The 56,603-nt window shown below is 71.8% G+C and carries 56 protein-coding genes and 1 riboswitch (1 of these 57 running past the window's edge); of the genes, 17 read left to right on the top strand and 39 right to left on the bottom strand.

All coding sequences use genetic code 11. The features are described 5' to 3' along the window. The 5 genes from AB0L91_RS31025 to AB0L91_RS31005 form a co-directional block, all read right to left on the bottom strand. Window positions 1-547, bottom strand: the 5' portion of a protein-coding gene (locus AB0L91_RS31025) for a TIGR03564 family F420-dependent LLM class oxidoreductase (RefSeq protein WP_365016070.1). The gene continues 392 nt to the left of window position 1, outside the view; the window shows 547 of its 939 coding nt (coding positions 1-547); its start codon is at window positions 545-547; its stop codon lies off the left edge, out of view. Window positions 548-794: 247 nt separating this feature from the next. After that, window positions 795-1,610: an imidazole glycerol phosphate synthase subunit HisF gene (gene hisF / locus AB0L91_RS31020; protein WP_355283260.1), complete on the bottom strand. Its 816-nt coding sequence runs from the start codon at window positions 1,608-1,610 to the stop codon at window positions 795-797. A 5-nt stretch (window positions 1,611-1,615) separates the two neighbouring features. Further along, complete coding sequence (locus tag AB0L91_RS31015; RefSeq protein WP_365016068.1) at window positions 1,616-2,437, bottom strand: inositol monophosphatase family protein; 822 nt, start codon at window positions 2,435-2,437, stop codon at window positions 1,616-1,618. 8 nt (window positions 2,438-2,445) lie between these two features. Further along, on the bottom strand, window positions 2,446-3,177 hold the full coding sequence (gene priA, locus AB0L91_RS31010) for a bifunctional 1-(5-phosphoribosyl)-5-((5-phosphoribosylamino)methylideneamino)imidazole-4-carboxamide isomerase/phosphoribosylanthranilate isomerase PriA (protein ID WP_357350817.1): 732 nt from the start codon (window positions 3,175-3,177) through the stop codon (window positions 2,446-2,448). A 78-nt stretch (window positions 3,178-3,255) separates the two neighbouring features. Then, window positions 3,256-3,858 carry a maleylpyruvate isomerase family mycothiol-dependent enzyme gene (locus tag AB0L91_RS31005; protein ID WP_355283252.1) on the bottom strand — a complete coding sequence of 201 codons (603 nt, stop codon included), beginning with the start codon at window positions 3,856-3,858 and terminating at the stop codon, window positions 3,256-3,258. 238 nt (window positions 3,859-4,096) lie between these two features. Between AB0L91_RS31005 and AB0L91_RS31000 the strand changes: the two genes are divergently transcribed. The 7 genes from AB0L91_RS31000 (at window position 4,097) to kstD (ending at window position 11,658) form a co-directional block, all read left to right on the top strand. After that, window positions 4,097-5,347, top strand: a complete 1,251-nt coding sequence (locus AB0L91_RS31000; RefSeq protein ID WP_365016065.1) for a DUF2786 domain-containing protein — start codon at window positions 4,097-4,099, stop codon at window positions 5,345-5,347. Between the two features lie 77 nt (window positions 5,348-5,424). Next, entirely contained in the window at window positions 5,425-7,008 is a 1,584-nt protein-coding gene (locus AB0L91_RS30995) for an alpha/beta hydrolase (RefSeq protein ID WP_365016063.1), read from the top strand. Then, entirely contained in the window at window positions 7,005-7,853 is an 849-nt protein-coding gene (locus AB0L91_RS30990) for a helix-turn-helix domain-containing protein (protein ID WP_365016061.1), read from the top strand. Before AB0L91_RS30995 ends, AB0L91_RS30990 begins: the two co-directional genes overlap by 4 nt. A 52-nt stretch (window positions 7,854-7,905) precedes the next feature. Then, entirely contained in the window at window positions 7,906-8,865 is a 960-nt protein-coding gene (locus tag AB0L91_RS30985; RefSeq protein WP_365016059.1) for an alpha/beta hydrolase, read from the top strand. Beyond that, window positions 8,858-9,211 carry a cupin domain-containing protein gene (locus AB0L91_RS30980; protein WP_365016057.1) on the top strand — a complete coding sequence of 118 codons (354 nt, stop codon included), beginning with the start codon at window positions 8,858-8,860 and terminating at the stop codon, window positions 9,209-9,211. Before AB0L91_RS30985 ends, AB0L91_RS30980 begins: the two co-directional genes overlap by 8 nt. A 126-nt stretch (window positions 9,212-9,337) precedes the next feature. Next, complete coding sequence (locus tag AB0L91_RS30975; RefSeq protein WP_365016055.1) at window positions 9,338-9,931, top strand: helix-turn-helix domain-containing protein; 594 nt, start codon at window positions 9,338-9,340, stop codon at window positions 9,929-9,931. Window positions 9,932-9,963: 32 nt separating this feature from the next. After that, window positions 9,964-11,658, top strand: a complete 1,695-nt coding sequence (gene kstD, locus AB0L91_RS30970; RefSeq protein WP_365016053.1) for a 3-oxosteroid 1-dehydrogenase — start codon at window positions 9,964-9,966, stop codon at window positions 11,656-11,658. A gap of 26 nt (window positions 11,659-11,684) precedes the next feature. On the opposite strand, the gene AB0L91_RS30965 is transcribed toward kstD, so the two are convergent. From AB0L91_RS30965 to AB0L91_RS30905, 13 genes are all read right to left on the bottom strand, one after another. After that, complete coding sequence (locus tag AB0L91_RS30965) at window positions 11,685-12,167, bottom strand: nitroreductase family deazaflavin-dependent oxidoreductase (protein ID WP_365016051.1); 483 nt, start codon at window positions 12,165-12,167, stop codon at window positions 11,685-11,687. 64 nt (window positions 12,168-12,231) lie between these two features. Then, a complete protein-coding gene (hisH, locus tag AB0L91_RS30960; RefSeq protein ID WP_357350836.1) occupies window positions 12,232-12,864 on the bottom strand; it encodes an imidazole glycerol phosphate synthase subunit HisH in 633 nt (210 codons plus the stop codon). Further along, complete coding sequence (gene hisB / locus AB0L91_RS30955) at window positions 12,861-13,475, bottom strand: imidazoleglycerol-phosphate dehydratase HisB (protein ID WP_030203827.1); 615 nt, start codon at window positions 13,473-13,475, stop codon at window positions 12,861-12,863. Before hisB ends, hisH begins: the two co-directional genes overlap by 4 nt. 26 nt (window positions 13,476-13,501) lie before the next feature. Beyond that, window positions 13,502-14,629, bottom strand: a complete 1,128-nt coding sequence (locus AB0L91_RS30950) for a histidinol-phosphate transaminase (RefSeq protein ID WP_357350838.1) — start codon at window positions 14,627-14,629, stop codon at window positions 13,502-13,504. Further along, window positions 14,626-15,963: a histidinol dehydrogenase gene (gene hisD / locus AB0L91_RS30945; RefSeq protein ID WP_365016049.1), complete on the bottom strand. Its 1,338-nt coding sequence runs from the start codon at window positions 15,961-15,963 to the stop codon at window positions 14,626-14,628. The genes AB0L91_RS30950 and hisD overlap by 4 nt, the downstream gene beginning before the upstream one ends. A gap of 67 nt (window positions 15,964-16,030) precedes the next feature. Further along, complete coding sequence (locus tag AB0L91_RS30940; RefSeq protein WP_365016047.1) at window positions 16,031-17,287, bottom strand: amidohydrolase family protein; 1,257 nt, start codon at window positions 17,285-17,287, stop codon at window positions 16,031-16,033. Between the two features lie 224 nt (window positions 17,288-17,511). Then, window positions 17,512-19,110, bottom strand: coding sequence for a serine/threonine-protein kinase (locus AB0L91_RS30935; RefSeq protein WP_355283221.1), 1,599 nt, complete (start codon window positions 19,108-19,110; stop codon window positions 17,512-17,514). 88 nt (window positions 19,111-19,198) lie between these two features. Next, window positions 19,199-20,941, bottom strand: coding sequence for a penicillin-binding transpeptidase domain-containing protein (locus AB0L91_RS30930; protein ID WP_365016045.1), 1,743 nt, complete (start codon window positions 20,939-20,941; stop codon window positions 19,199-19,201). A gap of 45 nt (window positions 20,942-20,986) precedes the next feature. After that, a complete protein-coding gene (locus AB0L91_RS30925; RefSeq protein ID WP_365016043.1) occupies window positions 20,987-23,047 on the bottom strand; it encodes an acyltransferase family protein in 2,061 nt (686 codons plus the stop codon). A gap of 152 nt (window positions 23,048-23,199) precedes the next feature. Continuing rightward, window positions 23,200-24,093: an arylamine N-acetyltransferase gene (locus AB0L91_RS30920; RefSeq protein ID WP_365016041.1), complete on the bottom strand. Its 894-nt coding sequence runs from the start codon at window positions 24,091-24,093 to the stop codon at window positions 23,200-23,202. Between the two features lie 88 nt (window positions 24,094-24,181). After that, window positions 24,182-25,174, bottom strand: coding sequence for a prolyl oligopeptidase family serine peptidase (locus AB0L91_RS30915; protein WP_365016039.1), 993 nt, complete (start codon window positions 25,172-25,174; stop codon window positions 24,182-24,184). A gap of 73 nt (window positions 25,175-25,247) precedes the next feature. After that, window positions 25,248-26,237, bottom strand: a complete 990-nt coding sequence (locus AB0L91_RS30910) for a TAXI family TRAP transporter solute-binding subunit (protein ID WP_357350851.1) — start codon at window positions 26,235-26,237, stop codon at window positions 25,248-25,250. 32 nt (window positions 26,238-26,269) lie between these two features. Then, window positions 26,270-28,363 (bottom strand): TRAP transporter fused permease subunit, encoded by a 2,094-nt coding sequence (locus tag AB0L91_RS30905; protein ID WP_365016037.1) that lies wholly within the window; start codon window positions 28,361-28,363, stop codon window positions 26,270-26,272. Window positions 28,364-28,501: 138 nt separating this feature from the next. Between AB0L91_RS30905 and AB0L91_RS30900 the strand changes: the two genes are divergently transcribed. Further along, entirely contained in the window at window positions 28,502-29,683 is a 1,182-nt protein-coding gene (locus AB0L91_RS30900; RefSeq protein WP_365016035.1) for a winged helix DNA-binding domain-containing protein, read from the top strand. Between the two features lie 195 nt (window positions 29,684-29,878). Here AB0L91_RS30900 and AB0L91_RS30895 read toward each other — a convergent pair whose 3' ends face one another. From AB0L91_RS30895 to nadA, 4 genes are all read right to left on the bottom strand, one after another. Beyond that, entirely contained in the window at window positions 29,879-30,649 is a 771-nt protein-coding gene (locus AB0L91_RS30895; RefSeq protein WP_365016033.1) for a phosphotransferase, read from the bottom strand. 50 nt (window positions 30,650-30,699) lie between these two features. Continuing rightward, a complete protein-coding gene (gene nadC, locus AB0L91_RS30890; protein WP_365016031.1) occupies window positions 30,700-31,560 on the bottom strand; it encodes a carboxylating nicotinate-nucleotide diphosphorylase in 861 nt (286 codons plus the stop codon). 118 nt (window positions 31,561-31,678) lie between these two features. Beyond that, on the bottom strand, window positions 31,679-33,337 hold the full coding sequence (locus AB0L91_RS30885) for an L-aspartate oxidase (protein WP_365016029.1): 1,659 nt from the start codon (window positions 33,335-33,337) through the stop codon (window positions 31,679-31,681). A 37-nt stretch (window positions 33,338-33,374) separates the two neighbouring features. After that, window positions 33,375-34,412, bottom strand: coding sequence for a quinolinate synthase NadA (gene nadA, locus AB0L91_RS30880; protein ID WP_365016028.1), 1,038 nt, complete (start codon window positions 34,410-34,412; stop codon window positions 33,375-33,377). Window positions 34,413-34,490: 78 nt separating this feature from the next. Here nadA and AB0L91_RS30875 point away from each other — a divergent pair, with 78 nt between their 5' ends. Both AB0L91_RS30875 and AB0L91_RS30870 read left to right on the top strand, forming a co-directional pair. Next, entirely contained in the window at window positions 34,491-35,219 is a 729-nt protein-coding gene (locus AB0L91_RS30875) for an NUDIX domain-containing protein (protein WP_365016026.1), read from the top strand. Window positions 35,220-35,266: 47 nt separating this feature from the next. Continuing rightward, window positions 35,267-35,752 carry a nitroreductase/quinone reductase family protein gene (locus AB0L91_RS30870; RefSeq protein WP_365016024.1) on the top strand — a complete coding sequence of 162 codons (486 nt, stop codon included), beginning with the start codon at window positions 35,267-35,269 and terminating at the stop codon, window positions 35,750-35,752. A gap of 75 nt (window positions 35,753-35,827) precedes the next feature. Here AB0L91_RS30870 and AB0L91_RS30865 read toward each other — a convergent pair whose 3' ends face one another. Further along, window positions 35,828-36,508 (bottom strand): TetR/AcrR family transcriptional regulator, encoded by a 681-nt coding sequence (locus AB0L91_RS30865; protein WP_365016022.1) that lies wholly within the window; start codon window positions 36,506-36,508, stop codon window positions 35,828-35,830. 95 nt (window positions 36,509-36,603) lie between these two features. On the opposite strand from AB0L91_RS30865, the gene AB0L91_RS30860 reads away from it, so the two are divergent. Continuing rightward, entirely contained in the window at window positions 36,604-37,581 is a 978-nt protein-coding gene (locus AB0L91_RS30860) for an ATP-binding cassette domain-containing protein (RefSeq protein ID WP_365016020.1), read from the top strand. Beyond that, window positions 37,578-38,387 (top strand): ABC transporter permease, encoded by an 810-nt coding sequence (locus tag AB0L91_RS30855; RefSeq protein WP_365016018.1) that lies wholly within the window; start codon window positions 37,578-37,580, stop codon window positions 38,385-38,387. Before AB0L91_RS30860 ends, AB0L91_RS30855 begins: the two co-directional genes overlap by 4 nt. Before the next feature lie 19 nt (window positions 38,388-38,406). On the opposite strand, the gene AB0L91_RS30850 is transcribed toward AB0L91_RS30855, so the two are convergent. The 9 genes from AB0L91_RS30850 to bioB form a co-directional block, all read right to left on the bottom strand. Then, entirely contained in the window at window positions 38,407-39,234 is an 828-nt protein-coding gene (locus tag AB0L91_RS30850; protein WP_365016016.1) for a class I SAM-dependent methyltransferase, read from the bottom strand. Next, window positions 39,224-39,391, bottom strand: a complete 168-nt coding sequence (locus tag AB0L91_RS30845; protein ID WP_357350876.1) for a hypothetical protein — start codon at window positions 39,389-39,391, stop codon at window positions 39,224-39,226. Before AB0L91_RS30845 ends, AB0L91_RS30850 begins: the two co-directional genes overlap by 11 nt. A gap of 83 nt (window positions 39,392-39,474) precedes the next feature. After that, entirely contained in the window at window positions 39,475-40,779 is a 1,305-nt protein-coding gene (locus AB0L91_RS30840) for a hypothetical protein (protein WP_365016014.1), read from the bottom strand. 133 nt (window positions 40,780-40,912) lie between these two features. Further along, window positions 40,913-41,329, bottom strand: a complete 417-nt coding sequence (locus AB0L91_RS30835; protein WP_365016013.1) for a hypothetical protein — start codon at window positions 41,327-41,329, stop codon at window positions 40,913-40,915. Beyond that, the gene (locus AB0L91_RS30830) at window positions 41,326-42,441 is read right to left on the bottom strand and encodes an AI-2E family transporter (RefSeq protein WP_365016011.1); all 1,116 of its coding nucleotides are present in this window, start codon (window positions 42,439-42,441) and stop codon (window positions 41,326-41,328) included. The genes AB0L91_RS30835 and AB0L91_RS30830 overlap by 4 nt, the downstream gene beginning before the upstream one ends. 123 nt (window positions 42,442-42,564) lie before the next feature. After that, window positions 42,565-43,098: a DUF1353 domain-containing protein gene (locus AB0L91_RS30825; RefSeq protein ID WP_365016009.1), complete on the bottom strand. Its 534-nt coding sequence runs from the start codon at window positions 43,096-43,098 to the stop codon at window positions 42,565-42,567. A 72-nt stretch (window positions 43,099-43,170) separates the two neighbouring features. Continuing rightward, complete coding sequence (locus AB0L91_RS30820) at window positions 43,171-43,818, bottom strand: DUF2567 domain-containing protein (RefSeq protein ID WP_365016007.1); 648 nt, start codon at window positions 43,816-43,818, stop codon at window positions 43,171-43,173. Next, a complete protein-coding gene (locus AB0L91_RS30815; RefSeq protein WP_189033945.1) occupies window positions 43,818-44,027 on the bottom strand; it encodes a hypothetical protein in 210 nt (69 codons plus the stop codon). The genes AB0L91_RS30820 and AB0L91_RS30815 overlap by 1 nt, the downstream gene beginning before the upstream one ends. Window positions 44,028-44,053: 26 nt before the next feature. Beyond that, window positions 44,054-45,067, bottom strand: coding sequence for a biotin synthase BioB (gene bioB, locus AB0L91_RS30810; protein ID WP_019046302.1), 1,014 nt, complete (start codon window positions 45,065-45,067; stop codon window positions 44,054-44,056). 149 nt (window positions 45,068-45,216) lie between these two features. Here bioB and AB0L91_RS30805 point away from each other — a divergent pair, with 149 nt between their 5' ends. Continuing rightward, window positions 45,217-45,801 (top strand): TetR/AcrR family transcriptional regulator C-terminal domain-containing protein, encoded by a 585-nt coding sequence (locus tag AB0L91_RS30805; RefSeq protein ID WP_355283150.1) that lies wholly within the window; start codon window positions 45,217-45,219, stop codon window positions 45,799-45,801. Between the two features lie 10 nt (window positions 45,802-45,811). Here AB0L91_RS30805 and AB0L91_RS30800 read toward each other — a convergent pair whose 3' ends face one another. Continuing rightward, window positions 45,812-46,564: a helix-turn-helix domain-containing protein gene (locus AB0L91_RS30800; protein ID WP_365016004.1), complete on the bottom strand. Its 753-nt coding sequence runs from the start codon at window positions 46,562-46,564 to the stop codon at window positions 45,812-45,814. 62 nt (window positions 46,565-46,626) lie between these two features. Between AB0L91_RS30800 and AB0L91_RS30795 the strand changes: the two genes are divergently transcribed. Then, a complete protein-coding gene (locus AB0L91_RS30795) occupies window positions 46,627-47,205 on the top strand; it encodes a TIGR03086 family metal-binding protein (RefSeq protein WP_365016002.1) in 579 nt (192 codons plus the stop codon). Between the two features lie 40 nt (window positions 47,206-47,245). Here AB0L91_RS30795 and AB0L91_RS30790 read toward each other — a convergent pair whose 3' ends face one another. The 5 genes from AB0L91_RS30790 to AB0L91_RS30770 form a co-directional block, all read right to left on the bottom strand. Beyond that, on the bottom strand, window positions 47,246-48,442 hold the full coding sequence (locus AB0L91_RS30790) for an MFS transporter (RefSeq protein WP_365016000.1): 1,197 nt from the start codon (window positions 48,440-48,442) through the stop codon (window positions 47,246-47,248). Window positions 48,443-48,538: 96 nt separating this feature from the next. Continuing rightward, window positions 48,539-49,888: an LLM class flavin-dependent oxidoreductase gene (locus AB0L91_RS30785; protein WP_365015998.1), complete on the bottom strand. Its 1,350-nt coding sequence runs from the start codon at window positions 49,886-49,888 to the stop codon at window positions 48,539-48,541. After that, entirely contained in the window at window positions 49,885-50,649 is a 765-nt protein-coding gene (locus AB0L91_RS30780) for an ABC transporter ATP-binding protein (RefSeq protein WP_365015996.1), read from the bottom strand. The genes AB0L91_RS30785 and AB0L91_RS30780 overlap by 4 nt, the downstream gene beginning before the upstream one ends. Beyond that, window positions 50,625-51,485, bottom strand: a complete 861-nt coding sequence (locus AB0L91_RS30775; RefSeq protein WP_365015994.1) for an ABC transporter permease — start codon at window positions 51,483-51,485, stop codon at window positions 50,625-50,627. The genes AB0L91_RS30780 and AB0L91_RS30775 overlap by 25 nt, the downstream gene beginning before the upstream one ends. Next, window positions 51,485-52,576 carry an ABC transporter substrate-binding protein gene (locus AB0L91_RS30770; protein ID WP_365015993.1) on the bottom strand — a complete coding sequence of 364 codons (1,092 nt, stop codon included), beginning with the start codon at window positions 52,574-52,576 and terminating at the stop codon, window positions 51,485-51,487. The genes AB0L91_RS30775 and AB0L91_RS30770 overlap by 1 nt, the downstream gene beginning before the upstream one ends. Before the next feature lie 142 nt (window positions 52,577-52,718). Then, a riboswitch (cobalamin riboswitch) is annotated at window positions 52,719-52,782 on the top strand. Window positions 52,783-52,836: 54 nt separating this feature from the next. Here AB0L91_RS30770 and AB0L91_RS30765 point away from each other — a divergent pair. From AB0L91_RS30765 to AB0L91_RS30755, 3 genes are read left to right on the top strand one after another with little or no spacing between them, the layout of a single operon-like run. Next, window positions 52,837-53,868 carry an iron ABC transporter permease gene (locus AB0L91_RS30765; protein WP_365015991.1) on the top strand — a complete coding sequence of 344 codons (1,032 nt, stop codon included), beginning with the start codon at window positions 52,837-52,839 and terminating at the stop codon, window positions 53,866-53,868. Next, window positions 53,865-54,938 (top strand): ABC transporter ATP-binding protein, encoded by a 1,074-nt coding sequence (locus AB0L91_RS30760; RefSeq protein WP_365015989.1) that lies wholly within the window; start codon window positions 53,865-53,867, stop codon window positions 54,936-54,938. The genes AB0L91_RS30765 and AB0L91_RS30760 overlap by 4 nt, the downstream gene beginning before the upstream one ends. Then, window positions 54,938-55,969 (top strand): ABC transporter substrate-binding protein, encoded by a 1,032-nt coding sequence (locus tag AB0L91_RS30755; protein WP_365015987.1) that lies wholly within the window; start codon window positions 54,938-54,940, stop codon window positions 55,967-55,969. The genes AB0L91_RS30760 and AB0L91_RS30755 overlap by 1 nt, the downstream gene beginning before the upstream one ends. A gap of 26 nt (window positions 55,970-55,995) precedes the next feature. On the opposite strand, the gene AB0L91_RS30750 is transcribed toward AB0L91_RS30755, so the two are convergent. Next, window positions 55,996-56,463, bottom strand: coding sequence for an SRPBCC domain-containing protein (locus AB0L91_RS30750; RefSeq protein ID WP_365015985.1), 468 nt, complete (start codon window positions 56,461-56,463; stop codon window positions 55,996-55,998). Window positions 56,464-56,603: the final 140 nt, after the last annotated feature.

Here is a 56,603-nt window from a genome sequence, read left to right as displayed (position 1 = left end):
GCGTTCCGTCGGCCAATTCGCCGGTGGCCCGCAACGCCTGCGGTCCCATGGCCGCGACCAGCACCGGCACGGTGGGCGCCGCGCCCGCGACCGTGGCGGGCATCGGGGTGGCCGCGGTCAGGGTCTCGCCCCGGAAGTCGACCGCGCCGGTGTCGAGGACCGAGCGCAGCGCCGTGAGGAATTCGCGCAGCCGGGTCGCCGGGCGATCGAACGGGCCGCCGAAGGCGCGCTCGGACAGGTCCCGAGCACCCAGGCCGAGGCCCAGCGTGAATCGTCCACCGGTGGCCGCCTGCGCGGTCTGCGCCTGACTCGCCACCAGCAGCGGGTGCCTGCCCGGCACCGGAACCACCGAGGTGCCGACCTGTAGCCCGGGGACCTCGCGGCCGATCAGCGCCGCCACCAGCAGCGAGTCGTGGGAGAAGGTCTGGCCGAGCCACACCGAGCTCAGCCCGACCGCGGCGGCGGTCCGCCCGAGGTCGACGGCCGCGTCCACGGCATTGCCGGACTGATCGAGGGCGAACGGGGACAAGGCGATTCCGATGCTCATCCGAGGAACAACCCGCGCAGCAACGGAGTTCATCGCGATCAGCGCATGCCGATTCCAACTGCGCCCCTACGCACGGTCAGGTCGGTACCGCACGCGATTCCGACCGGGCATCCGCGCGATCACGACCTCAGCGAACCGCGATCGGCCCCGGACGACGCGGACGACGTCAGCGAACCGCGATTCCGGCCGGGCACGGCCACGCCCCAGCGAGCCGCGATCCCGACCGGGCACCCGCGCGGTCACGAGCTCAGCGGACGGTGATCCCATCGGTGCGCATGGCGTCCTTGACCTGGCCGATGGTGAGATCGCCGAAGTGGAAGACGCTCGCGGCCAGCACCGCGTCGGCGCCCGCGTGCACGGCGGGCGGGAAGTGCGCGACCGCGCCCGCGCCGCCGCTGGCGATCACCGGCACCCGCACCGCGGCCCGGACGGCGGCGATCATCGGCAGGTCGAATCCGGCCTTGGTGCCGTCGGCGTCCATCGAGTTCAGCAGGATCTCGCCGACGCCCAGTTCGGCGCCGCGGATGGCCCATTCGACCGCGTCGATGCCGGTGCCGCGCTTGCCGCCGTGGGTGGTGACCTCCCAGCCGGACGGGGTGTCGGGCTGACCGTCCGGCACGGTGCGCGCGTCGACGGAGAGCACGATGCACTGCGAGCCGAACCGCTGCGACATCTCCGAGAGCACCTCGGGGCGGGCGATGGCGGCGGTGTTCACCGACACCTTGTCCGCGCCGGCGCGCAGCAGCCGGTCGACATCCTCGACGGTGCGCACGCCGCCACCGACGGTGAGCGGGATGAAGATCTGCTCGGCCGTGCGGGTCACCACGTCGAGCATGGTGCCGCGATCGCCGGTGGAGGCGGTGACGTCGAGGAAGGTGAGTTCGTCGGCGCCCTGGGCGTCGTAGGTGGCGGCCAGTTCCACCGGGTCGCCCGCGTCGCGCAGGTTCTGGAAGTTGACGCCCTTGACCACCCGGCCCGCGTCGACGTCCAGGCACGGGATCACCCGGACGGCCAGCGTGCTCGGCGCCGCGGTGTCCGGCCGTTCGTCGGTGCGCGGTGTCATGGTGTTCAGCCTCGTTCCTCTTCGCTGACCGTGCAAATCATTTCCAGGAGTTCGGCGTGGACGCCGGGCGCGGCGGCCAGCACCGACCCCGAGGTGATCGTCCACGGCGCGCCCGCCAGGTCGGTGACCACGCCGCCCGCGGCCCGTACCAGCGCGACACCGGCCGCGTTGTCCCACGGATGATGCCCGAACACGACCGCGCCACCGAGCACGCCGGAGGCGGTGAAGGCCAGGTCGATGCCGGTGGAGCCGTGCATGCGCACCCGCGAGGACAGCCTGCTGAGCGCGCCGAGCAGGTCGAACCGGAACTGGCCGGGGATGCGGCCCGCCGAGTCGACGTTGAACGCGCCGAAGCCGATCATCGCGTCGGCCAGCTTGCCGGGGCGCAGCGGCGGCAGCGCGACGCCGTCGAGGAACACCGGGCCACCCTGGACCGCCGCGTACCGGCGGCCGAGCAGCGGCAGCCAGGTCAGGCCGAGCACGGGTTCGCCCTCGTGCACGAGCGCCAGCAGGGTGCCCGACATGGGGTGGCCGGAGGAGTAGTTGAAGGTGCCGTCGATCGGGTCGAGCACCCAGGCCGTGCCGGAGGTGAGCGCCGGGCCGCCGAACTCCTCGCCGTGCACGGCGATCCCGGTGCGCTGCTGGAGTTCGGCGGAGATGGTGCGTTCCAGCTCCAGATCGAGTTCGGTGGCGAAGTCGTTGCGGCCCTTGGCGACCGCGCTCGGCGCACCGATGCCCTCGACGAAGCGCGGGACGACCCCGTCCAGGACCTGGGTGGCGACGGCCAGCAGGTCGGTCAGTTCGGCGGTGCTCGGTGCGGCGGTCATCGTCGGTGTCAGCGCACCGCGGCCAGGGCCTCGGGCAGCGTGAACCGGCCCGCGTACAGCGCCTTGCCGATGATCGCGCCCTCCACGCCCTCCTCGGCCAGCCCGGCGATGGCCACCAGGTCGTCGAGCACCGAGATGCCGCCGGAGGCGACGACCGGCGCGTCGGCGGCGTTGGCGACCTCGCTCAGTAGTTCCAGGTTGGGGCCGGTCAGCGTGCCGTCCTTGGAGACGTCGGTCACCACGTAGCGCGCGCAGCCGTCGCGTTCGAGCCGCTCGAGCGCCTCCCACAGGTCACCGCCGTCGGTGACCCAGCCGCGGCCGCGCAGCCGCCACTCCCCGTCGATCTGCTTGACGTCGAGCCCGACCGCGATCCGGTCGCCGTACTCGCCGAGCACGCGGGCGCACCACTGCGGGTTCTCGATCGCGGCGGTGCCGATGTTGACCCGCGCGCACCCGGTGGCCAGCGCCGCTTCCAGGGAGGCGTCGTCGCGGATGCCGCCGGACAGTTCGACCTTGACGTCGAGTTCCCCGACGACCTGTGCGATCAGCTCCCGGTTGCTGCCCTTGCCGAAGGCCGCGTCCAGGTCGACCAGATGGACCCACTCGGCGCCGGCCTGCTGCCACGCCAGCGCCGCGTCGCGGGGCGACCCGTAGCTGGTTTCGCTACCGGCCTCTCCCTGCACGAGGCGCACGGCCTCCCCATTGGCGACATCGACGGCGGGCAACAGCACAAGACTCACGGGATCAGACTAGTAGGTCCGGACTGTCGATCTCCGCACCGGTCCACGCCCCTGAGGCCCGTGTCACGCCGACCGGGTTCAGCGACAGCGGCGACGCAGTTCCGGGACGCCACCGCCGGTGAGCTCGTCGAGGACGACACTGCGGCCGACCACGGCCAGCGCGATGGCCTCGCCGGGCCCGCGGACCTCGGGTCCGTCGCCCCAGGCCCAGTCCACATCGGTGGCGATGAACCGCAGCCCCTTGGTCCGTTTGCCCGGGAAGGCGAAGGGATCCGGGTAGGACAGCACCGCGATCAGGCGATCGGGGGCGATGGTGCGCGGGCGGCGCAGCGGCCGCCGGATGTCCTGCTGGTGCACCAGCAGGTCGGAGAGCATCAGCCGCGGCGAGAACCGCGACAGCCTGCCCGACTCGTGCTCGAACATGTGCACCAGCTGCGCGGTCGGCAGGCCCGCGAACGACGCCGCGAGCGCGTTGTTGATCCGGTCGACCGAACCGCGATGGCGGGCCGCGGCGGCCGCGTAGTCGAGTGGGCCGAGCGTGTCGGTCAGCAGATGACCGACCACGTCGCGCACCCGCCACCCCGCGCACAGCGACGGTGTCTCCCACTCCTGCTCGGTCAGTCCACGTAGGAGTTCGATCAGCTCGGCACGTTCCGCGGCCAGCATCCCCCGATAGCTCATGTCGATCACTGTAGGGCCCGATCCGACGCCGGGTTCCCGGATTCCGGTGCACGGGAGCGAAATACATTCCGACGGGTCTGTCCGCTCGTGGCCCCGCAATCGATCGGCACACCGGGGCGTAGCCCGTGCCGTCCGGCCCGTCGGGACGCCGGGACAATGGGACTATGGCCGCCGACCGGCCGCACCGTCACCGCGCGCCGCCCGAGCGACGCCACGAAGGAGAGGACGCCCGGACACCGTGGGCAAACAGAATCGGCGACGCCGCACCGGACGCCGGGCCGTGCCCGCCACCGGGCCGGTGCTCGACGCCGACACCCTGACCGATCCCGAGCGGCTCGCGGAGGCGATCGCGACGGCCGCCGTGGCCGCGGCCCAGGGCGACACGGCCGGGGTCCGGCACTTCGCCGAGCAGCTGGCTGGCCCGGACCGGGTGCGCCCGGAGGTGGCGGCGGGCGTCGAGCGGGCGAGCCGGCGAATCATCGCCCGCGCCTTCGACTTCGGCTGGCTGCCGAGCGATGTCCACCAGGCCGCGCGGCGCCGCCTCGACGAGTTCGCGGTCGGCTATCTGACCGATCTGATGGCCGACCATCGCGCCCCGTTCGCCGAGGACACCGTCGACGAGATCTGGCAGGCCCAGCTCGACGACCTCGGCGCCACCGTCTGGTGGACGCCGCCGCACCTGATCCCCTGGGCCGACCGCGCGCTGCTCACCGGCGCCGACGCCGTGACCACCGTCCTCGACGCCCTCGCACTCCTGCTGCGGCTGCCGAAACTGGAGCCGATCCGGCCACTGCCCGGCACCGCGCACCGGCATCGGGGCGCGCGGCCCGCCGTCGACGAGAAGGCCCTCGGCCGGGTCCGCGGCCTGCTCGCCAAGGCCGAGTCCACCGCCTTCCCCGCGGAGGCCGAGACCCTCTCGGCCAAGGCCCAGGAACTGATGACCAAGTACGCGATCGACCGCGTCCTGCTGGCGGTGCCCACCGTCGACGCCGACCTGCCCGGCGCCCGCCGCCTCTGGCTCGACACCCCCTACACCGAGGCCAAAGCCCTGCTCATCGACCTGGTCGCGCGGGCCAACCGCTGTCGCGCCATCTTCGTCGCCGACTGGGACTTCGTCACCGTCGTCGGCGAGGACCCCGACCTCGACGCCGTCGAACTCCTGTCGACCTCGCTGCTCGTCCAAGCCACCCGCGCGATGATCGACACCCCGTCGACGGCCGGTGACTCCCGCTCCCGCGCCTATCGCAAGGCCTTCCTCACCGCCTACGCCACCCGGATCGGCGACCGCCTCACCACCGCCGCGGCCGCCACCGTCGCCGAAGCCGCCGACCCCACCCTGCTCCCACTGCTGGCCACCCACGATCACCGCGTCGAGAAGGCGTTCTCCACCTACTTCCCCACCACCCGCGCGCGCGGCATCACCATTCGCAGCGCCGAAGGCTGGGAGGCGGGCACCGAGGCCGCCGATCGCGCCCGGCTCGACGGCTGAACCCCGACCGGTTTCAGGGTTCGCCTCCATCGAACGGGTGACGACACCATGCCCGGGAGGCCGTGAAGATGATCGGTATGGTCACTTCGAAATCGCTGGTCTGCGGTGTCCTGGTCGCGCTGGCTCCCGTCGCGGGCGGCTGTGTCGCCGCCGAGCGGCCGCCCGAGCCGGTCGCCGCGGTCGCCGAGTTGGTGGCACAGGCCGATGCCGTGCCGACACCCCGGATCGCGTGGGCGCCGTGCCCGGAGGAGTCGCTGCGGGGCAAGGACTGCGCCCGGGTGGCGGTGCCGCTCGACTACGCGAACCCCACGGGACGGCACCTGGAACTCGCGGTGGTCCGCCAGCCCGCGGGCGACCCCGCCCACCGCATCGGCACCTTGTTCACCGCGGCGGGCGGACCCGGCGGGTCCGGCATCGAGTGGGCGGCGAAGGGCGAGATGTTCTCCGGTGAGCTGAGCAGGCGCTTCGATGTGGTCACCTTCGATCAGCGCGGGGTCGGGCGCAGTTCCACGGTCCGCTGTTTCCCGGATTCCACTGCCCAGCAGGACTTCTGGCACACCCTGGCGCTGCCGCCCGTCGGCACCGCACAGCAGGCGGCCACCACCGACGCGAGCGGGCGACTCGCGGAAGGATGCCTGCGCCACGACGGCGAGCTGATCGCCCACCTCACCACCGTGGACGCCGCCCGCGATCTCGATCTCCTCCGGCGCGCCGTCGGCGACCCGGCCCTGACCTACCAGGGTGGCTCCTACGCCAGCTACCTCGGCACCGTCTACGGCGCGCTGTTCGCCGATCGCGTTCGCGCGCTGCAGCTCTCCTCGATCCTCGACCCCGCGCCGTACACCACCGACACCCGCGCCGTCATCGACGCCACCGCGACCGGCACCGAGGAGGTGCTCGGTGAATTCCTGCGCCTGTGCGCGGCGGCCGGTCCGCAGCGCTGCGCCTTCGCCACGGACGCGGCCTCGGTCGCGGACCTGCGGGCCCGCGACACCGCCCTGCTCGATCGGGCGAAGGCGGCGCCGATCCGGGTCGGCGAGGGGTCGGCGACCGTGCCGGTGACCTACAGCGAACTCGTCCAGGCACACGCCATGCTGCTCTACGACGCGAGCCTGGGATGGCCCGCCCTCGCGGCCCTGCTGACCGAGCTCGAGCGGGGTCCCGCCGGGAATCCCGCCGTGGTGCGGCAGGTGCTGACCGCGATCGCCTCGACCGGTGACTTCCTCGACTCGTTCGTCGCCATCTCCTGCGCGGACAACGCCCTCCCCCGGCAACCCCTGCGCTGGCCGGAATTCGCCGCCGAATCCGCCGAAACCGCGCCCGTCTACGGCCCGTTCTGGCTCTATCTCCGCCAGCCGTGCGCCACCTGGCCCGCCCCCACCGACGGCTACCCCCAGCGCTACACCGGCCCGTGGACCCAGCACTCCACCGTCCCCCCACTGCTGGTGAACAACCGTTTCGACCCGGCCACGCCGCTCCCCGGCGCCCAGCGTGCCGCCGCGGCGATGGGCGACGCGCGGTTGGTCGTGGTCACCGACGGCTACGGGCACGAACCGGACGGCGACTGCGTCACCGACCTGACCCGGCGCTACCTCGTCGACCTCCAGCTCCCGGCAGCCGGGACGACCTGCGCGAACGGCCGGACACCGTTCACCGGATGACGCGGGCGCCCGCCGGCCGGGCACCGTTGCGGGAAGCCGAAGCGCGCTCCTACGCTCGACGGGTGCGACCGATCATGTCCGACCACGAGCTGGACGGCGGCTGGGAGCTGGCGCGGGCCGCCTCGCCGGTGTGGAGAGGGCTGTCGCTGTCCGGTTTTCGTGACGGTGGCGGCGGCGGACCGGACCTGCGGATCGTCGCGCTCCCCGCGGTCACGGTGGTCGTCCAGATCGGCGAGAGCGGATTCACCACCGCGGACGCGCGCGGCGTGGACGGCCTCGTCGCCGGGATCGCGCCGGGCACCCACCAGGTCCGGTCGGACCGGGTCGACTGTGTCGAGCTCCGCATGCCGCCGACCCTCGCCTACTCCCTGCTCGGCATCGCGCCACCCGACATCACCGGCACGGTGCTCGGCATCGAGGACCTCTGGGGGTCGGCGGTCGACCGGCTGCGCGCGCAGCTCGCCGAAACATCCACCTGGCCGGCCCGATTCGAGCTGACGACCCGCTTCCTCGCCGACCACGCGACGGCCAGGCACCCGGATGCCGAGGTCGCCGCGACCTGGCAGCGGATCGTCGCCCACGGCGGCCGGGTCCGGGTCAGGGAGCTGGTCGACCTGACCGGCTGGAGCCAGAAGCGACTCTGGACGCGGTTCACCGCCCAGATCGGCGTGACCCCCAAGCGCGCGGCGATGGTGGTGCGTTTCCGCCGCGCGTTCGACCAGCTCGTCGCGGGCGAATCCGCGGCCGCCGCGGCCGTCGCGTGCGGCTACGCCGACCAATCCCACCTCCACCGCGACATCGCGATGTTCGCCGGAACCACCCCGGGCGCCCTGGCCCCGCGCTGAGCGGGAAATTTCGTCCAAGACACCGCACCCCGGCGCCTGTGACAGTGGCGTCATGACCACGCCCACCGCGCTCGCCGCCCGCATCCGCGCGACCGAGCACCGCGTCGCAGGCACCTACGGACTACGGATCACCGAACGGACTTTCGCGCTGCGCGACCGCGGCCCGACCGTGCGCACGGTCGAGATCCCCGGCTCCGGCCCACCGATCCTGTGGGTCAACGGCCTCGCGGCCCCGGCGCTGGCCTTCGCACCCCTGCTCGCCCGGTTCCCCGACCGGCACCACCTCCTGATCGATCTGCCCGGCCACCATCTGGCGCCCGCGTACGCCTGGAGTGACCGACCGGTCCGTGAGGTGGCGGTGGCGGTACTGACCGGTGTACTGGACGAGTTCGGGCTCGCGGGCGCCCAGCTCGTCGGCTGCTCGCTGGGTGGCCTGTTCGCGCTGTGGACCGCGCTGGACGCGCCGGGCCGGTGCACGCGCCTGGTGCTGCTCGGCGCACCGGCGACCGCGCTGCCCGGCACCAGGGCCACCCCGGCCATGGCGTCGACTGCCGCCGCCGGGCGCGGCCGGGTGGACGAATGGTCGATGCGGCTACCGTCGCCGCGGTTCGTCGCCCGGGCCGCCCTGGTCACGGCGCTGGGACCGGAGACCGCGCGCGCCATGTCCGACGACCTGCTCGATCTGCATCGCCTCCCGCTCCGGCTCCCGGGCAAGGCCGCGTCCTACCGAACGCTGCTGCGCCGGCTGATCCAGGGCCGCGTGCCCCGGCCGGAGGCCGTGCTCACCGATGCCGAGCTCACCCGGATCGACGTGCCCGCCCTGTTCGTCTGGGGTGAGCGCGACGTCTTCTGCCCACCGGATCGCGCCCGTCGATCCGTCGCGATGATCCCCGGCGCGCACCTGGCCGTCGTGCCCGGCGGCCACAACCCCTGGCTCGACGACCCACCCGGATGCGCCGAGCTGATCACCGAATCCGATATCCCCTCCACCGACAGGAAGCACCATGCGTAATCACGACCCGCTCGCCCTCGCGACAGCTCTGCCCCCGTTCGACTTCCGCCCGATCACCGCGTTCAACGACGGCGAATTCTGCGTGTTCCACGGCGACGGGCTCGCATCCTCCGACTGGGAACTCCACCCCGACACCGACGAACTGCTGATGGTCCTGCGCGGCAGCGTGACCGTCGAGATCCTCACCGACACCGACCGGCACCGAATCCCGCTCACCGCAGGACAATTCGCCATCGTCCCGAAGGGCCACTGGCACCGCCATCTCGACGTCGACCACCTCGTCGAGATGTTCTACACCCCGGGCGCCACCATCGAATCCACCGCCGAGGATCCCCGCGTCGAGTGATCGACACTGTCCTGCCCCTTCCCGCGCGTCACCCTCGAATCGACAGCTACAACCTAGTTGACAGTCTCTGTCAACTAGGTTGATACTGTCGATGTACGGATGGTCCGGCGAATACGGAGGTGTGGGGTGTCTCTGCGGGAGCGACAGCGACGGCAGGTACGGGCCGAGATTCAGCGCGCGGCGTTCGCGTTGTTCGCGAAGTCCGGATTCGACGAGGTGACCACCGAGCAGATCGCGGCGGCCGCGGGGATCTCACCGAGCACGTACTTCCGGCACGTGCGCAGCAAGGAGGACCTGCTGCTGGACCCGGTGCGGGAGGGCGGCGCCGGGATCGCCGCGCTGCTCGAGGGCCGCCCCGACGAGGAGCCCGCCGATATCGCACTGGCCCAGGCGATCCTGACTCGCTCGACAGCCCTGGGAATCGAGGAGCTGGAGCAGTGGCGCGCCGCCTTCGCCACGGCACCCCATCTGCTCGACCGGGTCGCGCTGATTCCGCCGGACCATCGGGCACGCCTGGTCGAGCTGGCCGCGCACCGGATGGACACCGACCCCGGCACCGACAGCGGCCCCGGGCTGCTGGTGCATCTGATGCTCGCGGCCGCGGAGTTCGGATACCTGCAGTGGCTGCGGAGCGCGCAGAACCCCTCCGCCTCACTGCCGGTCTGCGTCGAAGCGGCGGTGGCCGCCGTTCTCGACGATCGCTGGCGAGCGCCGCGCTGACCCCTCGACGTATCGAACAGAAGAAGGCAAACATGCAGCAGGACACTGTGTTCCCGGAGACGGTGGACATCGTGGTCGTCGGATCCGGCGCGGCGGGCATGTCCGCCGCGATCACCGCGGCCCGCCACGGCCTGTCGGTCGTCATGGTCGAGAAGGCGAGCCGCTGGGGCGGTTCGACAGCCCGATCCGGTGGCGGCGTCTGGATTCCAGGCAACTCGGCGCTGGGCCGGCTGGCCGGGCCCGAGGATATCGACGCCGCCCGCGCCTACCTCGCCGACATCGTCGGGGACGCCGTCGCACCGGAGATGCTCGACACCTACCTCGATCACGGGCCGACGGCCTTCGACTTCCTGGCCCGCCACACGCCACTGGCGATGCGCTGGGTGCCCGGTTACAGCGACTACTACCCCGAAGCGCCCGGCGGCCGAGCCCGTGGCCGGTCGGTCGAGCCGAAGCCCTTCGACGCGCGGGGTCTCGGCGCCGACCTGGCCACCATGGAGCCCGACTATCTTCGAGCTCCCCGCAACGTCGTCCTGACCCAAGCCGATTTCCGGCAGATCCATCTGGGCCTGCGCAATCCGCGAAGTCCGTTGCGCGCGGCCCGGATCGGGGCCAGATGGCTCGGTGGTCTGCTGCGCGGTCGGCATCTGCTCGCCCGTGGTCAGGCGTTGAGCGCGATGCTCCGTCAGGGGATGCGCGATGCCGGAGTACCCTTGTTCCTGAACACCGCACTGGTCGAGCTGGCCGTCGCCGATGACCAGGTCGTCGGCGCCGTCGTCCACCGCCACGGCACCGAACAGGTGATCGGTGCGCGCTGTGGCGTGATTCTCGCCTGTGGCGGTTTCGAGCACAGCGACACCATGCGCAAGCAGTACCAGCGCGAGCCCATCGGCACGGACTGGACCGTGGGCGCGGCCGCCAACACCGGCGACGGCATCCGCGCCGGCCAAGCCATCGGAGCGGCCACCGCGTTCCTCGACGATGCCTGGTGGGGGCCTTCGATACCGCTGCCACGCACGCCGTTCTTCTGCGTGTCCGAACGCAATCTGCCGGGCAGCCTCATCGTCAACGACCGCGCGGAGCGGTTCATGAACGAGTCCCTGCCTTACGTCGAAGCGACCCATCGCATGTACGGCGGGCCCCACGGCCGAGGCGACGGCCCGGCCGAGAATCTGCCCGCCTGGCTGATCTTCGACCAGCGCTACCGCAATCGCTATCTCTTCGCGGGCCTCCCCCCGCGCGCACCGCTGCCCCGGCGCTGGTTCGACACCGGCATCCTCACCCGCGCCGACACCGTCGGCGAACTCGCGGACAAGATCGGGGTACCGGCCGACCGCCTCGCCGCCACGGTCACCCGGTTCAACGACTTCGCCCGCACCGGGATCGACGAGGACTACGGCCGCGGCACCAGCGCCTACGACCGCTACTACGGCGACCCCCGTCAGCGCCCGAATCCCAACCTCGGCGCCCTCGACACCGGCCCCTTCTACGCCGCCCAGCTCGTCCCCGGCGACCTCGGCACCAAGGGCGGCCTGCGCATCGACACTCACGGCCGGGTCCTCCGCGACGACGGCGCGGCCATCGACGGCCTCTACGCGGCGGGGAACACCAGCGCACCGGTCATGGGTCACACCTACGCGGGCCCCGGCGCGACCATCGGTCCCGCGATCGTGTTCGGCTACCTCGCCGCCGTCCACGCCGCCACCGCCCGCGCCGGACGCGAGTAGCCGGGACGGTTCCGATCGCCCCGCGATCAGCGGGGTTCGAGGATGACGACCGGGATCTCGCGGTCGGCCCAGGCCTGGTAGTGCTCGAAGTCGGCGTAGGCGTCGACGAGCAGGGGCCACAGGCGGGCGCGCTCGTCGGGGGCGGCGGTGCGCGCGCGGACCGGGTGGCGGTCGCGGCCGATCTGGATGTGGGTGTCGGGAGCGGCGCGCAGGTTGTGGTACCACTGCGGGTGTTTGGGCAGGCCGCCCTGGGAGGCGACGACGACGGTGTCGGGGCCGTCGACGAGGTAGAGCAGCGGGGTGGTGTAGTCGACGCCGGACTTGCGGCCGCGGTGGTCGAGCAGCAGGGTGGGGACCGGCTTGCGGAAGCCCGCGCCGACCCGCCACTTCGCGCCGATCCGGCCGCCGGTGCGCCGGTAGACCCACACCTGCGTCTTGCCCATGTACTTGAAGATCGTGGGCAGGCTCGGGGAGTCGAGGTGTTTCGGGCGCGGCGGTACAGCGGTCATCCCCCGACCATACACATCCGCCTCGGCGTGTATGGTCAGGATCCGGTCGCCCGACGACCTCCGGCTACAGCGATCCGAGCCAGTTGCGCAGCAGCTGGGCGCCCGCGTCGCCGGACTTCTCCGGGTGGAACTGGGTGGCCGAGAGGGCACCGTTCTCGACCGCGGCGAGGAACGGGACACCGTGATCGGCCCAGGTGAGCTTCGGGGGCGCGATGTGCTCGTTCTCCGGCAGTTCCCACTGCTGCGCGGCGTAGGAGTGCACGAAGTAGAAGCGGGTGTCGGCGTCGAGACCGGCGAACAGGGTGCTGTCGGCGGGCGCCTTCACCGTGTTCCAGCCCATGTGCGGCAGGACCGGCGCGTCGAGGCGGGCGACCGTGCCGGGCCACTCGCCACAGCCCTCGGTCTCCACACCGAACTCGACCCCGCGATCGAACAGGATCTGCATGCCGACGCAGATGCCGAGCACCGGACGCCCACCGGCCAGCCGCTGGCCGATGATGCGTTCACCGCGCACCGCGCGCAGTCCGGCCATGCACGCCGCGTACGCGCCGACACCGGGAACGACGAGCCCGTCGGCGGCCAGCGCGGCCTGCGGGTCGGCGGTCACCTCCACCTGCGCACCGGCGCGCACCAGCGCGCGCTCGGCCGAGTGCAGGTTGCCGGAGCCGTAATCGAGCAGGACGACCTTCGAACTCACAGCACGCCTTTCGTGGACGGGACGCCGCTCACCCGCGGGTCGATCTCGACCGCGGCCCGCAGCGCCCTGGCGACCGCCTTGAACTCGGCCTCGGTGATGTGGTGCTGGTCGCGGCCGTAGAGCACGCGCACGTGCAGCGCGATCCGCGCGTTCTGCGCGATCGACTCGAAGACGTGCTTGTTGAGCACCGTCGAGTACGACGCGCCGGGTCCCGCGCTGGGAATGATGGTGTGCACCAGGTGTTCCGGCTCGCCGGTGAACACGCAGTAGGGCCGCCCGGACACGTCGACGGCGGCGTGCGCGAGGGTCTCGTCCATCGGGATGAAGGCGTCGCCGAAGCGGCGGATGCCCTTCTTGTCGCCCAGCGCCTTGCCCAGCGCCTGGCCGAACACGATCGCGGTGTCCTCGACCGTGTGGTGCGCCTCGATCTCGATATCGCCCTCGGCCCGCACGACCAGGTCGAACCCGCCGTGCTGGCCCAGCGCGGTCAGCATGTGGTCGTAGAACGGGACGCCGGTGGAGATCTCGGTCTGCCCGGTGCCGTCGAGGTTCAGTTCCACCAGGATCGACGATTCCTTGGTGACCCGTTCCACCCGTGCGGTTCTGCTCATGATGTGTTCCTCCACAGGGGGATTCGTCAGTGGGTCAGGTCGGTGGCCGCGATGCCGGCGCTCACCCGCAGGAACTCGTCGTTCTCCGCGGCGAGGCCGACGGTGGCGCGCAGGTAGCCGGGGATGCCGACATCGCGGATGAGTACCCCGGCGTCGAGGTAGTGCTGCCAGGCGCGCGCGGCGTCGGTGAACCGGCCGAACAGGATGAAGTTGGCGTCGCTGGGGATCACCTCGAAGCCCTGCGCGGTCAGCGCGGCGGCGACCCGGTCGCGCTGGGCGGCCAGTTCCGCGACGCTGCCGAGGGTTTCGTCGGCGTGCCGCAGCGCCGCCCGCGCGGCCGCCTGGGTGACCACCGACAGGTGGTACGGCAGCCGCACCAGCAGGATCGCGTCGATCACGGCGGGCGAGGCGGCCAGGTAACCGAGGCGACCGCCCGCGAAGGCGAAGGCCTTGCTCATGGTGCGGGTGACCACGAGCTTGGTCGGGAACCGGTCGATCAGCGTGATCGCGCTCGGCGCGGCCGAGAACTCGCCGTACGCCTCGTCCACGACGACGATGCCGGGCGCCGCGTCGAGGATCCGCTCGAGCTCGTCGATCGGGATGCTGTGCCCGGTCGGGTTGTTCGGGCTGGTCACGAACACCACGTCGGGGCGGCGCTCGGTGATCTGCGCGACGGCGTAGTCGATGTCGAGGGAGAAGTCGCCGCTGCGCTTGGCCTCGATCCACTCGGTGTCGATGCCCTCGGAGATGATCGGGTGCATCGAGTAGGAGGGCACGAAACCCAGCGCGCTGCGGCCGGGTCCGCCGAAGGCCTGCAGCAGCTGCTGCAGGATCTCGTTGGAACCGTTGGCCGCCCACACGTTCGCGGCGTCGACGGGGACGCCGGTCTGCCGGGTCAGGTACGCGGCGAGGTCGGCGCGCAGGGCGACGGCGTCGCGGTCCGGGTACCGGTGCAGGTCGGCGGCGGCCGCGCGCACCGATTCGGCGACGTCGTCGATCAGCGCCGTGCTCGGCGGGTGCGGGTTCTCGTTGGTGTTGAGCTGCACCGGGACGGTCAATTGCGGTGCGCCGTACGGGGATTTGCCGCGCAGGTTGTCGCGCAGCGGCAGCTGGTCCAGGGTCGCCGAGGCGCCGGGCACGGTGGGAGTACTCACGAGAGCGCCTCGAAACGCGCCTGCACGGCCTGCCCGTGCGCGGGCAGATCTTCCGCGTTCGCCAGTGCGACGACGTGTCCCGCGACGTCCTTCAGCGCGGCCTCGGTGTACTCCACGATGTGGATGCCGCGCAGGAAGGTCTGCACGCTCAGGCCCGAGGAGTGCCGCGCGCAGCCCGCGGTGGGCAGCACGTGGTTGGACCCGGCGCAGTAGTCGCCCAGGCTGACCGGCGCCCACGGGCCGACGAAGATCGCGCCCGCGCTGCGCACCCGCGCGGCGACGGCGGCGGCGTCGACGGTCTGGATCTCGAGGTGCTCGGCCGCGTAGGCGTCGACGACGCGCAGGCCCTGGGCGATGTCGTCGACGAGGACGGTCCCGGACTGCTTGCCGCTCAGCGCTTCCCGCACCCGGGCGTCGTGCTTGACGACGGCGAGCTGGGCGTTGAGCGCGACGTCGACCGCGTCGGCGAGGGCCACCGAGTCGGTGACCAGCACACTGGCGGCGAGCACGTCGTGCTCGGCCTGGCTGATCAGGTCGGCGGCCACGTGCACCGGGTCGGCGGTGGCGTCGGCCAGGACCGCGATCTCGGTGGGGCCCGCCTCGGCGTCGATGCCGACCAGGCCACGGCACAGCCGCTTGGCCGCGGTGACGTAGATGTTGCCGGGACCGGTGATCAGGTCGACCGGCGCCAGCGCGGCGCCGTCGGTGTCGGTGCCGCCGTAGGACAGCAGCGCCACGGCCTGCGCGCCGCCGACCGCCCACACCTCGTCGACCCCGAGCAGCGCGGCGGCGGCCAGGATCGTCGGGTGCGGCAGACCGCCGAACTGGGCCTGCGGCGGCGAGGCCACCACCAGCGACTCCACGCCCGCGGCCTGGGCCGGGACGACGTTCATCACGACCGAGGACGGGTAGACGGCATTGCCGCCGGGCACGTAGAGGCCCACCCGCTCGACCGGCACCCACTTCTCGGTGACGGTGCCGCCTGGCACCACCTCGGTGACGGTGTCGGTGCGGCGCTGATCGGCGTGCACCTTCCTGGTCCGCTCGATCGCGACCTCGAGCGCCGCGCGCACGGCCGGGTCCAGCTCCGCGAGCGCCTTGGCCAGCTCCGCGACGGGCACGCGCACCACGCTCGGGCGCACACCGTCGAACTTCTCGCTGTAGTCCAGCGCGGCCTCGGCACCCCGGTCGCGGATGTCCTCGACGACCGGCCGCACATGATGCAGCACCGAGTCCACGTCGACTCCTCCGCGCGGCAGCGCGGTGCGCAGCTCGGCAGCGGAAGGAGTACGACCGCGCAGATCGACGCGGGCGAGCTCGATGCGGGGAGTCATATCGGGGTGCAGTCCTGTCTGTGCTGGGCTCAGGTCAGCTACCAGCCTATCGGTCACCCGCCACCGGTTATCCGGCAGATCCCGCCGGGGACGGCGGACGCTGGTGGATCACGCCCTCCTTCATCACGAAATCGACCTGCCCGGTGACGGCGATGTCGGTGAACGGGTCACCGGGCATCGCGATCAGGTCGGCGATCTTGCCGGGCGCGATCGTCCCCAGGTCGTCGAGCCCGAGGAGTTCGGCGGCGACACTGGTCGCGGACGTGAGGGCGCGGTGGGCGCTGATGCCGTTGGCGACCAGCATCGGGAACTCCCGCCAGTTGTCGCGGTGCGGGAACATGCCCGCGTCGGTGCCGAACGCCAGTTTGATCGCGCTGTCGGCGACCAGTTCGGCCGAGTCGAGCAAATCCTTCGCGTACCGCTGATACTTGCGGCGCTTGTACATCGGCTGGCCCTTCCAGTACGCGTCGTCGTCGACGCGGCGGGCGTCGTCGAGCATCGTGTACTGCGTCGGGACCAGGAACACGCCGTGGTCCTGCATCATCGTCAATGCCTCGGCGGAGGCCAGGTTGCCGTGCTCGATGCTGCGCACACCGGCGCGCACCGCCCGCTTGACGCCCTCGTCACAGACACAGTGCGGGGTGACCGGCACGCCCAGGTCCTTCGCGGTGGCCACCAGGGTGTTCATCTCCTCCTGGCTGTAGGTCGGCAGGGCCGGATCGTCGGACGGGGTGCTGAACCCGCCCGACGCGGCGAACTTGATCCAGTCCGCGCCGTAGCGGATCTGCTGGCGCACCCGGGTGCGGATCTCGTCGGGCCCGTCCGCGGCGGCGAGCTCGAGCGCCCGGTGATCACACTGGAACTCCCCGGCCATCGCACCGCTGAAATCACCGTGTCCGCCGCGCGCGGAGATCAGATGCGGCGCGACCAGCATCCGCGGTCCCTCGATCATTCCCGCGGCGACCGCGTCACGCAGATACAGCGTCGTCGGATCGACATCGGTCCCGCAGAGATCACGAATCGTGGTGAAACCGTTGCCCAGCAACTCTTTCAGAACAGGCAGCGCGCCGAGCGCCTTCTGCGCGCTGCCCCGCATCAACGCCGACGGACCGATGTCCGGGTTGATCGTGACGTGCGTGTGGCAGTCCATGAATCCGGGTGTCACCGTGTGACCGGACAGGTCGACGACCTCCGCCCCATCCGGCAGGTCGACCGCGGGACCGCAGGAGACGATCCGGTCACCACTCACCACGATCGTGCCCGCCACGGCGGACTCGGACAGACCGTCCCATACCGTCGCCCCGGTGATCACTGTCGTCGCCATGACCCACACCTCCGTCGAGGAAGTCGGTGCACGAGGCCACTACGAATTCAGGGCCCGGCCCGAATCGGAAGAGCAATCCATCAGCTACCGAGACGGTACCGGATCGACCCGTCCGCGAGCGTGCACCCGGCCGAGCCGGACCACGCCGGTCGCTCAGGAGGGCGCCGCGGTGCGGGCGACCGGCAGCCGTGCCCGACGTGGGCCCGACCGCCGGACGACCGTCCTCAGCGGGTGTCGCCGTCGATGCGTAGGCTGCCGCCGGCGTTGACCACGCGCATGACCATGGCCTTGGTCTGGCCGTTGATGGTGATGCTGGCCAGGCGCATGTCGGTCGAGCCGTCGGCGTTGTTGCCCTTGACCGCGGTGATGCTGGCGAAGGTGTCGACGGTGCGGTCGTTCCAGTACTGCCGGAACGCGGCCTCGCTGCCGTAGACCTTCTGCGCGGCCGGGGTCAGCAGCGACCAGGAACCGGCCGGGTTGCTGAAGAAGTCCTCGACCAGCAGGCCGGCCGAGCCGATGTCGACGGTGCCCACATTGGCGGTCTGCCCGAGCGCGACCGAGGGCGCGCTGCTCGACGCCGGACCGGCCGAGGACTGCACCGAGGTCGACGGATTCGCCTGCACCTGCGGGGAATCCGAGTCCGAGCTGCTCATGGCGCTGACCGCGACGGCGATCGCGGCGACGACGGCGCCGACACCGGAACCGATCAGCACCGCCCGGCCCTTGCCCGCCTGCTTGCGCGGCAGCGGCGCGGGCTGGGCCGCGGTCGGCGGATGCGCTGCCGTGTCGTGGCGCACCGGCGGACGCGGGTTGGACCGGATCTGACGGGTGGTCGCCGTCGACGCGCCCGCGTGCGAGGTCCGGTTGCCGGACTGCCGGATGACCTGGGTCGCGGCCGCGGAGTTGCGGCGGCCGTAGGCCTCGCTGGCGGGCACGAAGCCGGCGGGCACCGCGTCGGCGTCGGCGAACGCGGCCAGCGCGTCGCGGGCCTCGGTCATCGTCGGCCGGTCCAGCGGGTCCGGGCTGAGCAGGTCGAGCAGGAAGTCGGTCGCCGGGCCCGCGTTGCGCGGCTCGCGCACCTGGCCGTTGGCGGCGGCGTAGAGCACCGCCAGCGGGTTGGCGTTGGCGCCGTAGGGCGGCTCGCCCTCGAGCGCGTGGAACAGGGTGGCGCCGAGCGCGAACACGTCGGCGGCCGGGGTGGGATCGGAGCCGCGCGCGACCTCGGGCGCCAGATAGGCGGCGGTACCGCAGATCAGGCCGGTCTCGGTGAGGGTGACGTCACCGGCGGCGCGGGAGATGCCGAAGTCGGTGATCTTCACCTCACCGTGCTCGCCGAGCAGGATGTTGCCCGGTTTCACGTCGCGGTGCACCAGGCCGGCCTGGTGGGCGGCGATCAGCGAGGACGCGACCTGTTCGCCGATGCGGGCGACCTCGGTCAGCGGCAGCGGACCCTTCTGCCCCAGTTCGGCGGCCAGGCTGACCGACTTGAGGTACTCCATCACCAGGCACGGGTCACCGTTGTGCTCGGTGATGTCGAAGACCACGATGGCGTTGGGATGCTGGAAGCGTGCCGCGTTGCGGGCTTCCCGAATCGCGCGCTGGCGCAGGACATCCCGCTCGCCCTCGGGCAGGCTGGGCTTGATGTGGATCTGCTTCACAGCCACGGAGCGTTGGAGGCGTTCGTCGACAGCGCGCCATACAACGCCTGTGCCGCCGCTACCAATACGCTCGACCAGGCGGTAATGCTCCGCGATCTTCTGACCGGTATCGATGGCGCCTACTCCGAACCTTCTCGAAATTGTGACATCCCGCGTATTGACCATGGATATGGCCCGCCGACGAGTGTAGCTGGCCCGGTGCGGACCGCGTGCGGCAGCGTGGGTATTGCTCGCCCACAGAGCGTGACATAGATCATCGTTTGGCTCGTAACATCCGTCCGGCGGCCTCGACCGCGGGGCCCGAACTGCCGGCGTCGGCGACGAAGACGGCGAACGCGAGGTCGCCGTCGATGCCGACGAACCAGCCGTGCGCGTGCTTGTCGTCGAGGTATTCGGCGGTGCCGGTCTTGCCGAGCAGCCCCGGGATATCGCGCAGCGCGGTCGCGGTTCCGGCGGTCACCGTCTCGCCCATCATGGTCTCTATCTGCGACGTCACCGCCGCGGGCACCGGCGCGGTGGCCCGGTCGGCCGTGCCGGGACGCCCGCGCACGATGGCGGGCGCGGGCGCGGAACCGTGTGCCAGCGAGGCGGCGACGAGCGCCATCCCGAACGGCGAGGCGGTGACACTGCCCTGCCCGATGCTCGACTCGACCTGCTGGGCGGGATTCCGCGCGGGCGGAACCTTCCCCGTGACAGTCGTCAACCCGGGTGTCACATAATCCACCCCGAGACCCAGTTGCGCGGCCGCCGCGGTGAGCCCGTCGGCGGGCAAGCGCACCCCCAGTTCAGCCATCGTGGTGTTGCAGGACCGCGCGAAGGCGGTGTGCAGCGGCACCTGCCCGAGATCGAAGCCGTTGTCGTTGGGAATCGTGCGGCCCTCGGTGGTCGCGCGGCCCGGGCAGGGCAGCACCGTGTCGACGGAGACCCCGCCCGCCTGCAGCGCGGCCGAGACGGTGACGGTCTTGAAGGTCGAGCCCGGCGGGTAGAGGCCGGTGAGCGCGATCGGGCCCTGCGCGTCGGCGGGGGCGTTCTGCGCGACGGCGAGCACCTCCCCCGTCGACGGGCGCAGCGCGACGATCGCGGCGGGCTGCGCGAGCGGGGTCAGCGCGGCCTCGGCGGCGTTCTGCAGGTCGATGTCGACGGTGGTCGCGATGTCGGCGGTCGGGGTCGCGTCGGGTCCGGCGATGCGCTGGGTGCCCTCGGCGGTCTGCGCGCGGATCGCCCAGCCCGCCGCGCTGTCGGCCTGCTGCTGCCACAGTTCGGCCAGACCGGCGGTGGTGGGTCCGGCCAGGCTCTTGTCGACGGTGAGCAGGCGGGTCTGCGGCGCGAGCGTCACCCCGCGCACGCCCGTCAGCGCCTGCTGCACCGGGGCGATGTCGGCGTCCCGCAGCGCGACCGCGACCACCGGTTTGCCTTGCGCCGCGGCCAGATCCGCCTGCAGCGTGGCCTCGGTGACGCCCTGCGGCGCGAGCAGCGCGGCGACGGCGGGCAGATCGGCGTCGGGGGCGACGTTCACCAGCGTCACCACCTGCTGGGTCATCAGGTCACCGCCGGAGGCGTCGAGCACCCGCGCGGGTTTCGGGTAGACCGAGCTGTAGCCGAGCGGGCCGAGTTCGAGGCCGGGCGCGACCGTGGCGGGGTTCCAGGTGATCTTCCAGCCGTCGGCGTCGGCCGCGGCGCCCTTGCTGGTGTAGGTCCACTCGTTGCGGCCCTCGGGGCCGAATTTCCAGGTGGATTCGAGCGTGAAGGTGGTGTCGTCGGTGGCCGTGACGCGGACGGTGTCGTTCTTGCCGAGGTTGTCGAACAGGGTGGTCAGCGTCGCGCGGGCCTGGTCGGGCGCGTCGGTGAGCGCCGCGGCGGCGGCCGCGTCACCGCTGCTCAGCGCCGCGGCGAAGGACTCGGCGACGGTCTGCGGCTGATCCGGTCCGGACGAGCACGCGACGGGCAGCAGGGCGAGCGCGAGGAGCAGGACCGGTGTCTTGCGGGAGAGGCGCACGCGACCGAGGGTAGCCGGACTCGCGGCGGCCGTAGGTCGCTCGCGCTACCACCAGCCGGTGATCGCGCCGATCTGCCGGCCGAGTTCGGGGGCGAGCGAACGCGCGTAGCTGGCGGTGAGGTGGTGTTCGTCGCGGTAGATCAGCACATTGCCCTCCACCACCCGGCAGCGCTGCGGCCGGCAGACGGCATCGGAGAGGTCGAGCAGGTAGACGTTCGGATAACCGGCCGCCGGTTCCTCGGCCGGGTCGCGGGCGGCGAGGGCGGCAGCGCGATCGAGGCCGCAGCTGTCCGGATCGCCGCGGTGGGCCAGGCAGTCGGTGGCGCGGTAGAGCACCCCGTCGCGGCGCAGGCGCGGAGTGTCGCGCAGCGCAAGCACATTCAGCCCGCGCTCCTGCAGCGCCGACCACACCTCGAGGTATTCGCCGGGTACCTCGTCGCCGAGTCCGTCCTTGCGGTAGCGGGTCGAGAGCGTGAGCACCCAGTCCGGCGGCTCGGCGGCGAGCCGGTCGAGCACCTCCTGCGACCACTCGTGACACTCGGGGAACGGCCATTCGGCATAGGAGGGCTGGTCGGCGAGGGTGACCGGACAGCCCTCCTTGAGGTAGGAGATCACCCGGATGCCGTGTTCGGCGCCGAGCAGTTCCAGCGCGGGAATCCAGTGCTCGGAATGCGATCCGCCGACGACCGCGATCGAGCGGGCCGCGTCGGGATCGCCGTAGACGCAGGTGCGGACCTCCCGGTTGGGGGTGATGCAGCCGTCGGTCGTCGGCGGCGGCGTGTCGGCCTGGCCTTCGAAGACGGTGGGGCGCATCGGTTCCGGCGAGTACTCCGCGCCGGAGAGCAGGGCCGCCGCCCCCGGGTACCGCACGATGTCCAGCGCCTGCGGCGGCACCGCCGGATTGGCCCGCAGCACCACCTGCCAGCCGGCCGCCGAGACCAGCACCGCGACGGCGAGCGCGGTGACCAGCGGGCCGGTCACCCGGTGCCCGCCCGCCGCGATCGCCTGCCCGCTCGGGGGCAGCCGCAGCGGTGTCTCGATCAGCCGGGTCGTCAGGTAGGCCAGCACCAGCGAGACGCCGATCACCACCAGCCCGTCGACGAGTCCGGCGTGCGCGCGGCCGGTCTCGGCCAGGTAGAAGATCAGGATCGGCCAGTGCCACAGGTACAGCGGATAGGCCAGCGCCCCGAGTTCGGTGCAGACCCGCCCGGCCAGCAGGCGGTTCGGCCAGGCCGTCACCGTCGCGGCACCGAAGCCGGAGGCGATCACCAGGCAGGCCGCGGCCACCGGCCACAGCGCCGCGACACCGGGAAACTGGTTGGCCCCGTCGAACATCGGGCCGCACGACAGCACCATCAGCAGACCCGCCGCGGCCGCGAGTCCGCGCAGCGCGCGCGGCACCCGCAGGTACGGCGCGGCGACGGCGAGCGCGGCACCCGCCAGCAGTTCCCAGCCGCGCGCGACGCTGTCGTAGTAGGTCCACGCCTGATGCTGCGCGGTGCCGAACGCCGCGTACCAGAACGAGAGCAGGCCGAGTCCGGTCAGCGCGATCAGCAGGGTCGGGCGGCCCGCCCCGCCCCGGCGGCGCAGCCACGCCCACCCGGCCAGGACCGCCAGGATCACCACATAGAACTGGCCCTGCACCGACATCGACCACAGATGCTGTAGCGGGCTGACCGAGGGGTCGGGCGCGAGGTAGTCGAGTTCGGCGGTGGCCAGATACCAGTTCTGCGCGTAGAACATCGAGGCCAGCGTCTGTGCCGCGGTCTCGCCCAGCTGGGTGTAGGGCCGCAGGGCCACGGTGGCGACGGCGATCGCCGCCAGGACGACGACCAGCGAGGGCATCAGCCTGCGGGCGGTCCGGCGCGCGGTCGCGCCCGCGGCCACCCCGCCGCGCCGTTCGACGCCGCGGACCACCGCTCCGGTGAAGAAGAATCCCGACAGCACCAGGAACACGTCGACGCCGCCGGACACCCGGCCCGCCCACACGTGAAACGCCACGACCAGCGCGATCGCGACCCCGCGCAGTCCGTCCAGATCCTGACGCCGGACCGCCGGACCGCCGAGCGGTCCGGGTTGAGCTGTCGCCTCCGGCTGAACCGGCAACGCGGATTGCACCTTCGGCACCAACGACCCCACAGATTCGTCCCCACACCACAGCGCAGGGGTGTGTTTCCCGGCAAGTAACCATCAATTTGCCGTAGCGACACCGTGGAAGCAAACCGCCGAGCCGTGCGCGGGGTCGTCGATGTGAGGGGTCAGTCGATGCGCCAGGGCGCGGTCGCCAGGACCGCGGCGTCGGTGTCGTCGAGGTCGATGTCGAACACCTCGGTCAGGACTTTCGGCAGGTCGCTGGGGTCGAGCTCGCGCGCGGACGAGGTGCCGTCGGGGTATTCGGTGGTCAGCGTCAGGTCGTCGAGGACGTGATGGGTGTCGGGAAGGAAACGCTGCACGAACGGCCGGGTGGTGAACGGCGAGCGTGGCGAGGTCGACACGAAATGATTGCCGACGGCGTAATCGATCCGGTACTGCGGTTCCAGGGTGAAGGCGTAGCGATCCTGCCAGCCGTCGCGGCCGAACTGGTGCAGCACCCACAGGTCCGCGCCCAGCGCGCCGCTGCGGCGCTCGAGCCGGAAGCGCCACGCACCCAGCGCGAATTCACCGTGCGCGTCGGTCAGCTCGAACGGGGCGAGCGGCCCGCGGCCGAAACCGACGTCGCAGATCCACACCCGCTCGTCGTCGGCGGTGGTGACCCGGACCAGGGCGTGGGTGGCCGGCCGGATGGCACCCGAGTCGAGCGAGCCCATCGTCACCCGGCCGCTGAGGCCGGTGACGCCGAAGCCGAGCCGTTCCAGGGCGGCGGCGAAGAGGGTGACGTTCTCGTAGCAGTAGCCGCCGCGGCGCCGGGCCACCATCTTGTCCTGAAGGGTCGCCAGGTCGAGCGGGATGCCGCGCCCGAGGATGATCTCGAGGTTCTCGAACGGCATGGCCGTGGTGTGCGCGGCGACCAGCGCGTGCAGGGTGTCGACGGTCGGTGTGCGTGGCCCGTCGTAGCCGATCCGGGTCAGGTAGGCGTCCAGATCCAGGTCTTCGCCCTGCCAGCGGTCGGCCCGCTGCGTCGGTTCGGTCACCATGTCCTTCTTTCCAACCATGTCCTTCTTTCCGGTCGACATCCGTTCGGCACCTCCCCGGACAACGCGCCGGCCGGGGCGGGTGTTCCACCGCCGACCGCGGCGCGGGTCAGGCCGCGCATTTCGCGCCCGCGGGCGTCGCGGGCGCGGTGACCACCCCCGCCGCCACGTCGACGACGTAGTCGCCGACCGCGGGTGTCAGCGGTTCGGTGCCTGCGAGCAGACGCAGCACCACGCACCCGCCCTCGAAGAACGCGGGCCCGATGTCGTGGTTGCCGGGCACGACGGCGCCGGACAGGTCACGCCCGCTGACGACGGTGTAGAACGAGAACGGCTTGCCCGCCACGGTGAGCGCGTCGCGCAGTTCCACGCTGCTGGTGAAGGGGATGACGGTGTCGGCGGTGCCGTGGATCAGGAACGCCCGGCGCATGCTCATGCGGTCGGCGAGCAGAGCGGGTGAGCGCTCGGCATAGGCGAGCGGGCAGCGGATCGGGGTGCAGCCGCCCGCGTCGCGCTCGATCTGGCGTGGCAGCGCGGGATCCACCGCCGCGCCCTGGGCCCACATCGTGAAATCGTCGGCGGGACCGTAGTTGTCGACCCAGTAGTCGAACAGTCCGGCGGGCCCGTGCGCGACGGCCAGGCCGCTGGTGATGCCACCCTGGCTCCAGCCCCACAGCACCGTGGTCGCCACGGCGGGGTGGGTGTCGCGGTACCACCGGGTCGCGGCGACCACGTCGTGCCAGCCCGCCCACAGATTCCACTCCCCGGCGCGCCACGGTCCGTCGGCGCTGCGCAGGTCCATCAGCAGGATCGGCGAGCCGCCGACCAGCGCCAGCGAGGTCATGTACGGCGCGAAGTCGGCCGCGGAGCCGCCGTGTCCGTGTACCGCCACCACCAGCTGATCATCCGAGATGTCGCCCGGCGCACAGCGATACGGCTCGTACACCCGCCCGGTGGCGCGCTCGCCGTCGACAGTGATGGCCACCGGCACGACGCTCACCCCCGGCGCGCACACCGGCTGCGCGAGCGCGTCCGGCCCACTCACGAGCGCCCCACCGACCAGCACCACCACTGCCGCGAGCACCCGGCACCACTGCCTCATGCCGTGATTGTCCGCTGTCGCGGTGCGCCGGACCCGCCGACCGTGCCGCGACACGCGACGGGCGGCCGCCTGCTCAGCGCAGCGCCTCCTCCGATCCGCGATGCAGCTGCACCGGCGCGGTCTTGCTCGCGGTCGCGGCGTCGATGCCCTTGGCGGCCGGATTAGCCTGGACCAGTTGCGGTTTGCGCTCGAGCAGGGTCTCGGTCAGCACGCAGGCCAGGTTCGCGTCGAGGTCGTCGCGGACGACGAGCAGGTTGGGCACCACGATGGTCGGCACATCGGCGGTCAGACCGTAGGTGGCGGCGGGGATCGGCGCGGTCTCGTAGACCGGGTTGATCTCCTTCAGTTTCGGCAGCACCCCGGTGATGTCGAGGAAGCGGACCTTGTCCTTGGCGGTGGTGAACAGGTCGGTGATGCCGGGGGTCGGCAGGCCGCCGGACCAGAACATCGCGTCGATCGAACCGTCCTTCAGCCCGTCGACGGTCTTGGTGAGATCCAGACGCTGGGCGGCGACATCCTTGTCCGGATCGAGCCCCGCCGCCTGGAGGACCCGCTGCGCGATGACCTCGGTGCCCGACTTCGGCGAACCGGTGGAGACCCGCTTGCCGCGCAGGTCCGCCAGGGAATTGATCCCGGCGTCGGACCGCACGATGACCTGGGTGTAGTTGTCGTAGAGGCGGGCCAGCGCGCGGATCGGCTGAGCGCTGGTGAAACTGCCCTTGCCCGCCACCGCGTCGGCCGCGGAGTCGGCCAGCGAGAAGCCGACCTGGTAGGTGCCGCCGACCACCTGCTGGATGTTCTGCACCGAGGCGCCGGTCTCGGCGGCGGTGGCCTTGACCTTGCCGTCGGTGGCGGCGGAGATCTGCTCCGCGTAGGCATTGCCGAGCGCGAAGTAGACGCCGGTGGCATTGCCGGTCGCGATGCCGATCCTGGTGTCCTGCGTCACCTCACAGGTGACGGCGCCGCCCGCGTCGGTGGTCGGGGCGTCCTGCCTGCCACCACATCCGGTGAGCAGCGCGGCCGCGGCGGACACCGCGACCACGGCGACAACTGTTCTGACCATGAGGTCCCCTCTCGTCTGCGTGGATCCACGACTCACGGTGTGGCCGTGGCTGGTCGGCGTCGCCGCCGGTCGACGACGCCCGCGAGCACGGCGACGAGCAGCACCGCGAGGCCGAGGACGGTCGCGGTCGGGTTCGGGTAGAGCAACGTCAGGCCCGCCGCGGCGGCCAGGCCGCGCGGCACCGGCCCGACCGCGCCGATCCCGAACAACCAGCCCCCGGTGGCCGCCGCGAGCGCCGCGACACCGACACAGGCGGCCGCGCTCACCCACAGCACGTCGGTCAGCGCGCCGCGCCCGAGCAGGTGCTGACCGGCGTCGGTGAGCACGAACATCAGCGGCACCAGGAACGCGGGCAGCGCGTAGCGCAGGGCCGCCCACATGGTCGGCATCGCCTTCGCGCCGGTGACGGCGGCCGCGCCGACGGCGGCCAGCGCGGTCGGCGGCGTCACCTCCGAGAGCACCGAGAAGTAGAAGACGAACATCGCGGCCGCGGGCGCGGCGACGTCCAGATCGAGCAGCGCGGGTCCGATGATCACCCAGCCGATCACGAACGACGCCGTCACCGGCACCGCCAGCCCCAGCAGCGACAGCGCGATCGCCGCCAGCACCGCGGTGGTCGCCAGCACGACGGCGGGGTCGTCGGAGAGCACGGAACCGGCCCGCACCAGCAGCGACGCCAGCTGCGCGCCGAGGCCGGTCTTGGTGGTCATCGCGGTGATCACGCCCGCCGCCGCGCACACCGCGACCACGGGCAGCGCCGCGCACATGCCCAGCGACAGCGTGCGCAGGGCCGCGAGCCCGAACTGCCCCGCCTCCCGCGCCGACCACGTTCGCGCCGGCGACTGCTCCGCCGCGGCCTCGGCTCGCGCGCGCAGGATCCGGTCGGGCACGGCCAGGATCAGCGCGAGCACCATGGCGTAGACCACCGCGCGCGTCGCGCTCATCCCGGCCAGCAGCAGCACCACGATGACGATCAGCGAGGAGAAGTGATAGCCGAAGCGTCCCAGCAGTTTCCACCACGGGGTCGGCAGTGGGCCGTCGGCGAGGTCGGCCGGTGCGCGACCCTCGGCGTGGATGCGGCGGGCGTCGATCTCGACCGAGAGCAGGATGCCGAGGTAGTAGAGCAGCGTCGGGATCAGTGCCCAGCCGAGCACCGTCACATACGACACATCGAGGTATTCGGCGACGATGAACGCCGCGACGCCCAGCGTCGGCGGCGACAGGATCGCGCCGACGCCCGCCGCGGCGAGCATGCCGCCCGCCTGTTCGGGCCGGTAGCCCGCCCGGCGCAGGATCGGCCAGGTGACCGCGCCGGTGCTCACCGCGGTCGCGGTGCCCGACCCGGAGACGGTGCCGAGCAGGAAGCCCGACACCACCGCGGTACGGCCCGCCGCGCTGTGCGAGCGCCGGAACAGCGAGACCGACAGATCCACGAAGAACCGTGCGGCACCGGAGAATTCGAGCACGGCGCCGTAGAGGGTGAACAGCACGATGTAGCTGGCCGCCACGTCCAGCGGGGTGCCGTAGAAGCCGCTGCCGGAGTTGTACAGCGCGTCGACGATCTGGTCGACGTCCAGGCCCGCGTGCGCGATGGCCCAGCTCTGCGGCAGCAGACCGCCGTAGTACCCGTAGGCCAGGAACACCAGGCAGACCAGCGGCAGGATCCACCCGGTGGTGCGGCGGCAGGATTCCAGGATCAGGACGAGCAGGACCGCGCCGAACACGACGTCGACCGGGGCCAGCATGCCCTGCCGATCGAGGAACGCGTCGTATCCGCCACCGCCGTCGCCGATCGTGAACGGCAGCACCGGGTACAGGCACACGAACAGGGTCACCGCGGCCAGCACCCAGTCCAGCGGGGCGGGCGCGTCGGCCCGGTCGAGCCTGCCCCAGCCGGAGCGGTAGCTCAGGAACACCAGCGGCAGGGCGATGGCGAGGAACACCACCAGGTAGTACTGACTGCCCTGCGGCAGCGGCCGGAACACCTGCCACAGCGCCAGCGCCGCCAGCGCGAGCGCGACGACGCCGACCAGCCGGGCGGGGAACCCGGTGAGGGTGCGGGCCGGGCGTTCCTGGTCGTCGACGCCGAGTTCGGCCGAGGTCACGACCGGTGGCGCTGCGCTCATGAGCGCGACGATAACAACACCCGCCCGCGCCCGGCGGCGAAAACGGCGACCCGGAATTCTGGACAAAAGTGACAGAACTCCCGCCGTTCGGGCGACGCCGCACGCGGGAATGTCGGTGGGCCCGCCTACGATCCGCGCATGCCTTCGATCGATACCGCGCAGCGCCGGGCCCGTCTGGCGACCAGGCATCGGCTCGCGCCGTCCACCCGGTCGGCCGAGCCGACCGAGATCGCGCGCTCGATGGTGGTGCTGCACGCCACCGATCCCGCCACCGTCTATCTGTCGGTCGGCGCGCGCGGGGTCGGCCTCACCCCGGCCCACGTGGAGCGCGCGCTCTACGACGACCGTGCCCTGGTGCGTCTGCTCGCCATGCGCCGCACCATGTTCGTGGCGCCGACCGAGCTGGTCCCGGTGTTGCAGTCCTCGTGCTGCGACGCGCTGGCGATCAAGCAACGCAAGGCCTACGGCCGCTACATCGAGCAGGCCGGTGTCGTCGAGGGCGATGTCCAGGCGTGGCTGTCCGATGTCGAGGCCGAGACCCACGCCGCGCTGCTCACCCGGGGCGCGGCCACCGGCGCCCAGCTGAGCAAGGACGTCCCCCGCCTGCGCACCCAGATCGATCCGTCGCCGGGCAAGTCGTATTCGAAGCCGACCAGCATCACCACCTGGGTGCTGGTGGTGCTCGGCGCCGAGGGCCGGATCGTGCGCGGCCGCCCCAACGGCAGCTGGACCAGCAGCCAGTACACCTGGTCCCCCGCCGAAACCTGGCTTCCCCCTGACCTTTCCCCGATCCCCGCGGCCGAGGCCAGGGTCGAGCTGGTGCGGCAGTGGCTCCGCGCGTTCGGCCCCGCCCCGGTGACCGACCTGAAGTGGTGGACCGGCTGGACCCTGGGCGAGGTCCGCAAGACCCTGACCGAGCTCGACGTCGTCGAGGTCGACCTCGACGACGGCACCACCGGCATCGTCCTCGCCGACGACCTGGCCCCCGACCCCACCCCCGAGCCCTGGGCCGCCCTCCTTCCCGCCCTGGACCCCACCCCGATGGGCTGGCAGACCCGCGACTGGTTCCTCGGCCCGCACGCCCCGGCCCTGTTCGACCGCAACGGCAATATCGGCCCCACCATCTGGGCCGACGGCCGCATCGTCGGCGGCTGGGCCCAGCGCCCCGACGGCGAGGTCGTCACCCATCTGCTCGAGGATGTCGGCGCCGACGCGAAGAAGCTCATCGACGCCGAAACCGACCGCACCACCGCGTGGTTCGGCGATATCCGCGCCATCCCCCGCTTCCGCACGCCGCTCCAACGCGAACTCACGGCCTAGCCACCGGCGCGGCGCGCAGCTGCCCGATCCGGGCCGACACCACGATGAGTAACGCGAAGGCATCCGCCCCTGGACGGCACACTGGTTCGTGACTTCCGCAGGGCGAGAACGACATCCGCTGCTACGTCCTCGGCGACGCGCCGACCACATGATGCCGAGACGACTGGCAGCCCGCGCTGAGTGCGCTGCGCTGAGTCAGTCAGCGGTGAGGTCGAGTCGGTCGAGTACTCCGGCAAGTCCACTGCGCACGGTCTCGGGATCATCGATGTCGGCGCCGTAGGTCACTTCGTGCCACGGTCCGAGCTGGTGCCAGATCAGGGCGCGGCGGCGCAGGGCGTCGGTGACGCCGTAGGCCGTGGCGACGGCGGCGGCGAAGTCGGCCGGTGCGCCGTACAGGGGCCAGGCCAGGTCGATCGCGGCGTCGCCGAGATGGGTGTCGCCGAAGTCGATCACGCCGGTGACGTGGTCGCCGGTGACCAGGATGTGTTCGGGTCCCAGGTCACCGTGCACGACCGTGTCGGCGGGGAGATCCTGTGCGGCGTCGAGAATCGCCAGGGCCCGAGCACGGCGATCGGCCGGAAGCATCGGCACGACCTCGGCCCGGAACCGCCGGACGGTCGCCGCCCGGTCGTCCCTGGTCTCGGCCGCCGTGGGCAACCCGTGCCGCATCGCGTCGTCGGCGGGGCTGCCGTGCAGTGCGCGAAGGAACGCGCCGATCGCGAGACCGTGCTCGGCGGTGGGTGATTCGATCGCCACGCCCGGCACCAGCGCGTGCCGCACGACCAGCGGCGATTCACCCACCACGGCAGGCACCGGGACCGCCAGCGGCAGTCGTGGTGCCAGCCACGGCAGCAACCTGGTCTCGCGCCGGAGCTGATCGGCGACGTCGGGCCGCCGCGGCCTGCGCTCGACCCAGCGATCGTCGATCAGGACGGCGAGGCTGTCCCACCCTTGCGAGAACTCCACTGCCTCACGGTAGAGCACCGATAGTCGGCGCTCTCGGACCCGGGACGGCCTCACATGTCCAGGCCGAGGTCCAGTACCCGCACCGAGTGCGTGAGCGCGCCGATGGCGAGGTAGTCGACCCCGGTGCGCGCGTAGTCGGCGGCCTGCTCGATCGACAGACCGCCCGACGACTCGAGCTTCGTCGCGGGCGCCGCGGCGTCGCGACGCTGCACGGCGGCCTGGGTCTGCCACAGCGGGAAGTTGTCGAGCAGCACCAGTTCGACGTTCTCGGCCAGCACCGCGTCGAGCTGTTCGAGGCTGTCGACCTCCACCTCACAGGCGATCTCGGGGGCCAGCTCGCGCACGGCACGCAGCGCGTTCACGACCGAACCCGCGGCGACGACGTGGTTGTCCTTGATCAGCGCCGCGTCGCCGAGGCCCATCCGGTGATTGACACCGCCGCCGACCCGCACCGCGTACTTCTGCAACGCGCGCAGCCCGGGCAGCGTCTTACGGCTGTCGCGGATCGCGCAGCCGGTGCCCTCGACCTCGTCGACCCAGGCCGCGGTGGCGGTCGCGATACCGGACAGGTGGCACACCAGGTTCAGCATGGTCCGCTCCGCGGTCAGCAGACCGCGGGTCGGCGCCTCGATGCTCAGCACCGCGGTGCCCGGCTCCACCCGGGTGCCGTCGGCGACCCGGTCGGTGACGGTGTAGTCCCCCGCGCCGATCACCTCGTCGAGCACCAGCAGGCCGATATCGAGACCCGCGACGGTGCCGTGCTGACGCGAGACCACCGACGCCTTGCTCACCGCGTCGGCGGGCACGGTCGCGACCGTGGTGACGTCGGGTCCGTAGCGCAGGTCCTCGTCGAGCGCGGAACGGATCAGCGTCAGCAGTTCCTCGCGGTCGAGGGCGGCATCCAGAGCCATCACTGCACTCCTGTTCTCGGGCGCGTCGCGCGCCCGCTCGATCCAGCGGCGATCCTCACCGGTACGCCGGAATTGCTTGTGCGGCAGCCGGTGCCGCGGCCTGCCGCAGGGTGGTTGGTCACCGCGCGCCGATCGACATCGCGGCATCGACCGCGACGGCGGACAGCGCGAGCGCTCCGTCCGCGCCGAGGCGAACCGCCGTGCTGTGTCGCAGGCCCTCGACCGGACCCGGGTACTCCGAGCGGGTGTGGCAGCCACGGCTCTCGGCGCGGCCCGCGGCCGCGACCAGCAGCGCGCGGGCGGTCAGCGTCAGCGCGGCGTCCTCGATCCGGCGCAGCGTGCGCGCCGCGTCGAAAACGCCCTCTCCGGGACCGGTTCCGTCGAGCGGCTGGACCGCCTGCGGTGCGGCGACATCGAGGGGCGACACCACCGACCGCGCCGCGTCGATCCGGGCGAGGGCGGTACCGAGGCCGGCACCGTCGCGCACGACCGAGGCGTGTTCGGTCATCGCCTGCTGGACCACCGCACGGTCCGCGAATTCCACTGTCCACGCGGCGATCTCGTCGCCGCCGGTCGGTGAGCCGAGCCGCTCGGCGGCGGCCGAACCGGCTCGCTCCCCCACGACCAGCCCTTCGAGCAGACTGTTGGACGCCAGCCGGTTCGCTCCGTGCAACCCCGTCCTGGCCACTTCACCGGCGGCGTAGAGCCCCGGCACCTCGGTCCGCCCGTCGGTGTCGGTCAGCACCCCGCCGCACTGGTAGTGCGCGCCGGGCGCGACCGGAATCAGTTGCGCCGACGGGTCGATCCCCGCCGCCAGACACGATGCGGTGATCGTCGGGAACCGGCGCGCGAAGCCGTCGATGTGGCGCGCGTCGAGGAACACGTGATCGGTCCCCGTCGCCCGCATCCGCTCCGCGATGGCCCGCGACACCACGTCCCGGGGCGCCAGGTCACCGCGTGGATGCACGCCCGCCGTCACCGAAGCACCCTCGGCGTCGACGAGGATCGCGCCTTCCCCGCGCACGGCCTCGCTGATCAACGGCCGCCTGCCCACGCCGCCGGGGGTGTAGAGCACGGTCGGATGGAACTGCACGAATTCGAGATCGGCCACCGCGGCACCGGCCCACAGCGCCAGCGCCACGCCGTCGCCGGTCGCGCCGGGCGGGTTGGTGCTCGAGGCGTAGAGCTGGCCGAGCCCACCGGTCGCCAGCAGCACCGCGGGGGTGCGCACGACGCCGAAACCGTTGTCCGACACCGCGACGACGCCGCGCACACCGGCGGGACCGGTCAGCACACGCAACGCGGCGGCACCGAACAGCACCGGCAGCCCGGCCGCGTTGAGCGCGCGCTGCACCTCGGCGCCGGTGGCGTCACCACCGGCGTGGATGATCCGGCGGGTGCTGTGCCCGCCCTCGCGGGTGCGCGAGATCTGGCCGTCACGGCCCAGATCGAACACCGCGCCCAGGTCGGTCAGCGCGGCCACCGCCGCCTGCCCGCCTTCGACGATCGAGCGCACCGCCTCGACCTCGCACAGCCCGGCACCGGCCTCGACCGTGTCGCGCACGTGCGAGTCGACCGAATCGCCCCGCGGCGCGACGACCGCGATGCCGCCCTGCGCGTACTGCGTCGAGGTGTCGGTGGGCCCGCCCTTGCTGAGGATGAGCACCCGCAGCCCGCGCAGCGACGCCGTGCGGGCCGCCGTGAGCCCCGCGACGCCACCGCCGATGACCACCAGGTCGACCTCGGCCTCCCAGGAGACCGGAACCGTCGCCGTCATGGTCGTTACCGGACCGGCCGCGCGACGAGCGGCGCGGTCACTCCCCACCGCCGGGGTTGCCGATCGCGATCATCCGCTGCACCGAGGCGCGGCCCGCCTCGGCCATCGCCAGGTCGACGTGCACCTCGTCGGCGCCCTCGACCAGGCAGCGCAGCAGCGCGGCCGGGGTGATCATCTTCATGTACTTGCAGGAGGCGCGATCGTTGACGGCCTGGAAGTCGATGCCGGGTGCCGCCTTGCGCAGCTGGTGCAGCATGCCGACCTCGGTCGCCACCAGCACCTGGTTCGACGTGGAGGCCTTGGCCGCGTCGATCATGCCGCCGGTGGACAGGATGTGCACCCGCTCGGCCGGGAACGCCCCCTCGCCCGCCAGGTACAGCGCCGAGGTGGCGCAGCCGCACTCCGGGTGCACGAACAGCTCGGCGTCGGGGTGCGTCCGGGCCTGCTCGGTGAGGTCGTCACCGTTGATGCCCGCGTGCACGTGGCACTCGCCCGCCCAGATGTGCATGTTGTCGCGGCCGGTCTCGCGCTTGACGTGCGCGCCGAGGAACTGGTCCGGCAGGAACAGCACCTCGACGTCGGGGTCGATCGAGGCGACCACGTCGACGGCGTTGGACGACGTGCAGCAGATGTCGGTGAGCGCCTTCACCTCGGCAGTGGTGTTGACGTAGGACACCACCTTCGCGTCCGGGTGCTCGGCCTTCCAGGCACGCAGTTCCTCGGCGGAGATGGAGTCGGCCAGCGAGCAGCCGGCGCGCTGGTCCGGGATGAGGACCGTCTTGGCGGGGCTCAGGATCTTGGCGGTCTCGGCCATGAAGTGCACGCCGCAGAACACGATGGTGTCCTCTTCGGCCTCGGCCGCGATCCGCGACAGGGCCAGCGAGTCACCGACGTGGTCGGCCACGTCCTGGATCTCGGGCAGCTGGTAGTTGTGCGCGAGGATCGTGGCGTTGCGCTCACGCGCCAGCCGCCGCACCTCCTGCGCCCACTCCGGCGTCGCTTCGACACCCGTGTACCCCGTGGGTCCGTCGAAGACCGAACCCATCAGCGTCGGCTGCGCGGTCGTCGTCGCCATGGTGGCTCCCTTCCTCGTGCGAACGGCTTCCTCGCCTCGATTCGCACCAAACCAGGTTTTCGACTTACAATCGAAAACGTGCCCCATAGTAACACCATCCACGAATCGCTCACCGCGGTGTTCCAGGTTCGCCGCTTCCCCGCCGACATTTCCGCAGGCAGAGGCATCGATGGCCGCTCGAGGCACCCGGAATTGGCGGTTCTGCTGTGGGAGCGGGCGCTCGATCCACAGAAGGGCACCTGGTCGCTGCCCGGCGGCCGATTGCGCGACGACGAGGACCTCGACGCCTCGGCCCGGCGCCAGCTGGCCGAGAAGGTCGACGTACGCGAGCTGGCCCACCTGGAGCAGCTCTCGGTGTTCAGCGCGCCCGATCGCGTCCCGGCGCCGCGCCGCATCGCCTCGGCCTATCTCGGCCTGGTCCCGCTGACCACCGAGCCCGAACTCCCGGCCGACACCACCTGGCACCCGGTCTCGGCCCTCCCGGACATGTCGTTCGACCATCGCACCGTCGTCGACCACGCCCGCACCCGCCTGGCCGCCAAGCTCTCCTACACCAACATCGCCTACGCGCTGGCCCCCGACACCTTCACCATGTCGACCCTGCGCGAAATCTATTGCGCGGCTCTGGGATACGACGTCGACACGACCAACCTCCAGCGAGTCCTCTCGCGCCGCAGGGTGATCACCCCCACCGGCGCCACCGCCCCCTCCGGCCGCGCGGGCGGGCGCCCCGCCGCGCTCTACCGGTTCAGCGACTCCGGCCTGCGGGTCACCGACGAATTCGCGGCCCTGCGCCCGCCGAGCTGAGCGCGCACCCGCCGAATCTGTCGGTGGCCGCTGTCAGACTGGCGGGCATGGGCGACGACACCGCGAAGACACCGATCACCTCCTACGACGACCCGGAAGCGCCGTGGAACAAAGAGTTCAGCCCGGACGAGATGACCGGCTGGAACGACGGCGTCATCACCGAGTTCCGGGCGAACGACGGGCAGGTAGGCGGCGACTACAAGGGCGCCACCCTGCTGCTGCTCACCACGACCGGCGCGAGGAGCGGCAAGCCCCACGTCGTTCCCCTCGGGGCGCTGTACCGCGGCGACGTGCTGTACGTGAGCTCGTTCATCGAGGACCGCTATCCGGCCTGGTATCACAACGCGAAAGCCGATGCGCGGGTGACGATCGAGCTCGGCGGCGAGCGCTTCGCGGCGACGGCGGAGGTGCTCACCGGCGAGCGTTATGACGAGTTCGCGGCCTGGGCGCTGGCGGAGAATCCGCTGCTGGCCGAGTACCAGGCCAAGGTCGACAAGCCGCTGCCGCTGGTGATCCTGCGCCGGGCGCAGTAACTCCGGCCGATCGAACCCCGAGCCGGGCGGCCCCGTCGCCCGGCCTCGGCTCGACTTTGCCTGTCGCGCAACGGCTCACGCGCGCGGCAGGATGCCGAACAGCAGCGCGTCGATACCGGCGGCGAACACCGCGTCGTTGTCGACCGGCGCGCCCGCGCCGGCGGGTGCCGTGCCGAACAGCGTGGTCAGATTCGGATACTCGCGCGCCGGATCGCCGGTCGAGGCCGCCAGCGCGCCGCCGAGATCCCCGGTCGACAAGCCCGCGCGCTCCCGCGACGCGAAGTTCGCGCCCCACCCCGAGAGCATCGCGACGCCCATCATGACCGCGCCCGCGTCCAGCCCGGCCTGCGCCAGTGTGCCCGCCATCCGGTCCAGGTAGCGCACCGAGTTCGGGCCCATGCTCGACGGCACGGCCTGCACCAGCCACGGATGCCGACCGTGCAGGGCGCGCGATTGCTCCGCCAGCGCGAGCACGTCGGCGCGCACGTCGCCGGTCAGCTCCGGGTACCGATACTCCCCCGCCACCCGGTCGACCATCAGCGCGATCAGGTCGTCCTTGCCGTCGACGTACCGGTACAGCGAGGCGGCCGCCGTGCCGAGTTCGTCGGCCACCCCGCGCATCGAGACCGCGCGCAGCCCACCCGCGTCGGCGCGCCGCACGCAGGCGTCGGCGAGCTGGTCGAGGGTGTACGCCGGGCGCGGCCCCGGCCGGGGCGCCGCGCCGCGGGACCACAGCGAGGTTCCGGTGTGCGTCATACCTGCCAGCATGCCGCAGATCCCTAGTTGCGAACAGTGTTAGCAGATGCGTATCCTGTAATTGCGAACACTGTTCCCAATGGAGGGAGATTGCCGTGCATGCCATCGACGCCGCTGCACTGACCAGGACCTATGGCGACAACACCGTGGTGGACGGGGTGGACCTGCGGGTACCCGCCGGCCAGGTGCACGCCCTGCTCGGGCCGAACGGCTCGGGCAAGACCACCACCGTGCGCATGCTGGCGACACTGCTGCGCCCCACCTCGGGGCGGGCCGCGATCCGCGGGTTCGACACCGTCACCCACGCCGAGGACGCGAAGCGGCAACTGGGTCTGGTCGGCCAGTTCCACGCCGTCGACCCGCGCCTGACCGGGCGGCAGAATCTGGTGATGCTGGCCCGGCTCAACGGCTTCCGCGCGACGGCGGCCCGGCGGCACGCGGGCGAGCTGCTCGACCGCTTCGAGCTGGCCGAGGCGGCCGACCGGGTGGTCCGCACCTACTCGGGCGGGATGCGGCGCAGGCTCGACATCGTCGCGGGCATGATCGTGCGCCCCGCCGTGCTGTTCCTGGACGAGCCGACCACCGCGCTCGATCCGCACAGCCGCAACGAGATCTACCGGTACGTGCGCGATTTCGTCGCCGAGGGCACCACGGTGCTGCTCACCACCCAGTATCTCGACGAGGCGCAGCGCCTGGCCGACGCGATCACCATCCTGGAGGCGGGCCGGGTCGTCGCGGCGGGCACGCCCGCGCAGATCCTCGCGGCCGTGCCCGCCGGGCTCGACCTGATCGTCGACGACGCCGACCGCTACGCCGAGATCGCCGCGGTGCTGGCGACCTTCGGTGGCGTGCCATCGGATTCCCTACCGGCGCCGCACCTTTCACCGATGGAGCTGTCGTTCACCTTCACCGGCGACGCCCCCGGCCTGCTACCGGTGCTACGCGCGCTCGACGCCGCCGACATCACGGTGCGCGATATCGGCACCCGCGCGACGACCCTCGACGACGCGTTCCTCGCACTCACCGGCCGCGACCGGGTCGCGGCGGGTGCGCGGAAGGAGGTGCGGGCATGAGCGCCACCGAGACTCGGTCGGTCTCCATGTGCACCGGCGCGGCGGTGCTGTTCGAGCGCGTCCTGACGAACTACCGCAATTCGCCGGGCCTGTTCGCGATCACGCTGGCCGCGCCGCTGGGCATGATGCTGCTGTTCGGCTTCGTCTTCGGCGGCGCGCTCTCCGGGGGCAGCGACGCCACCGCCTACCGCGCCTACCTGGTCCCCGGCGTACTGGTCCTGGTCGCGGCGATGGGCCTGACCTCCACCGCGTCCACCGCGAACGCCGACCTGCACAGCGGATTCACCGACCGGCTGCGCGCGCTCCCGCTGTCGCCCGCGGCCGCGCCGACCGGCTTCGCGCTGGCCGAAACGGTGGTCGGGGTGCTGGCGCTGACGCTGATGTCCGGCATCGGCGCGCTGCTCGGCTGGCGGGTGGACGCCTCGGTGGGCGAGGTCGCGGTGGCGATCGCGCTGCTGCTGGCCTTCCGCTGCGCGCTGGCGTGGCTGGGGATCGCGCTCGGCGCCGCGATCCGCGACGAGCAGATGCTCCAGCAGACGGCACCGCTGATCTTCGGCACGATCATGTTCTCGAACGTGTTCGTCCCGACCTCGACCATGCCGTCGGTGATCGCCACGATCGCGGAGTGGAATCCGGTGAGCGCCATCGTCGCCGCGCTGCGTGCGCTGCTCGGCGCCGACCTGTCCGCGACCCGGGGCAGCGCCTGGCCGATGCAGCATCCGGTCGCCGCGGCGGCCGCCTGGATCGCCGTTCTGTTCGCCCTCGCGATCCCGATCGCCGTCCGTCGCTACTCGGCGGATACCTGATCCACCCCGCGTGGCGGGGTCAGGCCCGCGCTGCCCGCAGCGAGTACAGCAGCGGCACTCGTGGCATGCCCGCCGGTGCCCGGTAGCCGCGCTCGTCCTGTTCGAGGAAGGCGAAGCGGGGGGAGACGGTGAAATCGTGCTCGCGCAGAGACTCCACCCGCAGCCCGGCGGCGGCCACGGCCGAGACGACCTCGCCGAGGCCGTGCCGCCAGCCGACGGTCACATCGGCGGTGGTCACCGCGTCGGGGGCGGCGTAGCTGCCCGGGACCAGTTCGACGACCGGCGCCGGGTCGAAGTAGTCGTCGATCACGGTGCGGCCGTCGTCGGGGCTGAGCAGGTCACCGACCGGATGGAATTCGCTGAGGTAGAGGAATCCGCCGGGCGCCACCAGGGCCGCGACCGTCTCGGCCCAGCGGCGCAGGTCGGGCAGCCAGCACAGCGCGCCGAGGCCGGTGTAGACGATGTCGTAGGTGCGGTGGGCCAGCGCGTCGACCGCGTCGTACACCTCCGCCTCCACGAATTCGGCGTCGTCGGCGCCGATCCGCGCGGCCAGCGCACGCGCGGCCGCGATCGCGGGCGCCGAGAAATCCAGACCGGTCACGACGGCGCCGCGCCGGGCCCAGCCCAGGGTGTCGGTGCCGATATGACATTGCAGGTGCAGCAGCCGCTTGCCGCGCACCGCACCGATCTCGCGGATCTCGAAGTCGCGCAGGTGTTCCCGGCCCGCGACGAAGCCATCGAGGTCGTAGAGGTCCGAGCGGACGTGGATCGGGGCGCGTTCGTCCCAGTGCGCGCGGTTGAGCCGGACCCAGTCGTCGGCGGCGCCCGGCGGCGGTTCAGCTGTCATAGCGGCGATCTCGGTGTTTCGCCGAGCGCCGGTAGGTGCGGCCGCTGGGCACGGCGGTGGCGGCGGACGAGCTGCGCAGCGCGTGCCGACGTCGCCAGGCGGCGAGATCGGGCCGCTCGGCGGGTTGTTCGGTGCTGGTGTTCTCGGTGGCGCGCACGGCCAGGTCCTCCCCCGGTGCAATTGCTGACCGGTCGACGGTAGGTGGACCGGCACCGTGCGCGCCACCGGTTTTCCGTGGGATCACCGCGCGCCGGTCCGGACCGCGACCAGGAGGTGGGCCAGGGTGAGCAGCAGGTCGCTGTCGGCGAGGACGGCGGGAGCGCCGTCGATCGACCGGCCGCGCAACGTCTGCCGCAGGATCGCGCTCGCGGTGGTGCCGAGCGAGCCGTCCGGCTCGGGGAACACCGCGGTGGGCAGATGGTCGGTCGAGGCGATCAGGGTCACCCGTTCCGCACCGCCCGCGCCCCGCCAGTCCCAGCTCAGCCACGTCCAGCGCAGGGCACCGCGGTCGTCGACGACGGTGCGCATCCGCCCGACGACGCCCGCGCCGAGCTCGAAGTACGAGGGCGGACCGAGGCGCGGTTCGGCCAGCCGGTAGCGCGCGAACTCCGGATACCGGTCGAGGCCGTCGCCGTTCCCGGCACCGAGCACATCCACCGCCACCCGGCGCTTGCGCCCGGCGGCGTCCCGGTCCGGATCGATCTCCTCGGCCTCCAGCAAGCTCCGGGTACCGAACCGCGCGTCTTCGAAATAGCTTGCTGTCCAGGGATATCGGTGACTTTCGAGCACATGCCAACCGGGCACGACGACCCCCTCGCCCGCGACGACACCGGTCACCGTGGTGGCCTCCGGGATCCCGTCCCGCGGCACCGGGATCCACGCCGAGACCGCGGCGGCGACCAGAACCACACCGGCGCCGGGTATCCCGAGTCGAGCCACGCGCCGACGGGGTCCACCGCCGGTGTGCGCGTCCGGCCGTTCACCACGGCCCAGCACATCCACCGCCAGGCCGTCGACCGGCCGATCAATGCTCGCCCCGCACACGCCGCCGACCGGCGAGACCGAGCGACCGACGACCACCGCCACCGCGCACCCGGCGAGCAGCACCAGAACCCCGCCCTTGCCCAGGAGCACCAGCCCGGCCCCGTACACCGGCGGCAACAGCGCGAGCAGCATCGCCCAGACCGGCCAGAACCGGACGACCGACCGCACCCCGGACACCACCACGGTCGCGCTGATCGCGAAGACCCAGGCCGCCAACAGGTCCAGGCGCAACGGCAGGTACTCCGCCCCCAGCCGCACCGTCAGCACACCGAGCAGGCCGACGGCGGCGATCAGGCCCGTCAGCCCGATGGCCATGTCGGTGACCGGATCCCGGGACAGCGCGGGCCCGCGCCGCATCGCGATGCCGAGCGTGGCCGCGGCAACCAGTACGCACAGCGCGGCACCGAACCCCGCGTACCCGCTGTCGACGGGCATACCGACCTCGCGCCAGGTCCGCTGGAACGCCAACCCGGTCGCCACGGCGACGAACAACCAGGCCACCGGCCGAGGGACGAGAACAGCCGAGCCTGTCCGGCGCCGAGCACCCGAGCCCCCGAGCGCCGGACCGGCGATCGACGTGGCTGGCGCGGACATGGTGGCTCCGGTCTGTCGAGACAGCGAGATCCCGGTCGGCTCAGTACCGGACGGGCTCCCAGGTGGACACCGCCCAGAGGACGGCCAGATCGAGCAGGATCACCACCACCGACCACCACGGGTAGTACGGCAGCGACGCGAAATTCGCGATGATCGACACCCCGGCCAGCCCGGCCGCGACCAGCAGTGCCCAGCGCGCGGCCAGGATCATGCCGAGCGCGACCGCGACCCCGAACACCCCGATCAGCAGATGCAGCCACCCCCACGTGGTGATGTCCAGCTCGAACGTGTACGGCCGTGTGCCGTCGAAGATCTCGGCACCGGCCACGCACGCGATGCCGCGCAGGATCTCCAGAATGCTCGCGACCAGCAGCAGGGCGACACCGAGCATGGTGATTCCGGCCGCGACGCCCTGGGTCACCGGACGCGGGGGCGGCGCCACCATCGTCGTCGTCACGGCGCCTTCGCTTCCGGCTCCGCCTCCGCTTCCGCTTCTTCCGGCACCGGTTTCGGCAGCGGCGCGCCGATCAGCACGTCGGCCCACCGGGTCGACGGGTCGATATCGAGCAACAGCGCCTTGACCAGCAGGGTCAGCGGGATGGCGAGCAGGGCCCCGAGCGCGCCGATCACCCACGCCCAGAACACCAGCGACAGGAAGGTGATGGTCACGCTCAAACCGACCGCGTCACCGACGAATTTGGGCTGGATGATCGACTGGATCACGAAGTTGATCACCGAATAGACCACGATCACCCAGATCATCAGCACCGGGCCGCTGTCGAGCAGCGCCAGCAGCGCGGGCGGGATGACCCCGATGACGAAGCCGATGTTCGGGATGTAGTTGGTGATGAACGACAGCAGCGCCCACAGGATCGGCAGCGGCACGCCCATCAACCACAGTGCGCCACCGTCGATCACCGCCACGATCGCGCCGAACACGGTGGACACGACGAGGTATTTGCGGGTGCCCTCGGTGAACGACAGCAGCGCGCTCGCGATGGCGGGCCGCTGCTTCTGCACCACGGCCATCCGCTTGTCCATCGTCATCCCGTCGACGGCCATGAACAGCAGCAGGGCGAGGACGAAGAACAGATTCGAGAAGACCCCGAGCACGCCGCCGAGCAGTTCCTCGACGACCCCGGCGATCTTGCCGACGTCGATCCCGTCGAGCACCTTGTGGACCTGCTCGGAGCTGATGCCCAGGTCCGCCAGCAGCCCGCGGACGTTGTCGAGCAGCGAGTTCAGCTTGTCGCCGTATTCCGGGAGCAGCGAGGCCAGCTGCCACGCCGACACCACCAGCGCCAGGCCGATCCCGAGCAGGATCCCCACCACCGCGAGCAGGGCGATGATCATCCCCACCCACGTCGGCCACCCGCGCCGCTGCGCCCACCCCTGCAACGGCTGCACCGCGATGGTGAGCATGAGGGCGAGGAAGACCGGTCCGACGATGCCCGAGAAGACTTTCAGACCCGCGATCGCGACGACGCCGGCGGCCAGCGACAGCAGCACGATCAGTCCGCGGGGAATCGACCAGGACGGCGCCACGGCACCCGTGCTCGGCTCGGACATCGACACTCCCTCGGTCTGGTGAACACCGCCGGAGAAGACTTCGCGCAGTGTCGCACAGTCCTCCGGGACCGACGCTAGGGAGCGAACGGGCCGCGCACATCGCCCGTTCTGGGTGAAGTGTGGCTAGGCCGTCTTCATCTGCGGGCCCGGCGGCGGCGCGGTCGTGCGCCTGCCGAGCCTGCCGATCGCCCAGAAAGCCAGCTCCACCACCCAGAACAGCCACAGCGCCACGGTCACCACGACCACCGGCACCGCCAGGAACAGCAGCGACGGCACCGCGATGACGATCCAGCGCGCGATGTCACCGGGTGTCGCGCCGCGCAGGTGACTGCCCAGACGCACTGCGGCCCACATCATCCAGCGGCGCGGCGTCGAGACCGCGAACTCGTGCAGGCAGCGGCGGAAGATGCCGTCGGCGTCGGCACGGCTGACCGTGCCGGTGCGGCACAGGTAGTCGTGCAGGATCGCGGCCCTGGTGTAGGCGCCGTAGCGCGGGATCAGCCAGACCAGTGCCCGTGGCACCGAGGCGAAATCGGTGCGGAAGCCGGCCGGGACCGTGAAGGTCTGTACCGCACCCTGATACGTGAGCGGCTCGATCAGCCGCCAGAATGTCGCGTCCAGCTCTTCGACGACCGGACCGCCTCCGATGAACCCCACGACCCACTCCTCCCGAGCCGTCCACCTGCCGATATCGGCGATGGTAGCGCCGACCGGGGGCGCGGGACGCGCTCAGACGCGCGGTTGCGGACTCGAATCGAAATCGCCGCTGGGACGATATTCCTCGGCCTGCCCGGCCACCGGATAGTCGTCGAATTCGGCCGGTCGCAGGTCGCCGAGCAGGCCCGCCGAGCCCGAACCGAGATCGGTGCGCGGATGCAGCGCGGCCAGGAACAGCAGCACGAGCGCGGCGAGGAAGGGCTGCACCAGCAGCGCGAGGTCGGTGCCGACTTCCGCGGGGAGCGCGATGATCTGGCCGATCGCGGGATCGTGCGGACGCGGATGCCGCTGTTCGGCGACCGCCTCGCCGAGCCACATCATCACCGCCGCACCGAGTCCCGAGGCCAGCAGGATCCCCACCACCAGCGCGGGACCGCGCACGCTGCGCACCCGCCACGCGGCGATCGTGGTCAGCACCGCGACCACCGCGCCCAGGCACAGGAACATCCCGACCGCGTCGAACAGGTGCAGGCTCTCGCCGGTGAGGACGGCGGCGCGCCCGGGCTGGGTCACCCGCAGTCGTTCGGTCGGCGCGAGCAGACCCCACGCCACCCCGGCCGCCGCGCTCGCCACGAGCACGACGACCGCGACGACGCCGACGCCGATCACCTCACGGCGCAGGACCTCAGGGCGCGGCGCGGCGCCGACCTCGGCGACCACTACCGGCGTTCCAGCTGCGCCGATTCGATGACCCCGTGCCGGGAGCACTTGGCCCACCAGCCGTCCGGGCTCACCTGCACGATCATCCGGCGGCCGCACTGCTCGCAGAACCGCGGCGGCTCGAGCCCGAGCGCGGCGGCCGCGGGCATCGCGTCGTCGAGCCCCGGCACGATCCGCTTGCCGGTGAACGGGTTGTAGCGCTCGTCCATATCAGTCACCCTACTGCGCCCGCGTCTCAGAGGGTTTCGTTGAGCGCCTTGATCGGCATCTTCAGCTCACCCAGCAGATCGAGATCCGATTCGGCGGGACGGCCGAGGGTGGTCAGGTAGTTGCCGACGATGACGGCGTTGATGCCACCGAGCATGCCCTGCTTGGCGCCCAGGTCACCGAGGGTGATCTCGCGGCCGCCGGCGAAACGCAGGATGGTGCGCGGCAGCGCAAGGCGGAACGCGGCGATGGCGCGCAGCGCGTCGGCCGCGGGCAGCACCTCGAGGTCGCCGAAGGGGGTGCCGGGGCGCGGGTTGAGGAAGTTCAGCGGCACCTCGTCGGGCTCGAGCGAGGCCAGCTGCGCGGCGAACTCGGCGCGCTGCTCGATGGTCTCGCCCATGCCGAGGATGCCACCGCAGCAGACCTCCATGCCCGCTTCGCGGACCATGCGCAGGGTGTCCCAGCGCTCCTCGTAGGTGTGCGTGGTGACCACCTTCGGGAAGTGCGACTTGGCGGTCTCGAGGTTGTGGTTGTAGCGGTGCACGCCCATCGCGGCGAGCTGGTCGACCTGCTCCTGGTTCAGCATGCCCAGCGAGCAGGCGACCTGGATGTCGACCTCGTTGCGGATCGCCTCGACGCCCGCGGCGACCTGCGCCATCAGCCGCTCGTCCGGGCCACGGACCGCGGCGACGATGCAGAACTCGGTGGCACCGGTCTTGGCGGTCTGCTTGGCCGCCTCGACCAGGCTGGGGATGTCGAGCCAGGCCGCGCGCACGGGCGACTGGAACAGGCCCGACTGCGAGCAGAAGTGGCAGTCCTCGGGGCAGCCGCCGGTCTTGAGGCTGATGATGCCCTCGACCTCGACCTCCGGGCCGCACCACTTCATCCGCACCTCGTGGGCGAGTTCGAGCAGCGCTTCCAGGCGGTCGTCGCCCAGGCGCAGGACCTCGACGGTCTGCGCCTCGGTGAGGCCTTCACCGCGCTCGAGCACCTGCTCACGGGCGATGGCCAGAATGTCGGTCTGGACGGGTGCCTGTGTCACGACGTGATGTCCCTTCGACGGGGTTCGCGCACGAGCACGGGTGTGATCCACCCGGCGTGGCCGTGCAACTTGAACGGTGTTCAGGCTAGGGTAGCGGGTGCGAGTGAGACACGACACTCGGGTCGGTGAATCTCTGGGGAAGGACACGCGTGCAACTGCGGAAGACGGATGTGGTCGATGCCGCCGTCGCGATTCTGGACCAGTACGGTCTCGGCGACCTGACGATGCGACGGCTGGCCGGATCGCTGCAGGTCCAGCCCGGTGCGCTGTACTGGCACGTGAAGGACAAGCAGTCGCTGCTCGGCGCCGTCGCCGACCGGATCCTGGCGCCGATGGACGAGCCGATCACCGCCGTCGACTGGCCCGAGCAGCTCACCGAACTCGCCCACCGGCTGCGCGACTGCCTGCTGGCCTACCGCGACGGCGCCGAACTGGTCTCGGCCACCTACGCCTCGCGGCTGACCACCAGCAAGGCCCGCGAACGCCTCGCCGGCATCGTCATCCGCGCCGGAATGACCAGGGAGGAAGCCGAACTCACGGCCTACACCCTGCTCTACTACGTGCTCGGCCAGACCGTGGACGAGCAGTCCCGCATGCAGATGGATTCGGTGGGCGCGCTCACCGACGACGCCTCCCCCCTGCACGACACCCCCGACCCGACCGCGCGTTTCGACTTCGGCCTGCAGTTGTTCATCGCGGGCGTGCGCACCATCCTGGGCACCCGCGTCCGCTGAGGCGGCGGGGTCAGCGCGCGTCGTAGCGCTGCGCGTAGCGGGTCGGCGGTTCGCCGAAGATCCGGCGGAAATCCCGGCTGAGGTGGGCCTGATCGGCGTATCCCAGCTCGGCGGCGGTCCCGGCCCAGTCGATCTCGGTCCCGCCCGCGAGCCGCTCGGTGATCTCGTGCAGGCGATAGCGGCGCACCACCCATTTCGGGCCGAGTCCGACGTACTCGGCGAACAGCCGCTGGAGCCCGCGCACGCTCAGCCCGAATCGGTCCGCGATCGTCTCCACCCTGGTCACCTCGATGTCCTGGGCGATCGCGGCGACGACCCGGGCGGCGAGGTCGGCCCGCGGGTCCGGGCCGGGCAGGTGCGCGCGGAGGAAGCGCTCGACCGTGTCGACGTCGGCGATTGTGGGCAGCGCCGCGCCGAATACCGCTGTTGCATCAATCGTCCGGTCCCGCAGCCGCGCTACCGGGCCGCCGAGGAACGGACGGAACATGCCGGGCCGGAACGCGACGCCGAACACCGAACCGGTCCCCGACAACTCGCGGTACACGTGCGCGGACGACGGCCCGTGCACCTCGGCCCGCCCGTCCCGGAAGCTCAGGTGGACATTCGGCAGCGGCACCACCAACTGCCGATACGGCCGCTCGTATTCCCAGGTCACCGACCAATACCGCGCGACATAGCGCGCCGGCTCCCCCGACGGTTCGGCGAACGTGTGCCGTTGCGCCGCGCGCCAGGCACCGCCGAGTTCCCGCGGGTCGCGCTCCACGCGGCGAGTGTATGTCGCGTTTGTTCAAGACAGCGCGAGGGCGAGGGTGGTTACCTCGCTGTATGTCCGAAACCGAACGCGTCGCCCGCGCCGCCGAACCACTCTCGAAGCTCCTGCGCACCCTCACGCCGGACCAGCTCACCGCCCCGACGCCCTGCGCCGAGTTCGATGTCCGCGCCCTGCTGAACCATCTGCTGTTCTGGGGTCCGTCGCTGATCGGCGCGGCACGCAAGGAGTCGGTCGGCCCGGCCGCGGCCGCCGAATCCGACGTCGACCTCACCGCGGGCGACTGGCCCGCCGCCCTCGACACCCAGCTCGCCGATCTCGCCACCGCCTGGCGCGACCCCGAGGCGTGGCAGGGCAGCACCCACATGGGCGGGCCGACGGAACTGCCCGCGGCGCTGGTCGGCGGCATGGTCGTCGGCGAACTGATCGTCCACGGCTGGGACCTGGCCCACGCCCTCGGCACCACGGCCGACTGGGACGACGACCTGCTCCGCTACGCCTTCGAGGAGACCACCGCCACCGCCGACCAAGGCCGCGCGATGGGCATCTACGGCCCCGAGATCCCCATCGCCGCCGACGCTCCCCTCCTCGACCGCATCCTCGGCCTCACCGGCCGCGATCCCGCCGGGAGATAGACCCCCGTCGCTGCGGCCCGAACAGCTATGGGCCGCAGCATCACTCGTCGCTCACCATCCGCGGCCGCACCCGGCCCGGGAACCAGCGGTAGATCGCCACGGTGCCCAGGCCGACGCCGACCGCGAGCAGCGCACCGGCGGCGGCCAGGCCCGCGGCCGCACCGACCAGCCCGACCGAGACCGGGCCCGCGAACATCCCCACATCGTGGGTCAGCCGCCACGCGCCGAGGAATTCCGCGCGGCGGTCCTCCGGCGCGGCGAAGGCGCCGACGGTCATGATCAAGCCGTTGCTCAGGCCGTTGGCCAGCCCGAGCAGCATGGTCGCGGCGCCCATGGTGAGCGCCGAATGAGTGAACGGCAGCGCCGCGTACCCCGCCGCGAAGCAGATGCCGCAGGCGATGCCCGTGACCCGGCTGCCCGCCCGGTCCAGCCAGACCCCGGCCGGGTACGACATGAGCACGTCGATCGCACCGGCCAGCCCGAACAGCAGACTGGTGGTCGCGGCATCGATGCCCAGGTGCGCCGCCCACAGCGGCAGCAGCGCGGTGCGCGAGGCCCGCGCCGCGCCGACCGCGACCGAGGCGAGCCCGAGAGTGCCCAGGGCCCTGCGATTCTCGGAGAGCACCGTGTGCAGCGGCCGCAGCGCCGCCACGTCGTCGACATCGGCGGCGCGGATGGTCACCATCGCCGCGCTGGCCAGCAGCGTGGTGACCAGTTGCAGCCACAGCGCGCCGACCGGCCCGAACCCGTGCACCAGCGCGGCGCCGAGGAACGGCCCGCAGAAGAACCCGAGCCGGTGCGCGCCCGCCAGCGTCGACATGGCCCGCCCCCGCTGATCGGGCGCCACCACCGAGACCAGATAGGTCTGCCGCGCCAGCCCCCACACCGCGCCCGCCGCGCCGTTGAACAGCAGACCCACCGCCAGCACAGCGAGATTCGGCGCGAGGATCGCCGCCAGCACCCCGACCATGCCGAGCACACTGCCGACCCCGATCGCCGCCCGCTCCCCGATCCGCGCGACGATCCGCCCCGCGGGCAGATCCGTCAGCACCATCCCGAGCCCACTCAACGCGACGATCAGCCCCGCCGCGCCCGCCGACGCCCCGAGGTCCAGCGCCCGCAGCGCGTACATCGGCGCGGCCGCCCCCGCGCCGACGCCGTACAGCGCCATCGGCGCGAACACCGGCCACACCAGCGACCGCAACCGCACCGAATCGTCGACTACTCCGGCGCTCACCGAGACCCGGCCGTCCGCCGGAGTGAGCCACGACGCGCGCTCACGGCATCACGGCTTCCGGCCCAGCGGTACAACAGTTCTCGTCGTCGATCCGGTTCATCCGACGCTGACGGGTTCCGGCGCGAACCGCCCGCGCGGCCGGGCCAGCCCGAAGTGATCGCGCAGCGTGGTGCCCGTGTACTCGGTGCGGAACAGCCCCCGCTCCTGCAGGATCGGCACCACCGTCTCGGCGAACACCTCCAGCCCACCGGGGTAGTACGGCGGCATCACATTGAAGCCGTCGGCCGCGCCCTGGGTGAACCATTCCTCGATGGTGTCGGCGACCTGCTCCGGCGTCCCGGCGAACACCCGGTGCCCGCGCGCGCCCGCGAGCCGGTGCAGCAGCCCGCGCAGGGTCGGCCGCTCCCGCTCGACGATGCCCGCCACCACCTGCAACCGGCTGCGCGCGTTGTCGGTGACATCGCCTGCCCCGGCGAACGTCTCGACCGGCACCGGCTCGTCCAGCGCGAGGGCGCGCAACGAGGTCCCGGTGAGGGATTCCAGCTGCTTGATCCCGTATTCGGGCACGGTGAGCTCGTTGAACTCGCGCTCCAACCGCAGTGCGGCGGCCTCGGTGTCGGCGATGAACGGGCTGATCCCCGGCAGGATCTTCACCTCGCTCGCGTCACGCCCGAACTCGGCCGCCTTGGCCTTGATGTCGGCGTAGAAGGCCTGCGCGTCCGACAGCCGCTGGTGCGCGGTGAAGATGGCCTCGGCGTACTTGCCCGCGAAGGCCCGGCCCTCGTTCGACGCGCCCGCCTGCACCAGCACCGGATGCCCCTGCGGCGTGCGCGCGGCGTTGAACGGCCCACGCACGCTGAGGTGTTCACCGATGAAGTCGATCGGATGGATCTTGTCCGGGTCGGCGTAGACGCCCGCGGCCCGGTCGAGCAGGATCGCGTCGTCCTCCCAGCTGTCCCACAGCGCAACCACCGCGTCGACGAATTCCCTTGCGCGGGCGTAGCGTTCGGCGTGGTCGGGATGCCGGTCCAGGCCGAAATTGGCCGCGGCCAGATCGGTGCCGGTGGTGACGATGTTCCAGCCCGCCCGGCCGCCGGAGATGTGGTCGAGCGAGGAGAACAGCCGCGCCAGGTTGTAGGGCTCGTAGTAGGTGGTCGACGCGGTGGCGATCAGGCCCAGATGCGTTGTCGCCGCGGCGATCGCGGTGAGCAGCGTGATCGGCTCCAGCCCCGGCGCGGCGTTGTGCCGCACATCGGTGCGCAGCGCGGGCCCGTCGGCGAAGAACACCGCGTCCAGCTTGGCCGCCTCGGCGGTGCGCCCGATCTCCTGGTAGTAGGTGACGTCGTAGATCCGGTCGGGCCTGCTGTCGGGATGCCGCCAGGCCGCCTCGTGATGCCCCGACGGGTAGATGAACGCGTTGAGACTCAGTTGCCGTGGTGCGCTCATGACGCTTGTTTCACTTCCTCGATATCGGTGGTGTCGACGCCGAGCCCGGCCAGCAGGACCTCGCGCAGCCGGATGAACTCCGGATGCGCGTGCCTGCGCGGGCGCGGCGTGTCGATGCGCTGGTCGATCGCGATCCGGCCCTCGTCCAGGACCAGCACGCGGTCGGCGAGCAGTACGGCCTCGTCCACGTCGTGGGTCACCAGCAGCACGGCGGGCCGATGCCGCTCGCACAGGGCCTGCAACAGCGCGTGCATCCGAATCCGGGTGAGCGCGTCGAGCGCGCCGAACGGTTCGTCGGCCAGCAGCAGCTCGGGCTCGCGCACCAGCGACCTGGCCAGCGCCACCCGCTGCTGCTCCCCACCGGAAAGCTCACGCGGCCAAGCATTCTCGCGTCCGGCCAGGCCGACCTCGGCGAGCGCCGCGCGCCCGCGCCCGGCCGCGTCGCGCCCGGTGAGGCCGAGCACCACGTTGTCGAGCACCCGGGCCCACGGCAGCAGCCGCGAATCCTGGAACACCACGGCGCGCTGAGTCGGCACCGTGAGTTCGCCGGAGCCGGGGACGTCGGCGTCGAGTTCGGCCAGCGCCCGCAGCAGCGTGCTCTTGCCCGAACCACTGCGGCCGAGCAGCGCGACGAACTCGCCGCGCCGGATCTCGATGTCGATGCCGTTCAGCACGATCCGCTCGCCGAAGCCGCGGGTGAGCGCGCGGGTGCGCACCACGCTGCGGTCCTCGTCGGTCAGTCGCCCAGTGTCTGTCGCCATGCCAGCGCCTTCCCTTCCGCCGCCCGCACGGCGAGGTCGCCGAAGAGCCCGAGGAGTCCGTAGATCACCAGACCGACGACGATGACGTCGATCTGTCCGTAGGTGCGCGCCTGCGTCATCAGGTAGCCGATGCCGCTGGTCGCGTTGACCTGCTCGACCACGACCAGCGCCAGCCAGGAGATGGTCACCGCCAGTCGCAGTCCGAGGAAGAAGCCCGGCAGCGAGCCCGGCAGCGCGATCCGCCGCAGGAACCCCCACCGCGACAGCCCGACGGTCTCGGCGAGCTCCACGTAGCGGGCGTCGACGCTGCGCAGGTAGGCGTGGGTGTTGATGTAGACCGGGATCAGCACGCTGGTCGTGATGACGATCAGCTTCATCTCCTCGCCGATGCCGAACCACACGATGAACAGCGGGATCAGCGCCAGCGTCGGGATGGCCCGCTTGATCTGCACCGGCCCGTCGACGATCGCCTCACCGATCCGGCTCAGGCCCGCCACCAGCGCCAGCACGACACCGATCAGCACACCGAGCCCGAGCCCGAGCGCGGCGCGCTGCAGCGAGGTCAGCAGGTTCGACTGCAGCCGGCCGTCGGCGATCAGGTCACCGGCGGTCTGCGCGACGGTCCACGGCGCGGGCAGGGTGTCCGGGTCGATCGCGCCGGTGGCCGAGCCGAGCACCCAGGCGCCGACGAGCAGCGCGGGACCGAGCGCGAAACCGAACGGGATGGGCTTGCCTGGTCCGAGCCTGCGGGTGCCCCGCCCGCGCGGCGCGAGTGCCGTGACCGGCGCCGGCGTGCTGCGAATCCGCCGCAGCACGCCGGCGTCGAGGGTGGCCATCAGCTCGCCGCCGGCGCGAACGCCGCCCCGCTGGCCGTGACCGCTTCGGTGACCGCCGCGTCGAACCGCAGATCGAAACCGTCGGCGGCATTGATCTTCTTCGGCAGCTCGCCGACGGCGTCGATCGCGTCGATGGTGGTCTGCTGCCGGGCGACCAGCTGCTGGTCCAGGTGCGGGAACGTGTAGGTGCCCAGCGATTCGACGATCCGCTTCGCGTCGTCGACGCTCACCTTCTGGCTGTCCACGTAGTACTTGGTCGCCCATTCCTCGCGGTGGGTGTTGGTCCACTGCCAGGCCCGCACGAACGCGCCGACGAGGGCGCGGGTGGCGGCGGCCTTGGCCGGGTCCTGGACCACCGCGCGACGGGCGTACAGGTAGGCCAGGCCGCTGTAGATCCCGGTCGTCTCCGAATCGGGGATCACCGAGGCGCCCTGGGTGCGCAGCAGCCGGGTCACGTTGGGCTCGATCAGCGGCGCGACGTCGACCTGACCGGTGCGCACGGCATCGAGGAACTCCGCGAGCTGCAGCCGGACCAGCTGCACGTCGGTGGGCTTCAGCCCCGCCTTGGTCAGCGCCTTGAGCACGGCCGCCTGCTGCGCGGTGCCCTCGGCGTAGGCGATCTTCTTGCCCTTCAGGTCGGTCAGCTTGCTGATCGACCGTCCCGGCGCGACAGCGAGTTTCAGCGCCTGCGGGTTGGTCTGATACGAGCCGATGATCGGCACGTCCTGCCCGGCGGCCAGCGCGTGGATCGGCGGCACGTCGCCCACCTGACCCACATCGGCCGCGCCGGCCCGGAAGGCCTCGAGAATGGCCGGGCCACCGACGAAGTTGGCGAATTCGATCTTGAACGGCAGCTTGTCCAGCTCACCGGACAGCCGCAGCGCGGACTGCAACCGCTCCTGCTGGTCGGCCACGACGAGCGTGGTGCCCGCGGGAACCTCGGTGGGCAGAGGCGCGTCCGGGGTGCCGACCGGTGCGTCGCTGCCGTTCGAGCATCCGCTCAGGCCGAGCGTCGCAACGGTGGCCACCGCGAGGAGCGCGGCGGTGGCGCGGCCTCGCAGGCCGGGCAGGAAGGTGTTCGGTCGGTGCATAGTGGGATTGAATCAATCCGCGGTTTTCCCGAACACCTTTAGCCTTACCGTGATCGGAACACCGGTGACACCGGCCGGTCCCCCGGCCGACCGCGGGCACCGAGTGCCAGGTTACAGTTCGATCGTCCTCCCCGGCGGGTGCGGGAATCCGGTGCAACTCCGGAACGGTCGCGCCACTGTGATCGCCTCGCGGCGAAAGTCAGACCTCCCTCGCCGGGCACCCTCTGAAAGGGCCGCGCCTTGCCTCTGGAGAACCCGCGATGATCCGTGCCCGGACATCGCTCGCCTTCCCGCTGCTCGGGGCGCTGTTGCTGGCCGCCATGATCGGCGCCACCGGCTTCGGCGCCGAGATCGTCCCCGTGTCCGCGGTGCTCGACACCCTCGGCGCCCGCCTGACCGGGGCCACCCCCACCGATCTCGGCATCGACACCATCGTCTGGCAGCTCCGGGTGCCCCGCACGGTCCTGGCCGCCGTGGTCGGCGCGGGTCTCGCGCTGGCGGGCGCGGCCATGCAGACGCTGGTGCGCAATCCCCTCGCCGACCCCTACCTGCTGGGCGTCTCCTCCGGCGCGGGCGTCGGCGCGGCCGCGGTGATCACCTCGGGGCTGTTCGCGGGCGCGGGCATCTGGGCCCTCTCGGGTGGCGCGCTGGCCGGCGCGTTCGGCGCGGCCACCCTCGTCTTCCTGGTGGCCTTCGCCCAGGGCGGTCTCACCCCGCTGCGCCTGGTCCTCACCGGCACCGTGCTCGGCTCCGCCTTCGCCGCGTTCAGCAGCTACCTGGTGTTCCGCAGCACCGATCCCGCCGCCGCGCAATCGGTCCTGTTCTGGCTGCTCGGCAGCCTCGCGGGGGCGGATTGGACCACCCTCGCGCTCCCGCTGGTCGTCGTGGTGGTCGCGGGTGCCGTCCTGCTGGCCATCGCCGGGTGGCTCGACGCCCTCACCCTCGGCGCGACCACCGCGTCGTCGATCGGTGTTCCGGTGAAGGAACTGCGCATCGGATTGTTCGTCCTGCTGGCGGTGCTCGTCGGGGTGCTGGTCGCGGTGTCGGGCGGGATCGGTTTCGTCGGGCTCGTCGTCCCCCACGCCGCGCGCCTGATCGTCGGCCCACGCCACCGCGCGCTGCTGCCCGCCTGCGCCCTGTGCGGCGCGCTGTTCCTCGTCGTCGCCGACGCCGCGACCCGGGTCCTGGTCCGCCCCACCGAGATCCCCGTCGGCGTCCTCACCGGCCTCATCGGCGCACCCACCTTCCTGCTCCTGATGGGCCGCCGCCGCTACCACTTCGGCGCCTCGTGACAACGCACGAACACGCTGCCCGCCCGGCACGGTCCGCCGACAGCGAGCCGAGCGGGCCCGCGGATCTCCGCGGCGCGACGCCTTCAGCGCAGCGGATCGATTCCGCCGGTGCCGATCACGACACCCCTCGGTCCGACGCGCACGTCACGGTGACCGGTCCCGGCACCGAGGCCAGTGCCCCCGTCGCCGCTCCGACCGCGACGGGCGATCCGGTCGACGCCCGGCCGGACGACGGCGAGCGCGACGGTGGTGACGCAGGCACGGGCGACACCACCCGCCCGAACTCCGCGCGGCCCGGAGCGATTCGGGCCGCCGAGCTGAGGTGTTCGATCGGCCGCCGAAACGTCCTCACCGCCGTGGAATTCTCGATCGAGCCCGGCGAGACCGTAGGCATCGTCGGCCCCAACGGCAGCGGCAAGACCACGCTGCTGCGAACCCTGGCCGGTCTCCGCAAACCCGCACGCGGCCGAGTGCTCGTCGACGGCCGTGCGCTGCACGATCTCCGACCGCGACACCGGGCCACCGCGGTGGCGTTGGTGGCCCAGGACGAGAGCCCGCCCGCCGATATGCTCGTCGGCGAAGTCGTCGCCCTCGGTCTCACCCCCTACCTGCCACCGTGGGGGCTCGGCACATCGGGCGAACGTCAGCAGGTGCTGGAAGCGCTGGCGGCAGTGGATCTTTCGGGTTTCGCCGATCGCCCGGTGCAGCAGTTGTCGGGTGGCGAGCGGCAACGAGTGCTGCTGGCCCGCGCCCTGCTCCAGAACACCCCGGTCCTGCTGCTGGACGAGCCGACCAACCACCTCGACATCACCCACCAGCTCGAGCTCCTCGACCTGGTGCGCGGACTGCGCCGCACCGTCATCGCCGCCCTGCACGATCTGTCGCTGGCCGACCGCTACTGCGATCGGATCATCGTGCTGCACAACGGCATCGCCCGACCGCCCGCGCCGCCCGCCGAGGCGCTGACCCACGCGGTCGTCGCCGAGGTGTTCGGCGTGGACGCCACCCGGGTCGCGCATCCGGTGACCGGCGAAGACCATCTGTTGATCACCCCGCGAAAGGCGCGCTGATGAAGAACACCGGCCGGATCCTGGCCACCACCGCACTCGCCGCCGTCCTGGCGGCCTGCACCGGCACCTCGGCGGACACGGCGTCCACCATCACGGTGCGCAACTGCGGCAAGGACACCCGCTTCCCCGCACCCGCGCAGCGGCTGTTCGTCAACGACGGCAACCTCGTTTCGATGATCCTGGCGCTCGGCGCCCAGGACCAGGTGACCGCGGTGTCGAGCATCCAGCGCGACGCCGACACCCTGCGCAGGCACTACGGCGCCGACGTCGTCGACGGGCTGAAGTCCGTCGCCCCCGAGTACCCGTCGCGCGAAACCGTCCTCGCCCAGCGCCCGGATGTCATGGTCGCGGGCTGGAGCTACGGCTACGACGAGGCGAGCAACCTCACCCCCGCGGCACTCCAGAAGGACGGCGTGGCCGCCTACGTCCTCACCGAGAGCTGCCGCCAGCAGGACGGCGCGGCCGCACGCGGCACCGTCGAACCCTGGACCGCGCTGCGCACCGACCTGACCGACCTGGGCGCCATCACCGGCCACCCCGACCGCGCCGCCGACGTCACCGCCGATCTCGACCGCAGGCTGGCCGCCCTCACCGCCGCCCCGAAGCCCGCGCAGGCCCCGACGGTCTTCCTCTTCGACAGCGGGACCGACACCATCTACTCCAGCGGCAAGTTCGGTGCGCCCCAGGCGATCCTCGAAGCGGCCGGCGCCCGCAACGTCCTCGACGACGTCGCCGACACCTGGACCAAGGTCTCGTGGGAGCGCCTGGCCGCCGCCGACCCGGACGCGATCATGTTCGTCGACTACCCCGGCCAGAGTTACGCGCAGAAGGTGGAGCTGCTGCGCGGCAAGCCGGGCATCAACGGGCTGCGCGCCGTCCGCGACAGCCGCTTCTTCAACCTGCCGTACGCGCTGTGGACCAGCGGCCCGCTCAATATCGACGCCGCCGAGCAGATCCGCAAGCAGCTCGAAGTCTGGAATCTCGCCCCCGCCTCGGGCATCGCACCCCGGGCCGACGACGCCGTGCGCTGAATCGACGCGCGTTCGGGCGCGGCCGATCAGCCGATCGCGCCGCGCTCGACCAGCGCGACCATCTTCGCGAGCGCCACTTCCCACGCCTCCTCGTTGTCGGCGAGCGTCATACCCGGCGGCACCCCCTCGTGCAGGACATCGAGATCGGTACCCCCGTCGGCGTCGGCCAGCGTGAAGGTGATGGTCTGCGCGCCCGCCATATCCGGAATCTCGGTCACGAACTCCAGCACCTCCATCACCCGCTCCTCCGGGACCAGGCTCAGGAATCGCCCGTAGTAGGCATGGTGCTGCTGCTCCGTCGTCCCCGCCGCGGTGAGCTCGTCCTGGGTGACGGTGATCGAGAAGACCCCGCCCTCCTCCGGCTCGAACCGGTGCACCTCACTGACCATGCCGTCGGGCACCATCCAGGCCCGGACCGCCTCGGGGTCGATCAGCAGCTGATACACACTTCCGCGGGGCGCATTGATGTGCGTGCCGATCCTCGTGGTCGCCATAGCTCCACGGTAGTCCCCTGACCCGGCGAAAGGCTTGTGGACGCGAACGCAAAAAGGCCCTCCAGCAATGCTGGAGGGCCTTTCGCAATGATGTTCCGGCGGTGTCCTACTCTCCCACACCCTGTCGAGTGCAGTACCAT

The organism is Nocardia sp. NPDC051833 (genome assembly GCF_040681225.1).
Lineage (GTDB): Bacteria > Actinomycetota > Actinomycetes > Mycobacteriales > Mycobacteriaceae > Nocardia.
Note: the sequence above shows the minus strand (reverse complement) of the source record. Positions and strands in the feature narration are given on the sequence as shown.

Coding starts and splice junctions, on each gene's coding strand:
- hisF (WP_355283260.1), bottom strand. CDS start 1,610: ATGACACCGCGCACCGACGAACGGCCGGACACCGCGGCGCCGAGCACG.
- AB0L91_RS31015 (WP_365016068.1), bottom strand. CDS start 2,437: ATGACCGCCGCACCGAGCACCGCCGAACTGACCGACCTGCTGGCCGTC.
- AB0L91_RS31005 (WP_355283252.1), bottom strand. CDS start 3,858: ATGAGCTATCGGGGGATGCTGGCCGCGGAACGTGCCGAGCTGATCGAA.
- AB0L91_RS30995 (WP_365016063.1), top strand. CDS start 5,425: ATGGTCACTTCGAAATCGCTGGTCTGCGGTGTCCTGGTCGCGCTGGCT.
- AB0L91_RS30990 (WP_365016061.1), top strand. CDS start 7,005: ATGACGCGGGCGCCCGCCGGCCGGGCACCGTTGCGGGAAGCCGAAGCG.
- AB0L91_RS30985 (WP_365016059.1), top strand. CDS start 7,906: ATGACCACGCCCACCGCGCTCGCCGCCCGCATCCGCGCGACCGAGCAC.
- AB0L91_RS30980 (WP_365016057.1), top strand. CDS start 8,858: ATGCGTAATCACGACCCGCTCGCCCTCGCGACAGCTCTGCCCCCGTTC.
- kstD (WP_365016053.1), top strand. CDS start 9,964: ATGCAGCAGGACACTGTGTTCCCGGAGACGGTGGACATCGTGGTCGTC.
- AB0L91_RS30965 (WP_365016051.1), bottom strand. CDS start 12,167: ATGACCGCTGTACCGCCGCGCCCGAAACACCTCGACTCCCCGAGCCTG.
- hisB (WP_030203827.1), bottom strand. CDS start 13,475: ATGAGCAGAACCGCACGGGTGGAACGGGTCACCAAGGAATCGTCGATC.
- hisD (WP_365016049.1), bottom strand. CDS start 15,963: ATGACTCCCCGCATCGAGCTCGCCCGCGTCGATCTGCGCGGTCGTACT.
- AB0L91_RS30940 (WP_365016047.1), bottom strand. CDS start 17,287: ATGGCGACGACAGTGATCACCGGGGCGACGGTATGGGACGGTCTGTCC.
- AB0L91_RS30935 (WP_355283221.1), bottom strand. CDS start 19,110: ATGGTCAATACGCGGGATGTCACAATTTCGAGAAGGTTCGGAGTAGGC.
- AB0L91_RS30920 (WP_365016041.1), bottom strand. CDS start 24,093: ATGGTTGGAAAGAAGGACATGGTGACCGAACCGACGCAGCGGGCCGAC.
- AB0L91_RS30915 (WP_365016039.1), bottom strand. CDS start 25,174: ATGAGGCAGTGGTGCCGGGTGCTCGCGGCAGTGGTGGTGCTGGTCGGT.
- AB0L91_RS30910 (WP_357350851.1), bottom strand. CDS start 26,237: ATGGTCAGAACAGTTGTCGCCGTGGTCGCGGTGTCCGCCGCGGCCGCG.
- AB0L91_RS30905 (WP_365016037.1), bottom strand. CDS start 28,363: ATGAGCGCAGCGCCACCGGTCGTGACCTCGGCCGAACTCGGCGTCGAC.
- AB0L91_RS30900 (WP_365016035.1), top strand. CDS start 28,502: ATGCCTTCGATCGATACCGCGCAGCGCCGGGCCCGTCTGGCGACCAGG.
- nadC (WP_365016031.1), bottom strand. CDS start 31,560: ATGGCTCTGGATGCCGCCCTCGACCGCGAGGAACTGCTGACGCTGATC.
- AB0L91_RS30885 (WP_365016029.1), bottom strand. CDS start 33,337: ATGACGGCGACGGTTCCGGTCTCCTGGGAGGCCGAGGTCGACCTGGTG.
- nadA (WP_365016028.1), bottom strand. CDS start 34,412: ATGGCGACGACGACCGCGCAGCCGACGCTGATGGGTTCGGTCTTCGAC.
- AB0L91_RS30870 (WP_365016024.1), top strand. CDS start 35,267: ATGGGCGACGACACCGCGAAGACACCGATCACCTCCTACGACGACCCG.
- AB0L91_RS30865 (WP_365016022.1), bottom strand. CDS start 36,508: ATGACGCACACCGGAACCTCGCTGTGGTCCCGCGGCGCGGCGCCCCGG.
- AB0L91_RS30855 (WP_365016018.1), top strand. CDS start 37,578: ATGAGCGCCACCGAGACTCGGTCGGTCTCCATGTGCACCGGCGCGGCG.
- AB0L91_RS30850 (WP_365016016.1), bottom strand. CDS start 39,234: ATGACAGCTGAACCGCCGCCGGGCGCCGCCGACGACTGGGTCCGGCTC.
- AB0L91_RS30830 (WP_365016011.1), bottom strand. CDS start 42,441: ATGTCCGAGCCGAGCACGGGTGCCGTGGCGCCGTCCTGGTCGATTCCC.
- AB0L91_RS30815 (WP_189033945.1), bottom strand. CDS start 44,027: ATGGACGAGCGCTACAACCCGTTCACCGGCAAGCGGATCGTGCCGGGG.
- AB0L91_RS30795 (WP_365016002.1), top strand. CDS start 46,627: ATGTCCGAAACCGAACGCGTCGCCCGCGCCGCCGAACCACTCTCGAAG.
- AB0L91_RS30785 (WP_365015998.1), bottom strand. CDS start 49,888: ATGAGCGCACCACGGCAACTGAGTCTCAACGCGTTCATCTACCCGTCG.
- AB0L91_RS30780 (WP_365015996.1), bottom strand. CDS start 50,649: ATGGCGACAGACACTGGGCGACTGACCGACGAGGACCGCAGCGTGGTG.
- AB0L91_RS30775 (WP_365015994.1), bottom strand. CDS start 51,485: ATGGCCACCCTCGACGCCGGCGTGCTGCGGCGGATTCGCAGCACGCCG.
- AB0L91_RS30770 (WP_365015993.1), bottom strand. CDS start 52,576: ATGCACCGACCGAACACCTTCCTGCCCGGCCTGCGAGGCCGCGCCACC.
- AB0L91_RS30765 (WP_365015991.1), top strand. CDS start 52,837: ATGATCCGTGCCCGGACATCGCTCGCCTTCCCGCTGCTCGGGGCGCTG.
- AB0L91_RS30755 (WP_365015987.1), top strand. CDS start 54,938: ATGAAGAACACCGGCCGGATCCTGGCCACCACCGCACTCGCCGCCGTC.
- AB0L91_RS30750 (WP_365015985.1), bottom strand. CDS start 56,463: ATGGCGACCACGAGGATCGGCACGCACATCAATGCGCCCCGCGGAAGT.